Genomic DNA, 56,493 nt, shown 5'->3' with positions numbered 1-56,493 from the left:
TGTTTTTCCTGGCGACAGCAGATGCCGATGGACGCTGCGATGTTTCCCCGCGCGGCGATGAGCCGGGCTTTGTCAAAGTGCTGGACGAGCGGCACGTTATTTTTCCGGAAAGAATGGGAAACCGGCGGGTCGATTCTTTGCTGAACATTTTGGCGAATCCGCAGGTCGGCATGATTTTTCTCATTCCTGGGCTGGAAGAAGTGCTGCGCATCAACGGAAAAGCGACGATTACGAAAAACGCCGAGCTGCTCGCCGCGCAGAACTGGAAGGGCAAAACACTCGGGCTCGGTGTCGTCGTCGAGGTGGAGGAGTGTTTCATTCACTGCCCGCGCGCATTCAAGCAGGCTGGCGTGTGGAATACGGACTCGTGGGCGGACAAAGCGGACATGCCGTCGATCATGGAAATGTTCCGCGCCCATTTGCGAATCAACGGGGTTGCGTTGAAGGAAAACGGTTAGTGGCTCGCGGCGAAAAAAACCTTGAAGCTTTCTTCAAGGTTTTTTTCAACAGATAGGAATTTATAAGTTTTGGGATAGTCGAAAGGCTGTCCTGCTTTCTTTCTTTAGGGTAGGATTAGAATATGGATACGAACATACTTAGGACGTGTCTGAAAACTAAAGAAAATGTGGTATGATTTAGGAAAAACGAATGGAGCAACGAGCATGATTCAAAGACGGTACGAAATAAACGATGAACAGTGGGAACAAATTCAGGACATGTTCCCCCCCTATCGAACAGGACGTCCGTCCAAATTAAGTAATCGTACCATGTTTAATGCCATTCTTTGGATTGCCCGAAGTGGTGCGGCTTGGCGAGATTTGCCGGAAGAACGTTATGGTTCATGGAAAACGGTCTACAGTCGCTTCTGCAAGTGGAGAGATACCGGATTACTTGTCGCCATCTTCCAAGCTCTTCACGTAGAACCTGACTTTGAAAACTTGAGCATCGATTCTACATCGGTCAAAGCTCATCAACACAGTGCGGGTGCTAAAAAAACGCAGAAGGACACGAAGTAAATCAGCACATAGGCGTCAGCCGTGGCGGAAAGACAACCAAACTTCATACCGTCGTCGATGGATTAGGGAATCCCCTCGCTTTTCTTCTCACGGGGGGGCACGTCTATGATTCCGTTCCAGCGATCAATTTGCTTCAAGGGTTTGATCTTACGGGAAGCCATATTGTTGGTGACAAAGCCTACGGCTCAGAAGGCATTCGGCATTGGATTACGGCTAAGCAGGCAGCGTACACCATCCCGCCTAAAGCGAATAATAAAAATCCTTGGAAAGTGGATTGGTACCGCTATAAAGAACGGCACTTGGTGGAGTGCTTCTTCAATAAAATCAAACATTTTCGACGAATCGCTACTCGTTACGACAAGCTGGCCAAATCATTCCTAGCGTTTGTATATGTCGCGTCCATCTTTAAACTAACTCAATAATGAGTTTTCAGACACATCCTAGACGGATCTTTTTTGATGATAATAAGAATGGGGATGTTTTTGTAAAGAAGCATGGATGTCTAGTAGATTGAAATCAAATCGATATGGAACGGAGAGAATGTCATTCATTAACAAACGGCTGTCAGAGATTGCATGAATGGATACACCTCCATTAAATCGTTATCGTTAATAAAGATTCCGAATAAATGTTTAGAATCTATTGATATCAGTATTTACTGAGATGGTAAATTTTTCGAAATACCGACACGCACGCAAAAGAACAGTTCCTTGTCCCCGTGTAGCCAAACCCCCTTATTGGTTTTAATTCCAAATTACCCTATAATTAGGGCAACTAACTCATTAGACTCTCGGAGGATGTACTACTATGCAGAAATTTTTGGTAACGATCCTAGCTATGATTCTGGCGTGTCTCAGCCTTGCTGGTGTATCCGCACAAGGTGCAGGCGAACCAAACCAGCAACTGTACCCACTAAGAAAACCTACCGGGAATCAATGGGCTTTGAGTGATCGTAACGGCAAGATTCATGCGAGATTTACTTTGCCCAAATACGGTACGATACAGGAATTCAAAGATGGCCTCGGCCTTGTACGAAACACGAGCATAGAAAAGTGGGGAGTGATAGATCATACTGGCAAGCTCATTGTTCCCTATAAATACAACTATATTTCCAGTTTCTCCGAAGGGCTTGCAAGCTTTCAGATAGGGGAAAGAAGCGGGGTGATCGACCGTACAGGAAAGGAAGTCATCCCTCCAAAGTATGAGCGAATAGTAGGTTTCCGTTTTGGACGATCAGCTGCTTCTGTGAATAAAAAATGGGGACTCATCGACACGAAGGGGAATTGGATCGTGCAGCCTACCTTTGATTACGTAGGCTACATTCCCGAACGGCAGCAGTATTCCAATGATCCGATCCTCATTAAGCAAGGTCCTTACTACGGATATATGGATGCGAAAGGAACCGTTTTGGTCCCCCCTAAGTACGTCTTGGCAAAAGAATTTTCTGACGGATTAGCCGCTGTCCAAGAAAAGGATAAGCAGATTGGGTTTATTAACAGCAAAGGCGAGTACATCATCGCACCGATCTATTATTTTACCGTTCCCTTCCGGAACGGAATAGCCTATGCTTCGAGCTGGAAAGCGGACGGAAAATCGCTTGGAGGAGGATTGATCAATAAAAAAGGCGAATGGATCATCCCGCCAGGCGAATTTACTCCTTTTGCAGGATCATCGGATGTAGAGGAAGGCATTTACAGGTACTACACTAACAAAGAAGACGGTCAATCTTACGCGGGTGCTGTTACCCTGACAGGAGAGGTCATTCTCGAACCCAAATACTCAGCTATAGGCAGATTTTATAACGGTATAGCCATGGTTCGCCTGCACGACGGCAGGGAGGGCTTTATCAATCGCAAAGGAGAGTATCTTGTAAGTCCGCGTTATTTTGGTACCTATCAAAGTCCATATGGCTCTCTTATGGATCGTAACGGTCTGTACGCCATCAATTGGGGTCTCGATGGCTATTTAGATTATACCGGGAAGTTGGTCATCCCGCCCTATCGATAAAATTTGGAGGCAGCAGCCTCACAGCGGAAGGTTATCAGGCAGCGCCAATCGGAGGGTGTGGCAATCGCGAATCAAGCAAGCCGCCAGCGAGACAGGACTTCCCAGCTCTACGATTCGCCACTGGGAAAAAACCGGGCTGATTACGACCGCGCGCGATCCGAAAAACGGCTATCAGTTGTTCAACCGTTCGCACATTCACAAAATCATGCTGTTGCGAGCGTTGCGTGCGCAGGTGTACTCGCCCTCCGTCGTAGAGCTGAAAAACGCCGTCGCCGAGATGAAGGAAGAAGATGTGCAGGAGGCGCGAAAAATCGCCGTGGACACCTTGCGTTATTTGCATCAGGTCAATGGCTGGCAAATGCGCGGCGTCCACGCTCTGTACGACCTGTGCCGTGTGCTGAAGCTGGTCGGGCAAGGGGGATGATTCCAGGACACCTGGATGCTAGAATTTGTTTTCCTGCTTCCATTCCACCTTGCGAAAAAACAGCGGCAGTTCCTGTTCATGCAGCGGCTTGCTCAGCAAATAGCCTTGCACAAAATCGCACTTCCACTTTTGCAAGGTATGAAGCTGCTCGTACGTTTCGATGCCTTCCGCGACGACGGTGAATCCCAGCTTTCGCGCCAGCGAGATGATCCATTCGACGAGAACGGTCCCTTCGTAATGATTGTTGATATGTGTGACAAACGAGCGGTCGATTTTGATCGTAGAAAGGGGGAGAGTCGTGATGTATTCAAGCGAGGAGTATTCCGTCCCGAAATCGTCCAATACGATTTTGATACCGTGATGGGCAAATCTTTTCAGTGAGTCGATCCGTCTGTCTTTGAGAGAGATGCGGTCCCGTTCGGTCAGTTCCAGCTCCAGCGATTGCGGGGAGAGAGCGGTTTGCTGCAAAATGCCGCACACCCGGTCAAAGAATAAGGAATCTTGCAATTGCAAGCCCGACAAATTGACGGACATGACGGAGTTGGGCATGTATTTTTCCTGAATTTGCTTGTTCTTTTGACAAGCGGTCTGGATCACCCAGTCTCCGATGGAATAAATCAGTCCTGTCTCCTCGGCGAGCGGGATAAATTCTGTGGGGGAGATCGGTCCAAAGTGCGGATGATTCCATCTGAGCAAAGCCTCAAAGCCGCGCACATTGCCAGATCCGGTCTCGAATTGGGGTTGGTAGTGCAAGGATAGTTGTTGAAGAGGCAATGCCTCTTGCAGATCATTGGCCAATCTCAGCTTGTGCTCCAGGTCCTCGCATGTCGCATGCGGTGTAAACTCCATTTTTTACCCTCCATATGCAGTCCAAGTCTTCTGGGATTGATTATGCACCTGATGTATTAGATAAGTTTCTGTCTATGTATTAGGAGAGTGTGAAATAATCTCAAAAAAAGAGCACCATCCCATGCGTTTGTCTGCTAGTTCCTAGAGACGAATTTATACCCCACACCCCAGACGGTTCGAATGTATTTCGGTTCTTTCGGATTGTCTTCGATTTTTTTGCGCAAGTTGGCGATGTGGACGTCAATCGCCCGGTCTGTGACAAAAGAATCAAAACCGCGAAGCTCGTAGAGCAGCTCCTCTCGGCTGAACACCTTGCCTTCGTTTGTAATGAACAGGCGCATGATTTCAAATTCGGAAAAAGTCGTCTCGACGTGGAACTGGTTGACGTAGATCGCCCTGCGCTCCAGGTCGAGCAGAAACGTATTTTCCGGGCAAGCGATCGTCGTATCCGCCTGCTCGGCGTTCTCCACGGAGGCGGCCTGCTGTTGGTATTGGTGAGTTCGTCTGATTATGGCTCCGATTTTTGCTGAAATCTCTCGCAGTGAAAACGGCTTGCAAATGTAATCGTCCGCTCCTGCTTGCAAGGCTTCCACCCGATCGGATACGTCTGTCTTCATCGAGACGACGAGAATGGGAGCGAGCGAAAAGCTGCGCAGCTCGCCGCACAACCGGGTACCGCTCATATCCGGCAGAATCATGTCGAGAAGGATGACATCCGGTGCAAACGATCGGGCCAGCTCCAGACCTTTTTGTCCATGATCTGCTATTTTCACAGAATAACCTTCCTCGGTTAAATACATGGCCAGCATTTCACCCATAATCTGATCGTCTTCGATAATCAATAGTTTGTACATCAGATTCCTCACTCTTTCTGGGAGAAAGTTATTCATAAAGATGGGAAAGAGCTAGCAATGGTTCATGATTTCCTAATACTTTTCTCATATTTTAGCAAAAAAATGAGGAGAATGGACCTAATTTCACGAAAAATGCTAAAAATTTGTTAGGAGTTCGCCAGAGTTTCCAGCCACTCGGTTGCGAGAGCTAATACTTCGTCCAGTTGCCACGCAAACTCGCTCATACATTCTTCATAATCGCTCCGGTTTGCCGATGGGGAGAGCAGACTCTCAACCTTTCTTGCTACGAGCAGCAATCGCTGGGCAGAGAGATTCCCGGCTACGCCGCTCAGCGTGTGCACCATGCGTCGGGCTTCCTCGGTATCGCCTGCGCGAAGCGTCTTTTGCAGCCGCTCGGCAAAATTCGCGTACTCGCGGGTGAACGTCCGGAGAATTTGCGTGTAGATCGGGAGTTTTCCATCCAGCTGCTCCAGCGCGAGCGACACATCCAGACAAGGCACAGGAATGGCCCGCTTCAACGTTTCTTTCATCTCTCCCAGATGAATCGGCTTCGTGATGACGCCATTCATGCCTGAGCGGTAGCAGTTGTCGTGCTCGGCTTTGATGACGCTCGCCGTCATCGCGATGATCGGCAGGCTCGCGTACTGCTTGTGCTGGCGAATGCGCAGCGTCGCTTCGCAGCCGTCCATTTCCGGCATGTGGACGTCCATCAGGATCAGATCCCATTTTTTCGTGTCCAAAAGCTCCAGCACTTCCAGGCCGTTTTTGGCAATCGTGACGGCATAGCCTTCCCGGCGCAAAAATTCGACAGCCACGAGCTGGTTGATCTCGTTGTCTTCCGCCAGCATGATGGTGCCGCGATGTCCGGGAAACATGACGTTTTCGAAAGAAGCGCTCTGCGCGGGAGCCGCGACGTGGGCGGTGTGCAGTTCTTTATGCTCCTGCGCTCCCAGCAGGGCGCGCGTCACGTCCATGCGATTAATCGGCTTGATGAGAACGGCGTCAGGCTGGACAGCTTCCTCCAGCGAGGCCAGCTCGTCGCGTCCGTACTCGGTCGTCATGGCGATGGTCGCCGCATCGCATGCTTCGGCGAGCGTGTGCAGGCGCCAGAGCGACTCGACGCCGTACATGTCTTCCGCCTCCATGTCGACGAAGACAAAGCAAAACGGGTTGGATTCGTCCGCCTCTTCCAGCAGCGCAAACGCCTCTCGCCACGAGGCGGCGCAGGTCGGAGCAAAGCGCAGGCTCACCAGCATGTCCGCCAGGCTGCTCCGCATTTTGTCATGGTCCTCCACGACCAGGACGCGCTGGTTGGCGTAGCCGGGAGGAAGCAGCGAGCCGGGGCTTTCGTTCTCTTGCCAGGGCGCGTGCTCGAACGCGAGGGTAAAGGAGAAGCAGCTTCCTTTGCCAATCGTGCTCGTGACTTCGAGAGTGGCGCCCATCATTTCCACGAGGCTGCGCGAAATGACGAGGCCCAGGCCGGTGCCGCCGTATTTTCTGCTCGTCGTGCCGTCCGCCTGGGTGAACGGCTCGAACAGCTTGTCCATCTGCTCCGCAGACATGCCGATGCCCGTATCCTCCACGGCAAAGTGCAAAAGCAGGCTCTTTTCGTCTTCCTGCACCAGCGTGACGCGCATGGCGACGTAGCCCTGCTCGGTAAATTTGATCGCGTTGTGGCACAGGTTGAGCAAAACCTGCTCCAGCCGATGCTGGTCCCCGATCAGCTTGGGCAGCATTTTCGGCGGCAGCTCGACGATGATCTCGATTTGCTTCGTCCCAAGGTAAATGCTCAGCATGTGCGAGAGCCGGCGGACAAAGTCGTCGAGGTCAAAGCTGGCTTTTTCCAGCTCCAGCTTTCCGGCTTCGATCTTGGAAAAGTCGAGAATCTCGTTGATGAGCCGCAGCAACACCTGCGAGGAAGAGAGAATTTTGTCCAGGTAATCTTTTTGCACCAGCGTCATGACCGTTTTTTGCATCAGTTGCGACAGTCCGATGATCCCGTTTAGCGGAGTGCGGATTTCGTGGCTCATTCGCGCCAGAAAATCGGTTTTGGCTTTGCTCGCTTCTTCCGCCTCTTCCTTCGCGGCCAACAGCTCCGCCTGGATGCGCCGCTGCTCCCGAAGCATAATGTGCAGCAAAAGCGAAAGCATGCCGACCAGAATAAAAATCGACAGCCCGGTAATCAGGCTGGACAGCTCCTGTACGGAGTTCAACTGGCCGAGAGCTTCGCTCGAAGGCAAAACCGCTGCGACGGACCAGCCTGTAGAAGCGACGGGCGCATAGCCGATGTAGTAGCTGTTGTTGTCGATGGTGATGCGTTGCAGCCCTTTTTGGCCCGCGATCATGCTGTGGGCGATTTTTCCCATGTCCCCGGGCTGCTCCGTCAGCTTTTGCCGACTGACAAGCGCGGGGTTCGGGTGATACATGATCGTCCCGTCCCTGGAGAGCAGGATGGCATAGCCGGATTCGCCGATGGGATAGCTGCCGAGCATTTCCGGAATGTCGTCGAGCAAAATATCAATGGCGACGAAGCCCAAGAGCTTCCCGTCCTCTTTCAGCTTCATGGTGCCGCTGGTGACCATTTTTTTGGTCAAGTAATCTTCGTACGGCTCAGAAAAAACGACTTCGTCTGTGCGAACGGCGTCCTGGTACCACGGGCGTTGCTGGAGCGACCAGTCTGGCCCTGTAAGCTCGTCTGTGTTGCCGAATGTGAAGTTGCCCGCCTGGCTGGAAATCCAGACGAGTCCCAGGTTGCGGTCCAGCTTTTGGATGCCGTCCAGTGCGGCGGCCACATCCGGGTAATACGGGTTGGAAAACGCATCGTCCCGCGTTTTGACGGTTTGCAAGTAGCGAACGATCGACTGGTTGGTGCTCATCTGCTTGATGAGAAAGCTTTTCTGGGCGAAAAATGCGTTCATTCGCTCCGCCAGCGCCTGGCTTTGCAGAGTCAGCTTGCTCTCGATCTCGACTTTCATGATCCGATTGGTCTGGGAGCGCATGATGTAGCCGGACAGAGAGAAGGCGACGACGATGATTAACAGGATGAGGATGGTCAGTTTTCGGGCATGGCTGACGTGAAAAGTTTTCATGAGCGACCTCGCTATTTGTATGTAATCGCAAAAACTTTCGAGAAAAGACAGGACTCCATTCAGGTTGACGTGTAAAATATTGGATGAAGGCAAAGGGGGGCTTGCATGTACACGTCGTTGACTGTGAAATATTTGAAAATTTCTTCTTATCTCAAGCTGTGTGTAGGGGCCGGCTTTTCTCTCGGCCTGCTGGTCGGGCTTTTCCAACTGGTTGTCCTGCTTTTGATGCGCGCGGTGGACCACACGAGCACTGCGGCCGCGACGAGTATCCCGGACAGTCTGCTCGCGCTGGCAGGCACGATCTTGGCGTACACGTTTGGGGCGTTGAATTTCAGCCTTATTTCTTATTTTCCTTTTATGTTTCTGCTCAAACGTAAAAATGGAATCGCGATCGAAGGGATATTTGATTCGAGGGCGGAGCGTGTAAAATGATAGAGAAAGCTTTTCGTTCATTTATCAGGTCATGACATCCAGGAGAGAGTAGCCCATGTATTCATTGCGTCCTACGATGACGGTTGAGGAAGCAGTCGCGCATTTTTCGCCAGATCAAAATGAAGTGCAGGAAGTGTACAGCGAAGAGGGGGAGTTTCTCGGCTATTTGACGGTGGAAGCGATCGCCCACGCCATTCATCGCGGGGAACTGACGCGCCCGATTGTCGAGTACGTCGTGCCCGAGGTGAACCTGCCGGACCGCCAGAGGCAGGCCAGCTCGCAGGCGCAGCTTCGCGCTTTTTTTGAAAGCCCGGTCTGCCAGATTGTTTTCAATGCGCTGTACGACGGCGTCTATATTACGGACGGGGCAGGCGTCACGCTGTTTGTCAACCAGGCGTACCAGCGCATTACGGGCATTCGCGAGGAAGAGGTCATCGGCCAGCACATGGGCTATCTCATCAAGCAAGGCATGATTTCGGTGTCCGCTTCGCTGGAAACGATTCGCACGCGAAGGCCGGTGACGCTGATCCAGACGATCCGCAACAGCCGCAAGATCATCGTCTCTGCCACCCCTGTGCTGTCTCCCGCAGGCGAAATTTTGTACGTCATCAGCAGCGTCCGGGACATTACCGAGCTGATTCGCCTCAAGCACGAGCTGGACAGCCAGAAGCTTTTGCACAGCGATTTGCCGCACCCGGACCAGACGGGGCTGGAGGACGTCGTGCTCGGACCTGCGACGCGCTCGCTGTTCCGGCTGGCCGACAAGGTCGCCAAGACAGATGCGAAAATTTTGCTGCAAGGCGAGACGGGTGTGGGGAAGAGCATGATCGCCAAATACATCCATGCCCGCAGCAGCCGCGCGAACGAAATTTTTATGGAGCTGAACTGCGCGGCGATCCCGGGCCATCTGGTCGAGGCCGAGTTGTTCGGCTACGAGCCGGGGGCGTTTACAGGCGCGCTCAAGCAGGGGAAAATCGGCATTTTGGAGAGCGCCCATCGCGGCACGCTGTTTTTGGACGAGATCGGCGACTTGCCGCTGGAGCTGCAAGTGAAGCTGTTGAAAGTAGTGGAGGAAAGCAAATTCATGCGCGTCGGCTCCACCGAAGTCCGCCATGTGGACGTGCGGATCATTACGGCTACCCACCGCGACCTGGCTACACTCGTGCGCGAGGGGCTGTTTCGCGAGGATTTGTACTATCGGCTGAACATCGTCACCTTCGAGGTGCCGCCGCTGCGCGAACGCCGGGAAGAGATTGTCCCGCTCTTGGTGTCGTATCTGGAAAAATTCAATGAGAAATACAAGGAAGAAAAGACGATGACACTGGAATGCTACGAGTGGCTCACGAACTATAGCTGGCCGGGAAATATCAGGGAGCTGGCGAATCTGGTCGAGCGGCTGGTGGTCACGACTTTTCACGACACGATTGACGTCGGCGATTTGCCGAATTTTCTCCAGCAAGTGTTCCCGCAGGCAGAACCGACGTCTTTGCGCGAAGCGGTCGCCCGTCTGGAGCGGAGCATGATCGGCAAGGCGATCCAGACGCACAAGACGACCCGGTTGGCGGCAGAAGCGCTCGGCATCAGCCAGAGCGCACTCGTCCAAAAGATGAAAAAGCTGCAACTGCGCGTAGAGAACGAGCCGGAAGCGAGCAAATAAAAAGCATCCTGCGAATGCCTGGTGCAGTCGCAGGATGCTTGTCCTTGCCATGCAAACACATCGGAAGCCGGATGTGTTTTTTTGTTTGGCTGGCGATCAGTTTTCCAATACTTTCACCTGATCGACTTTAGCCTTGCGCAGCTTGTAAATCACGACGAGCATGATGAACCAGACCGGAGTGATGAACAAGGCCACGCGCGTATCCTCGGCAAGCGCGAGCACGACGAGAATGAACGCGAGGAAAGCGAGAATCAGGTAGTTGGCAAACGGAAAGAGCGGCATTTTGAACTTGTTTGTTTTTGCCAGATCCGGTCTTGTCTTGCGGTACTTCAGGTGGCAGATCACGGTAATGCCCCAGATGAACAGGAAGCAGACCGTCGAAACGCTCGTAATCAGAGTGAAGACGCCTTCTGGCATGATGTAGTTCAACACAACCGCAATGAGAACGACGACAGTCGAGAAGAACAAGGCATTGGCAGGCACCTGGCGCGTTGTCAGCTTGGTCATGGACGCAGGCGCATTATTTTCCTTGCCGAGCGAGTAGAGCATACGGCTTGTACTGAAGATGGCGCTGTTGCATGCCGAAGCGGCGGAGGTCAGCACGACGAAGTTGACGATACCTGCGGCAGCCGCGATACCGATAGCCGCAAACACTTGAACGAACGGGCTTTCGGTCGGGATGATGGCGTTCCATGGATAGATGCTCATGATGACGATCAGAGCGCCGACGTAGAAGAGCAGCACGCGAATCGGGATGTTGTTGATCGCTTTTGGAATCACGCGCTCGGGGTCTTCTGTCTCCCCGGCAGTCAGCCCGACAAGCTCAATGCCGACAAAGGCGAACACGACCATCTGGAAGGAGAGTAAAAAGCCGTTGATGCCGTTCGGGAACATGCCGCCGTGGCTCCACAGGTTGCTGAAGCTGGACGCGCCGGAGTTTGTCGAGAAGCCTTTGACAATCATGAAGATTCCGACGGCGATCAAAGCGAGAATCGCGATGACTTTGATGAGCGCGAACCAGAACTCCATTTCGCCGAAAAGCTTGACCGTTGCCAGGTTCATGATGAGCAGGATGACGAGCGCAATCAATCCCGGCATCCATTGCGGAACCTCAGGGAACCAGTATTGCGTGTACATTCCGACAGCCGTCAAGTCGGCCATGGCAATCGAAATCCAACAAAACCAGTACGTCCAGCCTGTGACGAACGCGGCCATGTTGCCGAGGTAGTCTTTTACGAAGTCAACGAAGGAATGATAGTTCAGGTTGCTAAGGAGAAGTTCACCGAGCGAGCGCATAATCAGAAAGCAAATAATCCCAGTAATCAAGTAAGCAAACAGGATGGATGGGCCGGCCAGGTGAATGGATTTGCCCGCACCGAGGAACAATCCCGTTCCGATGGCCCCGCCGATCGCGATGAGTTGAACGTGCCTGTTTTTCAGGCCCCTCGCCAAATTTTGCTGTTGCATGTGATCCCCCTCATTTCTCATGCGTTTGATTCGTTTGCGGCTGTTGGTAAAAAACCAACCGCCGACCTTTCAAAAAGTTTATGAAACTTTATAATTCATATCTTAACATAGCGACCCAGCATAAATACATCATTAAGTTACTTCCATCGAAAAAAACGCTTACATTTTTGAGCGAGGCAGAAAATTTGCGGTTTTGTCGGCAGTTTTCCCTCCTTTTTTCGAGGCAAATGGAACGGCTGTTTCATGGTGAACGCACAACACTCCTATTTTCTGCAACAAAAAAAGGAACGGGAAAAATAGACCGGTTCCTACTTTTCTCTGTCCTTTTACCTGAGAGATTTGTCCTGAGCGGTCAGGATTTGCTCCTTCGGTGCTAAACGGCGAGTTTAGTCTCTCCCGCAATATTCATCCGCGTCAGATATTCGCGTGCGTTCTTATGATAGTAAAATATTCCAAAAAGGTTGTCAAATGAAAATTCCTAATTAACAGATTATTTTAAACATAAAACATTTTTGATTGACGGAAGGCCAGATGACAAGCAGGAAACGACAATCATTCGTCGTTTTTTCCGCTAGCCAGGTGAGCGGATGTGTCGAAAGGGGAAGGGTATGAGTTTTGATTTGATAATGAATCAAATGCGCAAGTTTGATTTGAATTATAATCAAACAGCGAATGTAAACGGTTGCTTTTGGCCGAAACAAACTGTGCTGCGGAAAATGTGACAAAAAAGTGAGAAAAGGCTTGCCGCTGTTGGGGGGAAGGTCGTTTTTCCCGCAGGTGGCGGAGCGAAATTGGCACCCGCTTTTTTCCGCTTGGCACGGGAGTTGCTTTTCACGTAGCGGCATACAGAAAGGAGAGAGTGACATCATGAACATTTCTACTTTTGCCGCTGCAAACAAACTGGTCACAGGGCGGGATTCGCTGGCGCTGCTGCCCGAGGAGGTTGCCCGTCTGAAAGTGGCGCGTCCAATGATTGTGACGGACAAAATTCTCATTCAGGCCGGGGTAGTCGCGCAGGTGGAAGCGCTTTTGCCGATGGAGGCGGGCGTCTTCTCGGACGTGAACCCCGAGCCGGAAATCGAGATCGTCGACTTGTGTGTGCAGATGATCCGCGAAGGGGGCTACGACGGCCTGATCGCAGTCGGCGGCGGCAGCGCAATCGACATCGCCAAGGCAGCTTCCGTCATGGCGACGAACGAGGGCAGCATCGAGCAATATTTTGGCACGAATCTGGTGAAAAAGCCGGGCTTGCCGCTGATCGCGATTCCGACTACGGCGGGGACAGGCTCAGAGGTGACGAATATCTCGATTTTGTCGGATACGAAAGAGCAAGTGAAAAAAGGAATTGTAAGCCCTTACCTGCTGCCGGACGTCGCCATCGTCTCGCCGGTGATGACGCTTACGTGCCCGCCGAGCGTGACCGCTGCGAGCGGCGTGGACGCGTTGGTGCATGCGGTGGAAGCCTACATTTCCAAGTTCGCCTCCCCGGTGACGGACGCGCTGGCGATTGGCGCGATGAAACTGATTGCCGTTCACTTGCCGAAAGCGTACGCGTGCCCGGATAACATCGAGTCGCGCGAAGCGATGATTACCGCGTCGCTGATGGCCGGACTTGCTTTCGGCAACGCGGGCGTAGGAGCTGTCCATGCGCTGGCCTACCCGCTCGGCGGACGATTCCACATGGCGCACGGCGTGAGCAATTCGCTCTTGCTGCCTTACGTCATGCGGGCGAACAAGATCGCCTGCCTGGAAAAGCTCGGGGAGATCGCGCAGGCGCTCGGGGAAAACGTCGCCGGACTGAACCTGGACGAAGCGGCGGAAAAAGCGATTGAAGCGATGACGCGCCTGTGCCGTTACGTGGAAATTCCGCAGTCGCTACGCGAGTTCAACATTCCGGAATCCGCGATCGCCGAGATGGCCGAAGAGGCGATGAAGCAAACCCGCCTTTTGAAAAACAATCCCCGCGCTTTGCGGAAAAAAGATATCGAAGACATCTATCGAGCAGCTTACTAAAAGGGGGACATCGTATGAAGTGGAAACAACGCAGAGCGGGTGAAGAAACCCCGTACATTCCGGCCGGACCGTTCAAGATCCGGCTGCCGTTTGTACACTATCGCTTTGAATGGCCCGATTATTTGCAAGGACTGTTGATGTGCGCCGTCGACCTCGGCGCGATCACGCTGCTCGCCGACCATCTGGGCATGCCGTTTGAGGTGGGACTGGCCGTTGTCATTTTGAATGGCTTTTTGTATTTGCTGCACCACCTCTTGGGCGATCCGGTCATTCCCGGCTGGATTACGCCGGCGATTCCGCTGATTGTGCTGTTTGTCGAGCAGTTTCCGGAAGGGCAGGAGCGGGTGTACGCGCTGATCGCCTTTCAGTTGACGCTTGGGCTGTTATCCATTTTGCTCGGGGTCACCGGACTAGCGAAGCGGGTAGTCAACTTCGTGCCGAATGCGATCAAGTCGGGGATTATTCTCGGCGCGGGGATTGGCGCGATTACCTCGATTTTTGAAAAGGGCGGGAAGTTCGACCTGTTCCCGTACACGATTGCCATTTGTATCGGCTTTTGCTTTTATCTCGTTTTTTCCAAACATTTTGAAGGGTTGAAACAAAAAGGGAAAGGGTGGGCATTGCTCGGCAACCTCGGGATTTTGCCTGCGATCTTGCTCGCGGTGTTCGTCGCCCCGTTGTTCGGGGAAGCGAAGTGGCCGGACATTCAATGGGGCTTCAGCCAGCCGGACTTCGCCACGCTCTGGTCGCAGTACACCGTCTTCGGGCTGGGCTTGCCGTCGCTCTCCTTTTTCATTACAGCGATTCCGGCTGTGTTCGCAACGTATCTCGTCGTCTTTGGCGACGTGTTGAAGACGAAAGCGCTTTTGTCCGAGTCCGACCAAGTGCGGCTCGATGAAAAAGTCGACTACAACCCGGACCGGGCGCACATGATTTTTGGCGGACGCAACATGTTGATGAGCCTGATCGGGCCGGACATTACGATGTGCGGGCCGATGTGGGCCGCGATGCAGGTTGTGGTGGTAGAGCGGTTCAAAAAAGGCAAAAAAGCGATGGACTCGTTTTTCGGCGGTGCGGGATCGTTTCGCTGGGGTACGAATACAGGTTTATTGCTTTTGCCGATCGTCAGTCTGGTCCAGCCGATTCTCGGCGTCGCCGTCGCCCTGACGCTGCTCGTCCAAGGCTACGTCAGCGTGCGGATTGGCGTGATGCAGGCGCGCAGCCAGCGCGACCTGGGCATCGCGGGTGTCGTAGGGGCGATTCTCGTCATCAAAGGAGCGGCGATGGCTTTTGGCGCTGGAATTTTGCTGTGCGTCTTATTATATGGAAAAGATTGGTTGCGCGGTGAAAAAGAGAAATTGTTCACGGCAAATGAAAAGGAGGAAAAGGCAGCGTGAGACAACAAGAATGGAACAAAGGCATGTACGTGAACGGAGAGTGGGTGACGCTTGCGGCACGCGTCGCGGTGCAAAATCCCGCGACATTGGAAATCATCGGCAGCGTGCCGGACGCTTCCGCGAAAGAAGCGCGGCAGGCGGTCGACGCTGCGCAAGCCGCTTTTCCCAGTTGGTCGAAAACGACCGCCTATGAGCGCGCGGCCTTGCTGGAGCGCTGGCACCAGACGATCGCAGCCCGCCTGGACGAGATCGCGTACGTCATGACGCTGGAACAGGGCAAGCCGCTCGCAGAAGCACGAGGCGAGGTGCAGTACGCGAACAGCTACATCAAATGGTACGCCGAGGAAGCAAAGCGGATTTACGGCGAGACGATTCCTGCCTCCGCCGCCTCCAAGCGGATTCTCGTGCAGAAGCAGCCAGTCGGTGTCGTGGCGGCCGTCACGCCGTGGAATTTCCCTGCGGCGATGATTGCGCGAAAAATCGCGCCAGCGCTCGCGGCAGGCTGCACGACGGTGACGAAGCCAGCCGAACAGACGCCGTTGACCGCGCTGCTTTTGGCGGAGTGCGCCCACGAGGCGGGGATTCCGCCAGGCGTCATCAACATCGTGACGACTTCGCAGGCAGCGGAAGTCGTCGATGTCTGGATGGACGATGCGCGCGTGAAAAAACTGACGTTCACCGGGTCGACTCCGGTGGGCAAGCTGCTGATGCGCAAAGCGGCCGATACCGTGAAAAAGATTTCCCTGGAGCTTGGCGGCCTGGCGCCGTTTATCGTGGCAGAGGACGCGAATCTCGACGCGGCGGTCAAAGGGCTGGTCCAGTCCAAATTCCGCAACGCCGGGCAAACGTGCATTTGCGCAAACCGCATCTATGTGCATGAAGCTGTGAAAGAGCCGTTCCTGCAAAAGCTGACAGAGGCGGTGTCCGCGCTGCGCGTAGGCCAGGGAACAGAAGACGACGTCGAGATCGGGCCGTTGATTGACGAGCGAGCCGTACAAAAAGTCCAGCAGCAAATTGACGACGCCGTGGGCAAAGGGGCGACGCTCCACGGCAGCCCGGTTCTCGCGGGAGCCACTGGCTACTTCATGAAGCCGGTCGTGCTCTCGGATGTAACCGATGAGATGGTGTGCATGCAGGAGGAAACGTTCGGGCCGATCGCGCCTGTCAGCACGTTTTCCGACGATGAGGAAGTCATCCGGCGGGCGAATGCGACGCCGTACGGGTTGGCGGCATACGTCTTCACGCAGTCGCTGGCGCGGGCGTTCACGTTTTCGGAAAGCCTGGAATACGGTATTGTCGGGGTGAACGATGGGGCGCCATCTGTCGCGCAAGCGCCGTTTGGCGGCATGAAGGAAAGCGGGCTTGGCCGGGAAGGCAGCCACCACGGCATCGAGGAGTATTTGGAAGTGAAGTATATTTCGCTGCAACTGGTGTAACAAAAGCGGAATGAAGTGAATAAAAAGAAGCACAGCTCGATTGATGCGGGCTGTGCTTTTTCTATATTCTGGCGCGGTTCTGTGGCGGCTCTGGGCAGGAAAACGGCGGCGCGAAACCCGTTTTCCTGGGCGGAAAATGAAAATGAGGATTGACAGCAGGATAAATATCCTTTAAATTTTGCGTTAGGGAAACATTTTTATACACAAGCATATTATTTTGCTAAAGTGAATATTATTGGTTAACAACCACAATTTTGTGTATAAGCATATATGAGCCAGTCATAAAGAATTGTCCAGCGGAAGCAACGGTCAACAACAACCGAGAACGTACACGAACGATTGGTTAATTGGAGGGAATCTCATGAATAGTGCGGTGTCAGTCAGAGAGCTTCACGTCTCCTACTTTGGAGTCGAGGTGGTGCGGGACGTAACCTTTGCTGTCGAGCAAGGAAGCATGGTGGGCATTATCGGGCCGAATGGCGCGGGGAAATCGACCATGATTAAGGCCATGCTCGGGTTGATCGGCAAAGACAAGGGAGACGTCCGGTTTTACGGCAAGGAAGTGAATGAGGTCCGGAAGCAGGTCGCCTACGTCCCGCAGCGGAGCCAGATCGACTGGACGTTTCCGATCACGGTGATGGATACCGTCCTCATCGGAACGTACCCGAGCGTCGGCTTGTTCAAATTTCCGAAGAAGAAGGAAAAGGCGTGGGCGATGGAATGCCTGCGAAAAGTCGGCCTGGAGGACTTCGCGAAGCGGCAGATTGGCGAGTTGTCCGGCGGGCAGCAGCAGCGCGTTTTTTTGGCTCGGGCACTGGCGCAAAAGCCGGAGTTGCTCCTTCTGGACGAGCCGTTTGTCGGGATCGACGTCGCCAGCGAGGAGACGATCATCCGGATTTTGAAGGAGTTGCAGCTTCAAGACAAAACAATCGTGGTCGTCCACCACGACTTGAGCAAGGCGAATGCTTACTTCGATCAACTGCTGCTTTTGAACAAAGAGCTTATCAAGTTCGGAACAGTCGATGAAGTCCTGAATCGAGAGGTCATGGCGAAAGCATACGCGCATCAACTTCAATTTCTCGAGAAGGTAGAGGTAACGGCGTGATGGATTTTTTACAAGCAATTGGACAGTATGAATTTTTGCAAAAAGCTTTGTTTACTTCTGTAGTAGTGGGCATCATCTGCGGCGTCATCGGCAGCTTCATTATTTTGCGCGGCATGTCGCTGATGGGGGACGCGATCTCCCACGCGGTTTTGCCGGGGGTTGCTCTCTCTTATGCTTTCGGGATCAATTTTTTCCTGGGAGCAGTCGCCACTGGCGTCCTGACGGCGGTCGGAATCGGCTACGTCAGCCAGAACAGCCGGATCAAGAACGACACGGCCATCGGCATTTTGTTCACCTCGGCTTTTGCCCTGGGGATCATCATGATTACGATGCTGAAAAGCAGTACGGACCTGTACCACATCCTGTTCGGGAACGTGCTCGCCGTCCGGCCGTCCGACATGTGGGTGACCGTCGGCATCGGTCTGATCGTCATCGTGACCGTCTACGCGTTCTTCAAGGAGCTGCTGCTGACGTCGTTTGACCCGACGATTGCGGCCGCCTACGGTCTGCGCAACAATCTCATCCACTACTTGCTGATGACCTTGCTGACGATGGTGACGGTAGCGTCTCTGCAAACGGTAGGCATCGTGCTCGTAGTCGCCATGCTGATTACTCCGGCCGCTACCGCGTACTTGTTGACGGATCGCCTGTCGGTGATGATTTTCCTGGCTGCCGGCTTCGGTGTCATCTCCGCCATCGTCGGTTTGTACTTCAGCTTTACCTACAATCTGGCTTCGGGCGCGACGATTGTGATGGTGGCAACCGCGCTGTTCCTGCTAGCCTTTCTGTTCTCCCGCAAGCACGGGGTTGTCTGGAAATCAATTCGAGCCCGGCAAAAAAGAGTCGAGCTTTCAAAGTAAAGGAGAATTCGCATGAAAAAATGGAACCTGTTTCTCGTCTTTCTCATCTCAACCGTCCTGCTCGCTGCGTGCGGCGCTCCGCAAAACAACTCGGCCGAGCCCGGAAAATCCGGCGACGACAAACTGCAAGTCGTGACGACGTACTCGATTTTGTACGACATCGTGAAAAACGTAGGGGGAGATCGCGTCGAGATCCACAGCCTGGCTCCCGTCGGCTCCAACCCGCACGAATACGATCCGCTGCCAGCAGACGTGCAAAAAACAACGGATGCCGATGCCGTGTTCTACAACGGCCTGAACCTGGAAGCAGGAAACTCGTGGTTTGAAAAGCTGATGCAAACGGCAGGCAAGTCCGGCCCGGATGCACCCGTGTTCCGCCTGAGCGAAGGGGTAGCCGCCAAGCATTTGACCACCAAAGGCAAAGAAAGCGAAGAAGACCCGCACGCATGGCTGGACGTTCGCAACGGCATCAAGTACGCGGAAAACGCACGCGACGCCCTCATCAAAATCGACCCGGCGCACAAGGAAACGTACGAGAAAAACGCAACGGCGTACATCGAGAAGCTGCGCGCCCTGCATGACGAAGCCGTCAAGCAATACGGCCAAATCCCGCGCGAGCAGCGCGTCCTCGTCACGAGCGAAGGAGCGTTTAAATATTTCTGCGAGGCGTACGATTTCGACGCCGCCTACATTTGGGAAATCAACTCGGAAAACCAGGGAACGCCTGAGCAGGTCAGCCAGGTAGTCGACCTGATCCGCGAGAAAAAAATCCCGGCGCTGTTCGTCGAAACGAGCATCGACCCGCGCAGCATGGAAATGGTCTCGCGCGAAACCGGCGTGCCAATCGTCGGCAAAGTGTTCACCGACTCGCTCGGCAAGCCAGGCGAGGACGGCGATACGTACATCAAGATGATGGAGTGGAACATCAAGACGATTTACGAAGGGTTGATGAAAAAATAGACAGCAAAGCATGCACAGTTCTCCTGGTGGGGAACTGTGTTTTTGTTGGAGGAAAAAAACTGATTTCCCTATGCTAATGGAGGCTATCCTTTACCGGTACATGTATTTGTTCACGCAATACCTTTGTGGAATAGTGAATTGGTTTGGTCTAAATGCTCTCTTTACTGATAAGATTCCTATGTGTGTGAATGCTAATCAAAAAGTTGACCATTTTTGGAGCAAACGCTCATCTTCGAGTTGACCACCTACGATGCTTTTTTTCACACAAAGTAGCATTTTATTTCCTGCACCAAGGATCGTCAAGGATAAAGGGTAAACCCCTTGCTACGCAAGCCCTTGACGATCCTTGGCTCAGTAAAAACATTTGCAATTAGGTGTGAAAATGATGACGTGTGCTCAAACTGTCAGGTGGGTAACTTTATGATGAGCAAAGTGGTCAACATTTTGGTGAGCGTTCACAATTGTCGAAAAAAAGGCGAGTAAAGACTACGAAGCAAAAATAAATATTTTTGAATATAAAAAGAAAAATGATGATGAGCCTAGTTCAAGCAAAACGTACATCTTTGATGGAGAAGGTAAAAAAACGAAGAAAAACAAAGAGAAAGCAGATCGAAAAACTATCAAGATGAAAAAAGTTAAAGAAAACAATGGCCGTCAAAAACTTACTGCATATGCTGAAGATGAAGATGATTACTACCAAAAAATTCAGGGCGGAACAGGAAAAGGTTGGCGATACCGAATTCAAGGACCTCTTACGACCGAAACTGATGCTGGTAATAACTTTAGTTTTCGATGGGGAACAGAGATTGAAGATATTGAGGACATGCTAGAGGAAGAGGGGGTTGATTATACGGGAAGCCACGATATAGTGAACTTCCGTCTTCGAATTGAATCGGATGAACCAGTGGTCTTTAATACAGTGGATCCAATTAACGATTCAAAAGAAGAATTTAGTGTCCCTATGTGGTTTGGAACACAAATTGGAGTAGTGAACATCCCGGTAGAAGCCAGTTCGGTACACATTTCTGGTAATGGTACAGACAACTTGTTGTATGAGTTTAAATGGAACGAAAACTATTTCCCATCTGGTTACTTAGACGAACGCGATTTTGATAAAAACCCAGGCAGGACTCCAGGTTTTGCAGTTCGATATTTTATGGATACAGCACCATCGATTGATACAGGCACAGCGAAAATCAATTTTAGTGGTTACTTCAAGTACCGTTCTCTGTACAACTATTATTCTTTGTTGTTGCATGAGTACACACAAATTACAAAAAAATCATCTTATGATATCGAGATTGTTGACTAAGCAAGGAAATGTGGCGGCTAGGCAGAATCTATGTCTAACCGCCATTTTCAAACAAGTAGAAATAGTGGTTCCAGAACAAGAATGAGGAGGAGATTGGTTGAAAAAACTCATTTGGAGCGCATTCGTTATCCTAGCACTTGCTTTAGGGGGATTGCTTGCTTTAGATATCTTACAGCTAAAACGCGCGACAGCTTTGTTAGATCAAATACAAATAAGTATCACAAAAATAGAAAAGGGGGATGAGATTGAAATAGGAATTCAAATGGCAGGAGAAATTCCGGAATATCCGGTGACACTTACCATTTTTACCGATAATCGATATTTGGAGCTTGTACCCAAAAGCTGGAGTGATGAAGAAGTTGTCACATACATCGGACAGACAGCAGGAGGAGCAGAAACGAAATTTGCCATTTCTCAACAATTTGATGGAGAAATGAGTGTTCGTTATGTAAAAAAAGAGAAGGGGACTGCCCCTCTGATCTACGCCTATTTTGAATCAGAAGTGAAAAGATTCATTCTGGAAGATGCTATTATTCGAACGGGGAATTTTGAGTGAGAAGTCGCGTCTTCGACCAGTGGTATTATCCCCTTACGGCAGACAGTGAGAAAAGCCCTCATGGTATCATGAGAGGAACACTGTTGACCGGAAGGGATTTTTTATGCCATCTACTTGACGGGGCTATGACCAAAATCATGACCAGAGTGAGGAGCCAGTAGCAACAAGTAGAGCCAGGGAAAGGAAAAGCCACCCGAAACGACGTGTACGTTTTTTCACAAGGATTGTCTCGTAAAAAAACACAAGATTGAGGTATAATAGTTGAGTGTGAAATTGGACTACGGAGTCTTGCAAGCAATCAATCTGTGACGTTGAAAGAGAGTGGGAATTTATGGGTCGTAAGTGGAACAATATCAAAGAGAAAAAAGCTTCGAAGGATGCCAGCACCAGTCGTATATATGCCAAGTTCGGCAAAGAAATTTATGTAGCGGCCAAGCAAGGCGAGCCGGACCCAGAGTCGAACCGCGCTCTGAAGATCGTCCTGGAGCGTGCCAAAACATACAGCGTACCGAAAGCCATTATCGACCGCGCGATTGAAAAAGCGAAGGGCGGAGCCGAAGAAAACTACAGCGAACTGCGCTACGAAGGCTTCGGGCCAAACGGCTCCATGGTCATCGTGGACGCCCTGACCAACAACGTAAACCGCACCGCGTCTGAAGTGCGCGCCGCCTTCAACAAAAACGGCGGAAACATGGGTGTGACAGGCTCGGTTGCCTACATGTTCGACCCGACGGCCGTATTTGGCCTCGAAGGCAAAACAGCCGAGGAAGTGCTCGAAATTTTGATGGAAGCAGAAGTAGACGTCCGCGACATTTTGGAAGAAGACGGAGCCGTCATCGTCTACGCTGAGCCGGAGCAGTACCATGCCGTGCAGGAAGCGTTCAAAAAAGCAGGCATCACCGAGTTCACTGTCGCCGAGCTGACCATGCTCGCGCAAAACGAAGTGACGCTTTCCGAAGAGGCGCAAGCCCAGTTTGAAAAAATGATCGACGCCCTCGAAGATTTGGACGATGTGCAGCAAGTGTACCACAACGTCGATCTCGGCGAATAATCAACGAGAGAAAGACCTTTGCCGCATTGGTGGCGAAGGTCTTTTTGTATAACGAAAACCCCCAGTCGAACTGGGGGTTTTCGTTATACAATAAAACCGCCTCCTAAAAGGAGACGGCATATATCGAGCTCGCTAGTTTTGAGGTGTTACCGATCATCACGTGCGACGCATCTACCTCCAGTATGAAGTTAGAAGCTGTTAGCAGTGTTGCGGTTTTCCTTTACTCACTAGGTGATCGTGTAAATCATCCATGGCACATCGCCTCCGTAGAAGACTACAGCCTGTTTGAAAACACACCACCGAGCTCGATGAATATAGTATGATCCGATTTACAGCTTTTATACGCGCGAAATGCTCCAACCGTAAAACACTTATTTCAACAGCCGCGCGGACAGCGCGTTCAAAAACGACTGGTTGCTGTAGGCCGTGCCTCCGGCCAATCCGGGGTTGACGGCATTTTCGTACACCTGGCCGCTTTGGACCACGCGCAGATTGCTCCATTCAGGCTGCTGCTTCAACTGCTCGAACGATTTGGCGGCGTCGGGATCGCTGCTTTTGTCGACCATCACGAACAAATAATCCGGGTCTGCCTGTGCCAGCTCTGCGAGGGAAAGCGGCACGGGTTCTTTTGCTTGCTCTACAACGCTTGGGGTCGCCAGCCCGAGATCGGTATAGAGCAAATAGTTGTACCGCTCGTTTTTCGGATAGACGAGAAAAGCGCCTTCGTGAAACCATGCGGTCAGCACGATTTTGTCCTTGAGCGGAGCCAGCTTGTCGCGCGTTTTTTCCGTATTCGTCCGGACCTTGCTCACGATGGCATCGACGTTGGCGTCTTTGCCGCGCACCTCGGCAAGCAGCCGCAGGTTGTCTTCCCAATGCGCTCCATTCGAGGAGATGGGAATGACCGACGCTGCGCTTTCCAGCTTGCTGCGCTTTTCCTCGGACGTCTTGTCGGAGGTCAGGATCGTATCCGGCCCCAAAGCGGCAAGGTCGCCGACGTGGTCCGCGATGTCCGCGGGGAGCTTTTGCGTATTTTGCGTAATCGCGGCGTATTCCTGCGGGAACGCACCGCTTTTTTCTACGGTAGCGGCAAACGGGGGGATGCCGGTCAAAAGCGCATCTTCAAAGCTGCTGCGAGATTCGACGAAGGCGATTTGCTTCGTTCGCGCCGGGATTTTATATGTGTTGCCCAAATACTGGATAGAACGCGTCGGTTTTGCGGCAGGATCGCCTGCGGCTTGCCCTCCTGGCCCGTTCGCACCGCATGCTGCCAGCAACAGAAACACAGCCGTTACAGGGATGGCCAGTAGCTTTTTATACATCTTTACGTCACTCCGATCGTACCTTGGTCTGTTTTTTGCAAGAGAAGCCGTCACAGTAAATTATAGGGTACCCGAATGAGGACGGACTGCTTCATTCCTGAACTTTTTCAGACATTCTCCCGTATCCCATGCATCGGTGACGGGGTATTTGCCTGTTGTCTGTTCGCAGCAGATGCTCTACGATGGACAAATACAGACCAAAACGAGAGTCTAACTGAGCTTTTGGGGAGATGGAGCTGCGCCACTTGAAGACATTCCACGTCGTTGCGGAATGCCTCAATCATCAGTGGCTTTCGGTGGTTTGTTGGCTGAAAAACCTTTGAAAGAATCTCATGGAAGGATTCTCAACAGATCGTAGGGGCTTTTGCCTCGGAGAAGAGAACCAGCGATTAAGTATGCTGTTACGTTTTACTTCGCTAGTTAATCTTCGCATGATATTCGAAAATCCGTTACTTTTGGCGGTTGTTCGGTGCTGTTGTTTGGGTCTTCATCGCGGCTTTCGTGGAGGCGAGGAAAGAGGAGAAATCGCGGGAGCTTCTTGGGCTCCCAAAGAGCTTCGCGGATTTCTCCTCTTTCCTCGTCAGTGGCTTGCAGTGGTTTGTTCGACTGAAAAAGCTATTGAAAGAATCTCGTGGAAGGATTCTCAACGGGTCTTAGGGACTTTTGCCTCGGAGAAGAGAGCAGCGATTAAGTGTGGATTTTTTTATCGTTATCATTGAATAACCTCATTCCGGCTTTTCTGCGGCAAACTGTTTCGAGAAGTACTTGCAAAGCCCATCACGCCGATTCGTTTGATCGAGGTCTTCCGTGCGGATTGGGCAGTCTATGGAAAAGGGAAAAGCATCCAGAATGGGAGGAACATATATGAACCACGAGCCTGCAAAAAACGACAACCGAGCCATCCTGCTCATCTCGTGCCCGGAGCGGCTGGGCATCATCTCGGCCGTCTCCAACCTGCTGCTCAGCTACAAAGCGAACATCGTGCAGTTCGACCAGCACACGACAGACCCGCGCGACGGCATGTTTTTCATGCGCATTTTGTTCGACCTGGAGACGCTGCCCGAATCGTTTGGACAGCTTGAGCAGGACCTGGCGAAAATGGCCGAAGATTACCCGATGGACTGGCGGCTCAGCAAAGAAAGCCAGCGAAAGCGCATGGCGATTTTCGTCTCGAAAATGGACCATTGCCTCGTCGAGCTGCTCTGGCGCGTCAAGTCGAAGGAGATTCGCGTAGATATCCCGATGGTCATCAGCAACCACCCGGATGCGAAAGAAACGGTGGAAGCGTACGGGATTCCGTTTTACCATATTCCGCTTGCGACCCAGAGCAAGGAAGAGGCGGAGCGCAAGGCGCTGGAGCTGTTGCAGGGCAACGTCGACTTCATCGTCCTGGCCAGGTACATGCAAATTTTGTCCCCGCGCTTCATCGCGCATTACCCGAACCAGATCATCAACATCCACCATTCGTTCCTGCCCGCGTTCATCGGGGCCAACCCGTACAAGCGCGCCTTCATGCGCGGCGTGAAGCTGATCGGGGCGACCGCCCACTACGTCACCAACGACCTCGACGAAGGGCCGATCATCGAGCAGGACGTCATTCGCGTCAACCACCGCTACACGGAGGAAGACTTGAAGGTGGCCGGCCGCCACGTCGAGCGCAACGTCTTGGCCCAGGCGATCTCCTGGCATGTCGAGGACAAAGTGATCGTGTACGGGAACAAGACGATTGTGTTTGCGTAGCGGCAGCCTGCCGAAGAAAAGGGAAACGGAAGAAGTGCTGTGGGGTATTTGCCCCCAGGCTCATGAAAAAAGCGAAAGGCGTCTGAAGGCAAGTCCAGCTCTGGGAGAGATCCAGAGGGGCCTCGCATGGGCGTGATTTCGCTTTTTTACTTTTCAATTCCTGTCCAGCGTATTTCGTTACAGTCGGGATGACCATTCATTCGTGTTCACACTCTGTTTGGAATTTGTTTAGGTCAGACGAGATGACATCTTATTTGTTAGCATTTTAGATAAAAATACGTGGGAAGGTGATTTCGAAAAGAGAGGCTGGAGTGTAAAATTGAAAAGCATGGGAAAATATGAAAGTTGAGGGAATGATATGAGTATTATTGCACTAACCATTCTTCTGTTTTTTGGGTTTCAATATTTGCTGCCAATTGTTACACAGGAATTTCTTTGGAATCCAGAAAAAATGGACGATTATCGGCATTTCGATTCAGACACGCTTTCGATCCTGATTCTCTCTTACGCGTTCGCTTTTCCGATCGGGCTGATGGTGGAGGGAAAAATAGCAAAAATCCTGAAGATAATCCGTTTCCCAAAAGAAGATTCTGCTATTTTAAAAGTTTTGGACATTGCCCGGGAGAATGATGGATATGTTACAGTCGTAGATATAGCTACAAAATCTACTCTCTCCCTGGAGGAAGCGCAAAAAATTTTGGACGATCTTCAAAAAAAGGGACATGCTGACCTGAGTGTAACGAAATCGGGTGATATCCTTTATTACTTTCCTGGATTTCTAAAGCAGGACCAAATAGAGGATAGGGGGTGAGCAAATGAGGTACTTAGGCGGTGCGATGATAATTGTAATATGTGGCAGTTTTCTTCTATCGTGTTTGCTAATTACTGGTTTGCTAATGCAACAGCCATTTTTTTCTACTTTATATCTCATTATGGACAATAGGAGCATTATAGGTGTACTTTTGGCAGCTCTCTCCCTGATTTACATGGCGAGCCTGCTGATTGAAAAAGTGCTTGCGAAAAAAAGTCAGGACCGTTTTTATCATAGCCGTGTGATACAGATTGCCCTCGAACACGGTACTGGCATTGGATACTTCCCTGAAGCTATCAGAATGTGAGCGAATCTTGAAGGAATTTGAGAAAAAGCAAGTCGTTAGCAGTTCAACTCCGTTGGTGAGGCTGTGGTATATCACTTGGCACCGCTCATCTACGAGAATTGGTTGCCAAGTGATGGAGAGTATTGTGGAAAGGCTGACGAAACAGAAGCGGATGAGAAGGAGCAGAAAATATGGAAAAAGTGGCTGAAGGTCACCGGTTTCATTCTCGTGACAATCATTGCTCCCCTCTGGCTGCTTGATAAACAGACCATCCTTTCAGAGGAGTTTATGACAGGGGCACTCTTCGTCAACGTGTTTGCGGTTATCCAAATATTTCATGTTGTTTATTTGACTTACCGAAATTATGTACGGAAAACCGAGCACGATGTCTTGGGGTATGTCATGGACAATCAAGGTGTTCTCTATCCACAAGAAATCGCAGAATTTACCGACGAGAGCCTGTCGTCCATTCAGCGGATGGCCGATCGATGGCACAAGGCCAATCTCGTATCGACGTCCTACGGGAATGATGGGACCGTGATGTACTTGTTTCCGAATGTCACCGCTGAATCAATGGTGTACTTGCGGGAACCCAACTATAATCCGCTCGCGCAGCTCAAACGGGTAAAGGAGCAATTGATGCAGACATGCTGTTATGCCTTTCTTTATTCTTTTCTGGCCGGTTACGCATTCATGAATTGGAGCCATTTTATCTTTTATGGAGGGATTGGGGCGGTCTGCGCAGCCTACAGAACTTTCTACTCTATACAGGCGAGGGAGGAAGCGGAGCAGATTGAGCGAATCGGACTTCAGGTGGCTACACATCGGAATGGCCAATTGACCGTCCATGAATTGGCTTATAACGCAATGGTCAGCATGAAAGAGGCGGCAAAGCTACTAAAAAAGTGGGAGCTTGCAAACATTGCCAGACGAATTGAGATAGGTGAGGGATTCGTACCTGTTTACATTATCAGCGGCGTCGTGTCGAAGGAATGCGGTTGGCTTCAGAGCGGGTGTAGCACTATCCATTTCCGATGGGGCGTATGACTGCGCAGAAATCGGCTGGAATTAGCTGCAGCGTGTATGTAGTGCTCGTCATCGCAGAAATCCTCGGCCATCAGGACAAACTTTCCCATATGCAAAAAATCCACCTCGCATCGTCAGGTGGATTTTTTGGCGTTTTGTTCATCCGTGCCGTTTACCCTTGCTTTTTCGTCAACTGCCAAACGTCCATGAGGTTCACTTTGCGCTTCGTCTGGTCGTGGTACAGCTTGTCCCCGTCGATCCGGTCCACGAACAGCACGCCGTTCAAATGGTCGATCTCATGCTGGATACAGCGCGCCAAAAAACCTTCGCCCTCCAGCGTGAACGTCTCGCCCGCCCGGTTTGCGCTCTGGATTTTCACGTACTGGGCGCGCTTCACGATGCCCGAGTAGCCGGGAAAAGACAGGCACGCTTCCGGCCCGATCTGCTCGCCGTCCAGCTCCAAAATTTCCGGGTTAATCAGCTCGATCAGCCCGTCTCCGCAATCCATGACGATCACGCGCCTTAAAAAGCCGACTTGCGGCGCGGCCAGCCCAGCCCGGCCTTCCTTGGCGTAAAGAGTCTCCGTCATATCGTCCAGAAGCTTTCCCAGCCTGTCATTGAACTCGGTGACGGGCTTTGCGGTTTTGCGTAAAATCGGATCTCCGAAAGGGAGGATTGTTTTTACTGCCATCTGCCTTCTACCTCCAAAAAATGAATTACGCCCCTTCGTTTTGCGAGGGCGGGGTGTGCACCCACAGATCGTTCGGCGTGCATTCCAGCGCCGTGCACAAAGCATCCAGCGTGTCGGCTTTCATTTGCTTCGGCTGGCCGTTGAGCAGCGCGCTGATCGACGGAGCCGAGAGTTCATAGCCTGCCTTTTCTTTCAGCAACCGGGCGAGCGCCGCCCCGGACCAGATGCCTCTGTCCGCCATTACTTTTCGCAACATCCAGACAAGCATGCCTTCCCGTTCCCCCTCTCGACTTGCCAAAAAACGAATGTGTTAGGTATTGCCTAATGTTTTTAGTTATTACCTAATATAGCGGATTGGGAGAAAAAAGCAAGCGCGTCTCCTGGACGTGCGCCGTCGATGTTTTGTCCGAGCAGGATTATTTTATTGAATTTGGAGTTTTAAAAATTGATTGAAAATAAAAAACACCCTCCCTTATAATGTGTATATAAAAGAAACGGTGGTTCTATTATAGAACCAGGAGGTTGGGCCATGACATTAAAAACGTTGGAAAAATCGTTGGAGCTGTTGGAACTGTTTACAAAAGAACGAACTTCCTGGGGAGTGCGCGAGCTAGCCAAGGAATTGGGGATCAACCATACGACCGTCTACCGCATTTTGGCTACGTTCGAGCAAAAGGGGTATTTGATTCAGGACCACGAGACGAAAAAGTACGAGCTGGGCATGAAGCTGTGGGAGTTCGGACAGCTTGTGGAAGACAAGCTGGGCATCTCGGAGTACATTTACCCGATCATGAGAAACGTTTCCGAGCAGACGGGCGAAACGATCTTTTTGACCTGGCTCGATCAGTTGGAGTGCGTGCACGTGGAGATGGCGGAAAGCTCGCAGAGCATCAAGTTTTCCGTGTCGGTCGGCAGTCGGACGCCGTTGCATGCGGGGGCGTCCAATACGGTTATTATGGCGTACTTGCCGCGCGACGTTCAGGAGCATGTGATCGCCAGAGGCTTGACGGCGCTCACGGCACACACCGTCGTGGAAAAAGAGAGCCTGTACAAGAAGCTGGACGAGATCAAAAAGCGCGGCTGGTGCTTCAGCGCGGGCGAGTTCGCCGACGAGGTGTTCGGGCTGTCCGTTCCGCTGTTCAACAAGCGGCGGGAAATCGTCGGCTCGATGACCATTGCCGGACCTGTCAGCCGCACTCCGGAGGGCGAGCGGTTGCTGACGATGCTGTCTGCGCTGCAGGAGGGGCAGCGTGAAGTCCAGCATTACCTGGACAAATACAACCTCAGCTACGTGTAGACGGGGAAAACGGGTGAAAACGGACAAAAGCGAGTAGAAACTAGCGGAAACTCCTAAAACGGCGAAACCGCGAAACCCGCGAAAATCGCAAAATCCGCCAAATCCGCCAAATCCGCCAAACCCGCACCACGCTATCTCGCATGGAATCTAGCAAAATCGCACAACGCTTTTAAAGGAGGTGAGGGAGGCAGCGCATTTGCATAGCAGCTATAGAAGAAACACAATTCAGGCAGCAACGAACAGGAAAAGGTGTTCGTTGCTGCCTGTTTGTCGTTATGATGGAAAGAGATGTATCGGGAAGCGAGGGGAAGAGCGTGAGAAAGCGAATCATACGCATAAGCGGTTTGCTGCTGGCCGTTTTGGCCTTTACGTTTTGGCTGACGCTGGGGCTGGCAACGCCGATCCAAACAGTCGAAGACGCGCTGGAAGCTGTGCGCGCAGGCAGAGCGGGCGAGCTGGCGCTTGACCAGGCGGATGCGGGCAAAATCGCTGGCTTTTTTCAGTTTGCGCAAACGAAGCAGTTGGGCGAGCCGGAAGTAACGCTCAGCGAGCATTTCGTCTCGGCGGACGAGCGCCAAGTCGTCGCGCGGTTTCTGGCGATCGAGTACAACCCGAATCGTACCGTGCGGCAAATCTACGGCGGGACGCTGGTGTTTGCGCTGCACAAAAGCGCATTTGCGGCTTGGCGCATCACGCAGGTTGAAGTCAGCCAGCAAATGGGGCCGCACGATTAGCGTGAAAACATCGCGAGCCACGCTTTGCTTCTGCACCGAACTGCTTTTTTGCCGCAACTCCCCCCGTGACATTTTTTATGCCAACAGGTATCGTGGAACATAGAAGTTTCACGTATAGCAAAAGAGGCGAGGGATGAGGTGAACAAATGCGGTTTTATCAAAAATACATAAAGAAGTACGGCGTGCTCGCGAGCATCTCCATGATCTTTTTGATGGTGGAGGCGTTGTGCGATTTGTTGCAGCCGACGATCATGTCGCGGATTATCGACATCGGAGTGGCGCAGCGCGACATGGATTACGTGCTGAAAACCGGGGGACTGATGCTCTTGATTACGGCGCTGGGCGCTGTCGCCGCCTCCATGCGCAACGTGCTAGCCACTTATGTGTCGCAAAACTTCGGAGCGCAGTTGCGGTCCGATTTGTTTTCCAAGGTGCAGTCCTTGTCGTTTGACAGTCTCAACAAGTTCGACCGGGCGTCGCTCGTCACCCGCCTGACCAATGACGTCAACCAGGTGCAGGTGTTCGTCAACGGGATGATGCGCATTTTCGTCAAAGCGCCGCTGGTGTGCATCGGGGGACTGTTCATGGCGACGCAGTTGAATGCGGAGTTGGCTGTCGTGCTCGCTGTCGTCGTGCCGATTGTCGGCTTGTTGATCTTTTTGAATCTGAAAATCGGCTTTCCGTTTTTCCTCAAGGTGCAACAAGCATTGGACCGCGTCAACGGAGCGATGCGCGAATATTTGTCAGGGGTGCGAGTCGTCAAGGCGTTCAACCGCTTTGACTTCGAGGTCGGCAAATTCACGCGGGCAAACGAAGAGTTGCAAGAGAAGTCGCTGTCTGCCACGCGCGTCATGTCCGTGTTCAGCCCGGCGATCATGCTGACGGTCAACCTCGGGATTGTGGCCGTGCTCTGGATGGGCGGGCTTGGCGTGGAGCAAGGCAATATCCAGGTCGGCCACATTATTGCGTTCACCAACTACATGACGCAAATTTTGTTTTCGCTGATGATGATTTCCCTGGTTTTCAACATGTTCGTGCGGGCCAAGGCTTCGGCTGGCCGGATCGGAGAAGTTTTCGCCGAGGAAAACCGGATGAGCTGGAAAGAGGACGCGGCGCATGGACAGGAGCCGGGGGAAGAAAAAGGCCGGATTGACTTTGAACAGGTCAGCTTTTCGTACGATGGCGAAGGTGGACAGCCTGTGTTGAAGCAGATTTCGTTTTCGTGCCTGCCAGGAGAGACAGTGGGAATCATCGGTTCGACCGGGGCGGGGAAAAGCAGCCTCGTCAGCCTGATTCCGCGCTTTTACGATGTGACGGCAGGGACGATTCGCGTAAACGGGCAAGATGTCCGCGAGGTGGACCCGGCCAAGCTGCGTGAAAAAATGGCGATCGTCCCGCAAAAGACGACGCTGTTTACGGGAACGGTGCTGGAAAACATCCGCTGGGGCAAGGAGGATGCCACGGAGGAGGAAGTGGAAGCAGCGGCCCGGATGGCGCAGGCCCACGAGTTCATTGCGGCGACGCCGGAAGGCTACCAGACGCGCGTCGGCCAAGGCGGAGTCAACTTTTCCGGCGGGCAGAAACAGCGCATCTCCATCGCCAGGGCGTTGGTGAAAAAGCCGGAGATTCTCATTCTCGACGACAGCACGAGCGCGGTTGACGTGGCGACGGAGAGCAAGATCAAGGAAGCGCTGCAAACGTACGCAAAAGGGCTGACCTGCATCCTGATCGCGCAGCGGATCACCTCTGTCATGGATGCCGACAAGATTGTCGTGCTCGACAACGGAGAGGTCGCCGGAATCGGCACGCATGAAACGCTGCTGGCTACGTGCCGGGTCTACCAGGAAATCTTTACGTCGCAAATCGGCAAGGAGGCGAGCTAGGATGAGCCAGGAGCAAAAGGAACAGCCGTTTTTTCCTCCCCGTCCGGGCCGCGGCTTCGGCCATGGGGGCGCGCGCGTGCCGGTGAGCAAGCCGAAAAACTTTTCGGCGACCATAAAAAGACTGTGGCAAGCGTTCGGGCGGGAAAAACGATGGCTGCCGCTCGTGTTCGCCATCGTGCTCGTCGATGGTTTGCTGATGCTCTCGGCTCCGTACCTGATCGGGAAGGCCATCGACGCGATGACAGGCGGGGCAGAGGCGTTCAGCTTTTTGTCGATCATCATTCTCGCTTTGCTCGGCTCGTACATCGTGGACGGAGCCTTGACGTTTTTGCAGGGCTGGATGATCGCCGGCATCACGCAGCGAATCGTGACCAACATGCGGCAAGCTTTGTTCGAAAAGCTGCAAAAGCTACCGATTGCCTTTTTCGACTCGCGCACGCACGGCGAACTGATGAGCCGCCTGACCAACGATATCGACAACGTCAGCAACTCCATCTCGCAGTCGACGACACAGCTCATGTCCGGGGTGATCGTGCTCGCCGGGTCGCTGGTGATGATGCTCGTGCTTTCGCCGATTCTCACGCTCGCCTGCCTGATTACGGTGCCGCTCGTCTTTTTGCTCACCCGCACGATTGCGAAGCGAACCAGTGTGCTGTTCAAAAATCAGCAGATCGAGCTGGGCAAGCTGAACGGCCACATTGAAGAGGCGATTTCCGGGATTCAGGTCGTCAAGGCGTTCAACCACGAGGAAAAGGCGATTGCCGACTTTGCCGCGATCAACGACAGACTGTGCAAGGTCGGGATGAAGGCGCAAATCTGGTCGGGCTTTTTGATGCCGATCATGAACGTGATTAACAACCTTGGCTTTGCGATGGTGGCGATTGTCGGGGGGATACTGGCGGTGAAAGGGATGATTACCGTCGGGGTGATCGCCAGCTTCCTCAGCTATTCGCGGCAGTTTGTCCGCCCGCTGAACGATCTCGCCAACATTTTCAACGTGCTGCAGTCCGGCGTAGCGGGCGCGGAGCGGGTGTTCGAGGTGCTGGACGAACGGGAGGAGCCGCTCGATTCCCCGGACGCCGCTGTGCTCAGAGAGCCAAAAGGGCACGTCGTATTCGACCGGGTGAGCTTCGGGTATCGCCCCGACCAGCCGATTTTGAAAAACGTCAGCTTCGAGGCACAGGCGGGAAGCACGACTGCTCTGGTCGGTCCGACGGGTGCGGGCAAGACGACCGTCGTCAATTTGCTGACGCGCTTTTACGATGTGACGGAAGGGACGATCTACCTCGACGGCAAAGACATCCGCGAATACTCGCGGGACAGCCTGCGCAGAAGCTTCGGTTTCGTTTTGCAGGACACGTACCTGTTTTCCGGGACGATCAAGGAAAACATCATGTACGGCAAGCCTGACGCGACAGACGCCGAGGTCGAGGCGGCCGCGAAAATGGCGCATGCCGATGTGTTCATCAATCGGCTGCCCAAGCGCTACGATACGCAACTGACCGAAAACGGCGGCAATTTGAGCCAGGGGCAGCGCCAGCTTTTGGCGATTGCCCGCGTCATCCTCGCCCGGCCGTCGCTTCTGATTCTCGACGAGGCGACGAGCAGCATAGACACGCGGACAGAGCTGATTATTCAGGATACGCTCGCGACGATCATGGAAGGGCGCACGAGCTTTGTGATCGCGCACAGGCTCGGCACGATCCGCGACGCCGACGCGATCATGGTCGTGGACAGCGGCGAGATCGTGGAAAAAGGCAGCCACGACGACCTGATCGCGCAAAAAGGGGTATACTACCAGTTGTTTTACAATCAGTTCAAAAACTTGCACGCTGCTTCGTCCTGATCGAAACAGCCCGTCTGGCACGCTGAATTTTACGTGTGCAGACGGGCTGTTTTGCTGGGATAAAGCTTCTGTAACGATGCAGCAGCGCTCAATGTGCAAGCCAAGCGTCAAGCGTTTTTGGCGAGGGGGCTGTTGTGCTCTCAGCTTGGTTGCCCCTTTGCGCGGACGTCCTTCCTTTCAAGGCTCGGAGCAGGTCCGGACCACATGTTTGTGACCACGTATGAGACGAAGCAGGAGGACCAGGACAAGTTTTTTGAAAACGCGGTCTACAAAAACTTGTCGGCCGTCAAAAACAACCATGTGTACAGGATGACGTTTGAGCAGATGTACTACTACGACCCGCTGGCGATTGAGGGGCAGCTTGATCTGGTCGTGGAGAAGCTGCTGGGGCATCAGGCGAAATAAACAGAACGACAAAAAGACCCGGGACAATCGCCCAAGGGTCTTTTTGCTGTCACTTGCCGAAGTAATCCAAAATAAACTCCTTAAAGCGAACCGCAGCCGGAGACAAATACCCGCCTTTGACCAGCGCCATGCCGATTACGCGCTGGCACTTGGGCGCGCGGATGCGGATTTGCGCGATTTTGCTTTGGTCGATGCCGCGCAAATCGGGGAGCAGGGACACGCCCAGTCCGGCTGCGACCAGCCCCGCGACGGTGGCCGCCTCCTCGCCCTCAAAAGTCACGCGGGGGGTGACGCCGAGTTGCTCAAAAAGCTGGTCGGTCGTGCGCCGCAGCGCGTAGCCCTTTTTCAAAAAAATAAACGATTCCTCGGCAATTTCCGAAAGCAGGATGCTCTCCCGTCCGGCCAGTGGATGCCCGATCGGCACGATGGCAAACAGCTCCTCGCTCCAGAGCGGCGTCCACTGGATCGGCAGCTTGGTTTCCGTCGGCTCGGCGAGAAGGCACAGGTCCAGCTCGCCTGCGTCGAGATGCTCGAGGAGCGAGTAGCTGTGGTTTTGGATCATCGTGAAGCCGATGGAGGGCGACTTGGCACGAAACGCGCCGATGAGGTCGGGAATCAGGCTGGTGCCGAGCGTGTGCAAAAAGCCGAGGGCAACCTCGCCGCGGTCGGGGTGGACGAGATCGCGCAGCTCCTGTTTTCCGTCCTCAAATTCTTTGAGGATGCGGTTGACGCGCTTCAAAAAAAGCTGGCCGTAACGGTTCAGCATGATCGTCCGCCCTTGCCGTTCAAAGAGCGGGACGCCCAGCTCTTCCTCCAGCCGCGCGATTGAGCGGCTGAGCGCGGGCTGGGAGAGCGACATCGCTTCCGCCGCACGGGTGACGTGCTGCATCCGGGCGAGCGTCTGAAAATATTCGAGTTGTTGCCATTCCATTCGGGTGACCTCCCTGCGCGACAAAGCGCGTGTGTCCGATTCATTACTATCGTGCATGAAAATTATGATTACAATAAATTATACATTATGAATTGCCAATGATAGTATAACAGTGAAACGGGTAGAAACGCGGGGAGGTTTCACCACCATGGGATACATCAAGCAAGGCACAACCGCTTTTCGCAAGACCAATCTGGCTTTTTTTGCGGCGGGCTTCAACACGTTTGCGATTTTGTACAGCACGCAGCCATTGATGCCTGAATTTACAAAAGAGTTTCACGTTTCGCCGACGATGGCGAGCTTGTCGCTCTCGTTGACGACGATCTCGCTGTCCGTCAGCATGCTCGTGTTCGGGACGATCTCAGAGGTGTGGGGACGCAAGCCGGTAATGATTAGCTCGATGCTGGCCGCCTCCCTCCTGTCGATCCTGACGGCATGCAGCCCTTCATACGAATCTCTTCTTCTTTTTCGCATCATCCAGGGAATCTCGCTAGGCGGCCTTCCGTCTATTGCCATGGCTTATTTGGGCGAAGAAATGGAGCCGAAAAGTCTGGGAGTCGCCATGGGGCTGTACATCAGCGGCAACTCGCTGGGGGCGGTGTGCGGGCGGATTCTCTCCGGCATACTGACCGACCTGTTCAACTGGCACATGGCGATGGGCGCGATCAGCCTGATGAGCCTCGTCGCCACGCTGATTTTCTGGTTCAGCCTGCCTGCTTCGCAAAACTTTCACGCGCGCGCTCCCGAGGTGCGCAAGCTGGCGGCTTCCATGCTCAGCCACTTGCGGGACCCGGCTCTTTTCTGCCTGTTCGGCATCGGGTTTTTGAGTCTCGGCAGCAATGTGGCGCTCTACAATTACATCGGGTACGTCTTGACCGCAGCGCCTTATTCGCTCAGTCAAACGCTCGTCGGCTGGATTTTCATCGTGTTTCTCGTCGGGATGTTCGCCTCCGTCTGGATGGCGAAGCTCGCAGACAAGTTCGGCAGGCTGAAAATGCTGCTCGTCTCCTTGCTGCTGACGCTGCTCGGCGCGTGCCTGACGCTCGACAGTCATTTGGCGGTCATCATCGCGGGCTTGCCCGTCCTGACCTTCGGCTTTTTCGGAAGCCATTCGATTGCGAGCGGCTGGGTCGGGCGGCGGGCGACTCATGACAAGGCGCAAGCATCATCGCTCTACCTGTTCTTTTATTACGCCGGTTCCAGCATCGGCGGGACGATGGGCGGCATGTTCTGGTCGTCGCTCGGCTGGGGCGGTGTCGTCGCGATGATCGCCGGATTCATGGCCGTCGCCTTCGTCTTCGCCCTGCGCCTGTCCAAAGTCCTCGCCAATTCGTCTGCGCCGTCCGCCGAGAAAAAGTGGACGGTGGCGAAGCTGAAATGAAGCGGGGGAGCGCAGCGTGGTTGCCCCTTAACAGTGGCTACAGAGGCAGCGGGGGCGCCTTTCTTTTCTGAGATGGAACGGAAACGGGGCTGTGGAGTGCAAAACCAGCCAGGTTCGCAGCATGTTCCGGCGCGATCCCCTCACGGCAGACAGGAAAAAAGAGTCCAAAACAGCTTGGACTCCACCCTGTAGACCGGGGGGGATTTTTCACGTCACGGCAATACGCACAGAGGCTGGCTACTTCTGGGTGTGTCTTTTTTCCTGGATGACGCAGCCGAGGTAGAGCAGCAAAAGCAGCAAGGAAACGTACACGGAGCCATCGAAGTAGCTTTTAAACAGCTCGCGCGACCAGCGATCCTCGCCGATAATCCAGTAAGCGAGCGAATTGGAGATGGCGATTCCGTCATTTGCTGCAGGGATGAGACTCTCGGTGTAGTTTTGGGCAAGGCAGACCGTCGAGAGCACGGATGCGAACAGGAGCACAAGCGTTACGGCCGAGTAGTAGTTTCTCGCACCGATTCGCTTCAGGAAAAAAAGAACGAGTGCAACAACCAGACCTGCCATCATGAGAAACAGCATGGATCGAATCCTCCTTTGGCAAGATGAGCAAAGTGCTTTTGTGAATCTCTTTGGGATTGGCTTCTCTTTTAGGCTTGCTGTGGATCTATACGCATTTTACCAGTTACGGAGTTTATTTTGCATTTTATAAAACGGCAGCCGACGAAGCTTAACCGAAGAAGCGGAACATGAGAGGTCCCCCGCTTTTTTAACCGTTTCCAGGTTTTCTCAAATCCAAAATGGTATGATAGAACCGGGAAGGAGAGTGATCGCCCATGCTTCGAAAAGTGCTGGTCGCGCTCGCGTCTGCGCTCATTTTTTGCCTGGTGCTCGCCTGGTCGAACTACACGCCAGCAGGTGAGCGGGAAGAGGGTGTCTACCATTGGTCGTACGGCTCGCTTGTCGCGATTTATCTCATTTATGCCCTCCCCGTCTATTTGCTTGGCGGGATTCCGTTTGCCTATCTGATCGAGTTCGCCGAACGCAAAACGGGTTGGAAGCATCCGCTGGCTGTGTATCTATTTCGCTTTTTTGCCTATGCGTTGGCGGGCTGCTTCGTGATGGGGCTGTTCGTCGTAGTCGTATCGAACGGGCGCTCTTTGAGCAATGCTTTTGCGTCTGGCGGGTTGCTGCTGTTAGGCGGAGGCGCGGCTCTGTTGTACGGCCATGTCCTTCTGTTCAGTTTTTGGCTCGTCAAGAGACGAAAGGAGTGGGGATGATTGCGGGACACTTCTGCTGCTCGCAACATTTTTGATCTGTTTTTTAGCTAGGAGAGGATCGACATGACCATTGGTGGTTTTCAAAGCGGCTTTTCGGCCAGAAAAGTGCCGCGCGCCGAAGTGAAGTGGGAGCAGTTCCTCATCTGCAGCCACGGCTGCGAGGAAGTCATTCAACTGATTTCCCACGTATCCGGCGAGGTAGAGTTTGAACTGTGCAAAATCGAGGCCGAGCGCATGGGCAACGTGTTGCTTGCGGCAGTAAAGACAGAAAGTTGTTGAAACTTGTGGGCTGCTGACCCGTATGTATAAACGAACAGATAAAAAAAGGGGAGGCGGAACATGAACGACAACAACGTAGTGAAGATGAATCCGTTCCAAGCTGGAGGAAAGCTGCTCGCAACCATTCTCGTACTAGCCGTTTTGGTCTTGCTCGGGACCCAATCGTTTACGATCATATCAGCGGGGCATAGCGGTGTCGTGCTGCAATTGGGCGCGGTACAGCCAAAAGTTTTGCAGGAAGGCATGCACTTTAAAATTCCTTTTATCCAGACCGTCATTCCGATGGAGGTACGGGTTCAAAAATCGGAGACGAGCCAAACGTCCGCTTCGCGTGACCTGCAAACCGTCTCGACGACCATCGCGGTCAACCACCATCTGGACAGCGAAAACGTCAACAAGCTGTACCAGCAGGTGGGGCTGGAGTACAACAGCCGCATCGTCGACCCGGCAATCGCCGAAGCGCTGAAGGCCGTCACCGCGCAGTACACGGCAGAAGAATTGATCTCCAAGCGCTCCGAGGTGAGCAACAAGGTCAAGGAAGCGCTGCGACAAAAGCTGTCTGCCTACAACATCATTCTCGATGAGATCAACATTCGCGAGTTTACGTTCAGCGACGAATTTAACCGCGCGATCGAGTCGAAGCAAGTAGCGGAGCAGCAGGCGCTCAAGTCGAAGCTCGACCTGGAGCGGATCAAGATCGAAAAGGAGCAGGAGATTACGCGCGCGCAGGCACAGGCCGAAGCGTTGCGCCTGCAAAAGCAGGAAGTCACGCCGGAGCTGATTCAGCTCAGACAGATCGAAGCGCAACTGGAAGCGATCCGCAAATGGGACGGCAAGTTGCCGAACGTCACAGGCGGCGCGACTCCGTTTATCAACGTAGGGAACCAGTAACGACAAAAGCGAAGACCATCCGGGCCGCGAATGAGCCGGATGGTCTTCGTTTTTGATTTAGCGCGTGCTTTCAAACAGCTCCAGCCATTCGCCGTCCGGCCCGCGGAAAAACATGTAGCGGGAGCCGTTGGGCAGCGTCGTGATCGCTTCGTCGATGAAGGAGACGTCAAGCTGCTGCAGCCGCTCGATCTCGGCTTCGAGGTTATTCACCGCAAACGCCAGATGGTGCACCTTGCCTTCCTCCGGCAGCGCGTCGTTGTAGCCGTGAATCAGCTCCAGCTCCGTCTCTGTGCTGCCCGGAAACCCGAGAAAAGCGAGCGTAATAATCTGATTGGAATGCACGAGCGTCCCTTTCAGCTCCATGCCGATCACTTTCGTGTAAAAGGCGATGGACGCCTCCAAATCTTTGACCATCAGCCCGACGTGCTCGATTTTTTTGATTGCCATGAGCGGTTTCGTCCTTTCCCTGACAAGCTCGTTTTCTTTTTATTGTAAAAGATTTGCTGCGAAAAGTCTGCCCACCTGCTGCTGTTGCTTGCGGTGCTGCCTCCCTCCCATTCCTCGCGCTGATGGGGGGCATCGAATCATTCTATTGGAACGAATTGGCTGAACCTGATACGGTGAAGAGAAAGAACAGGAGGTGGCTGTATGGAGCAGCAAATCGCCCGCATGCAAAAGCATCTGGCAGAAGTTCCGGACATGTTTCGGGACAGGGGAGAGGAAGAGACGGCAAGGCGTCCGGCTCCGGGCAAATGGTCCGCCAAAGAAATTCTCGGCCATTTGTGCGACTCGGCGATCAACAACCTCGCCCGCTTCGTCCGCGCGCAGACCGAGCAGCCGTATGCGCTGATCCCGTACCAGCAGGACGAATGGGTAAAAGCGCAAGCGTACCAGGCGCGGCCTGCCTTCGAGATCGTGCAGCTATGGAGCAGCCTGAACCGCTCGGTGGTCGCGGTCATGGCCGCGATGCCGCCCGCCGCTTGCGAGCATGCCTGTATATTGGCCGACGGCACGACGGTCAGTCTGCGCTGGCTGATGGAGGATTACGTCGCGCATATGGAGCACCATCTCGGCCAGTTGTCCAGGCAGCTTGGCCAGGGCTAGACGATTGACTTCGATTCCGTTTGGGGATGCCCTGCGAGCACAGAAGTGACGATGTACACCGAGTCAAATTCGCCTTCGGACACGGCGATGATCGGCGACGGCTTGGCGAAAAGCAGTGCGTTGATTTCCGCCACAGTCAGCCCTTGCCCGTGCAAATGCAAGATTTCCCCTTGTAGCTGGAGCAAATCGTCCAGCTTGCGCGCAAGCAAATCTTTCCCTTTGGCGATGTAGCCCGCATGAGCGCAGTACATAGCGCGAAAATCGCGGGTCAGGACGTGGCGAATCGAATCGATCAACAGCGGAATGGACTCGTCGCGCAAAATTACTTTTGTCTTCGTTCCGAGAAAAAGGTCGCCGGAAAACAGGCGGCCTGTTTGCTTGTCGAACAGGGCGACGTGGTCGTGCGCATGTCCGGGAGTGTAGATGACCTCCCAGTCGATGGTGCGGGAGTGAAACGTTTCAGCGAGCGGCCGGGCGGCAAAAGGCTCGCGCATTCCCCAGACAAGCTGGCGGTACAGCGGATAGTCGGCGGGTCTGGAGCATAGCTCCACCCCTTTTTCGTGGACGTAGATGGGGACGTTTTTGCTGTTGGCAAGCCAGGCTGCGTTTCCGCTGTGATCTTCATGGCTGTGCGTCAGGACGACAGCGTCGAAGGAAGCGGCTGAAAAGCGGTCGGTCAGGCCGGCTGCGAGTGTTTGCGGCCCGGTATCGACCATCATGCCGTCTACGACATACACCTGGATTCCCCACTCGCGGCCCGCTCTTTGTACAATCCCCTCCAGGCACAGGACATCTTCGTGCTGATGGACTTCTACCACGGTGACACCTCCATTTTCTAATTCGGACTTTTCTATCTGCCAAATGAACATACGCTCATTATACTATTGAATGATTATTCAGTCATTTCTCAATTTCTTTTCCTCGCCCACTGATCGTGTATGATGGTTACAGATGGATACGGACAAGAGGTGAAAAGATGAAGGCAATGCCTATTGATGCGGTGCTGCCGGAGTTGACCGGAGCGCTTGCGGCAAGCAACAACGCCGTGCTGGTCGCCGCTCCCGGGGCAGGGAAAACGACCAGGGTGCCGCTCGTTTTTCTCGAGCAGGACTGGCTCGCCAAAAAGCGCATTCTCATGCTGGAGCCGCGGCGGCTGGCAGCGCGAGCGGCGGCGGGCTACATGGCGCGGCAGCTTGGCGAGCAAGTGGGAGAGACGGTAGGGTATCGGGTCAAGCACGATACGCGAGTCGGCCCGCGTACGCGAATCGAAGTGATAACCGAAGGAATATTGACGCGGATGCTACAAGACGATCCCGAGCTTGCAGACGTCGGCCTGATCATTTTCGACGAGTTTCACGAGCGGAGCCTGCATGCGGATTTGGGACTGGCGCTCAGCTTGCAGGCGCAAAGCCTGTTTCGCGAAGACTTGCGGATTTTGGTCATGTCGGCCACGCTTGCGGCAGAGCCTGTTTCCCGCCTGCTGGGGGATGCTCCCGTCATCGTGAGCGTAGGCAGAGCTTTTCCGGTCGAGACGCGCTTTTTGCCAAAGCCGTGGACTGGCGCGGTCGAGGAGGCAGTCACCCGCACCGTTTTGTCGGCATTGGCGGAGGAGGCAGGGGATGTGCTCGCGTTTTTGCCGGGAGCCAAAGAAATTCGCACGACGCAAGCTTTGCTGGCTAAAAGCGAGCTTGCTGCAAACGTGCGCGTCTACCCGCTGTACGGGGCGCTTGCGCAGCACGAGCAAGATGCGGCGATTCAGCCGGGCCAAGCAGGCGAGCGAAAAGTGGTGCTCGCCACTTCGATTGCGGAGACGAGCCTGACTGTCGAGGGCGTGCGAATCGTGATCGACAGCGGTTGGAAAAGGCTGCCGCGCTTTTCTTCGCGCACCGGGATGACGAGGCTGGAGACGGTCCGGGTATCGCGGGCGGCAGCCGACCAGCGCAGGGGGAGAGCGGGCAGGCTGGACGCGGGTGTCTGCTATCGGCTGTGGACGGAGCAGGAGGACCGGATGCTCGTAGCGCACGAGCCACCGGAAATGACGGAGGCAGACCTCGCCCCGCTCGCTTTGGAGCTGGCAGCTTGGGGCGTGGGTGACGTGCAGGAGCTGCAATGGCTCGATGTTCCGCCAAAAGCTTCGCTGGCCCAGGCCAGGGAGCTGCTCCAGCAGTTAGGGGCGTTGGACGGGCACGGCCAGATTACCGCGCACGGCCGGGTGCTGGCCGGGATGGGCCTGCACCCAAGGCTTGGACACATGATTCAAAAAGCGGGCGAGCTCGGACTCGGAGCGATTGCGTGCGAGCTGGCTGTGCTGCTCGAGGAGCGGGATATCGCCCGGGGCCGAGCGGCTTTTGCCGATGCGGATATCAGCTCGCGGGTGGAGCTGTTGCGGCTCGTCGCGGGAAAACAAGGCGGGGCACGCGCTTTTGCGGAAGGGCAGGCTGATGAAGCGCTGTGTCGGCGGCTGTGGAGCGAAGCTGCGCAGCTCAAGCGGCAGTGGGGAAGCGCCAGCACGGCTGAAAACGTGGCCGACGTCAGCCAGACGGGCAGGCTGCTCGCCTTTGCCTACCCGGACAGGATCGCCCAGCGCAGGGGAGATGGACGCTACTTGCTGCGAAATGGCCGCGGCGCGACGTTTGCCGTTGAGCAGCCTCTGGCTTTTGCGCCGTACGTGGTAGCTCCGCTTCTCGACGACCAGGGGGCGGACAGCCGGATCATGCTCGCGGCAGCGGTGGAGGAAAGCGACCTGTACCGCGACTGGTCCGGGCAGATCACAGAGGAGACGTCTGTCTGGTGGGACCGTTCCGCTCAGGCCGTGCGCGCGCGTACGCGGAAAAAGCTCGGGGCATTCGTCTTGCAGGAGGTGGCGGCAGAAGCGGAAGCCGATGAGGTGTTGCAAGCTCTGCTTGCGGGCATCCGGACGGAAGGGCTGGAGCTGTTGCCGTGGAGCCGTCACGCCCGCCAGCTCAGGGAGCGGCTGCAGTTCATGAGCGGGATTGTGCCGGGCTGGCCGCGGGCAGATGACGAAGCCTTGCTCGACACGCTGGAGGAATGGCTCGCGCCGCATGTGTACGGCATGCGCAAAAAAGACGAGTTGCAGCAACTGTCCATGTCTATGGTGCTGGAAGGGATGCTGAGTTGGGAGGAACGGCAGCAGTTGGATGAGTACGCGCCTACGCATATCACCGTTCCGAGCGGCTCGAAAATCGCCGTCGACTACAGCGACCCTGCCGCGCCTTGCCTGTTTGTCAGGTTGCAGGAGCTGTTCGGCTGGCAGTATACGCCGCGCATCGGCCGGGGCAAGGTGCCGCTGACGCTGCATCTGCTTTCCCCGGCGCAGCGTCCGGTGCAGGTGACGCGAGACTTGGCCAGCTTTTGGCAGCAGGCGTACTTCGAAGTGAAAAAAGACTTGAAAGGCCGCTACCCGAAGCATTACTGGCCGGACGATCCGCTCGCCGCGATCCCGACGAACCGGGTGCGCCCGCAGAAATAGTACATTGGGGCTTGCGGGCTTGCCGCTTTTGTAGAGATCGAACCAGAAAAAGCCGACGGGCGCAACCAGGCTCAGGGCGATATTTCCCAACTTCCTAGTTCCATGTGCGCAAGTCGGCTTGAAACTGAAACTTTCACGCGGTTTGCGGCCGTCAGGAACATACCGCGATTCACGTACTACCCTCTCTATTTCCTTGGGACTGCCTGTTCATCGGGCAGTCCATTTTGTTTGCCGGACGGGCTGTTTCCCCAGCGGCCGCGATAGATCAACTGCTGCAAGTCTTCCCGCTTTGCCCATTGGTGCAGCTCCAAAAGCGGCCGATCCGGGTAATGATCGGTATAGCCGATGGACAACAACGCGACAGGGTCGATGTGCGGCGGGATGTTCAAGATGCGGCGGACGTCCGCCTTTTTGTAAAAGCTGACCCAGCCCATCGCCAAATCTTCCGCATATGCCGCGAGCCACATGTTTTGAATGGCACAGCTTACCGACATGATATCTGTCTCGGGAATCGAATTGCGCCCAAGCACGTGATCGCCGCCCCGCGTCGGATCGCAGGTGACGCAGATGGTGAGCGGCGCTTCCTTGATGCCCTGGATTTTCAGCGCCAGAAAAGCCGATTCGCGCCCTGTTCCCTCGTAGTGGATGGCGAGCGCGCGCCGTTCTTTGTCCGCACAGTCTGCCAACTCCTGCTTGGTCGGCTCGTCCTCTACGAGAATAAAATTCCACGGCTGCATGAATCCGACGGAAGGGGCGTGATGGGCAGCGGCCAAAATCATGGCAATTTTTTCCGGTGGGATTGGATCAGGGCGAAACGTGCGTATATCGCGACGATTGCTGATAGCCTTGTACAGACCGTTTTTTTCTTCCGGTGTCAAACGCTTCATGAGTAAAACCTCCCTGTTTGCTACGGCTTCCTTCATTTTACTGATGCGCAAGCTCATGTTCCAGACATTTGCCTGACATATTCATGTCCTACGCTAAAGGGGGAAGACCTGTCCGTTTTCGAGGGGAGAGAAACTGGAATGACAAACATCCTGATCGTGGAAGACGAGCTGCCCATCTCTCGGGTGCTGAAGGCGTACCTGGAAAAACATCAGTTCTGCGTCGAACAGGCGTTTAACGGGGACGAGGCCCAGCGCAAGTTCGATTCGTTCAATCCTGCCCTGGTGCTGCTCGACGTCATGCTGCCGGGCCGGAGCGGGTGGAGCATTTTAGAATACATACGGTCGAAAAGCTCTTGCCCCGTCATCATGCTGACGGCGCTCGGGCATATCGACAACAAGCTTACAGGGCTGAATCAGGGAGCGGATGACTACATCACCAAGCCGTTTATTGCCGACGAAGTCGTGGCCCGTGTCAAGGCGGTGCTGCGCCGCTCCAAGCAAATTATCGAGGGAGATCAGGTCAAGCAGTTCGGCAGCCTGAAAATCGACTTCAAGGCGTACACGGTTACGCTGCACGGCGTAGAGCTGGCGTTTACGCCAAAAGACTTGTCGCTGTTTTTGTTTCTCGCCCAGTACAAAAATCAGACGTTTACGCGGGAGCAACTGATCGAGCAAGTGTGGGGCATGGACTACGAGGGCAGCGACCGCGCCGTAGACCTGGCGATCAAGCGCATCCGCCGATCGCTGGAAAACTGGCCAGCGTCCGAAGGGGAAATCCGCACGTACCGTGGCTTGGGTTACAAGCTTTGCGTCTATGAGTGAAAAAAAGCGCATTTCCCTGTTTCGCTATTGGACGACGCGGTATTTAATCACGCTCTGCATCGGCCTGTTGGTCATCGGCATCGCGTCCAGCTACTGGATCAACTACAGCGAAAAGCAAAAACGGCTGGACTTCATGCGGCTGATGGCAGCCGAGGTGTCGGATCGGGTGGTTGACGCCAACGGGCGGGTCATCACGGCGCCTTTCCTGTTCCGCCTGCTCGACAGTCGCCAGGAGTCGCTGCGCGTCAATTACAAGCCGTTCATGGTCATTTTGGATGCCGATCATCGCGCGGTGTTTGGCGGGCCGGGGCCGTTCAGCTCCGAGTTGAGGCGGATGGCCCGTGATCTGGTGGCAACGGATGAGAGCATGTCGCAGGTAGAACTGGACCGGGGAGAAAAGCTGCTGTTTGTGAAAAAAAGCATCCAGGTCAACCAGCAAACGGTGGGCTGGGTCATGCTGTTTACGCCCATGCAGGATTTGACCCGCAGCACGACGGAGTTTCAGCTTTTGTTCACGATGCTGATAAGCCTTGGCCTGCTGGGCTGGCTGGTCATCTACTTGCTGACGAAAAAGCTGTCGACGCCGATCAAGGAAGTGGCAGACGCGGCCAAGCAGATCGTCATGGGCAATTACGACATTCATCTGGAAAAAGACAGGCGCGAGGATGAGATTTACGAGCTGATCCACTCGTTCAAGGAAATGGCGGATCGCCTGCGGCAACTGGAGCTGATGCGCACCGAGCTGTTGGCCGGAGTGACGCATGAGCTGAAAACGCCCGTCACGTCGATCAGCGGGCTGGTACAGGCGGTCAAGGACGACATCGTCGGCGGCGAGGAGGCCAAAGAGTTTTTGGAGATTTGCTCGAAGGAGACAGTCCGCCTGCAAAAAATGGTCGAGGACTTGCTCGACTTCAACTCTTTTGCCGTCGGCGACATCCGCATTCGCCGCGAACAGCAAAACATATACGAGCTGGTGCAGGAAATTACCCATCAGTGGCAGATCGTGCAGGAGGTAGAGCAGATTGAGCTGTCCATCGTCAAGCCGGAGGAGCCGATCATCGCGAGCACCGATCCGCTGCGCGTGCAGCAAATTTTGTACAACCTGTTAAACAACGCCGCGCAGGCGATGGACTCGGCCGGAAAGATCGTCGTGTCCCTGTCTCGCACGGGCGATGAAATTCGCATTGATGTCAAAGATACAGGCTCGGGCATCCCGGAAGCGGAGCAGCCGCTTATTTTCGAGCGCTTTTACCGGGGCGAGGAAAAGAAGCATCTCGTCCGCGGGCTCGGCCTTGGCCTGTCGTTCAGCAAAATGATCGCGCAGGCGCTGGGGGGCAAGCTGCTGCTGTCCGAAAGCAGCAGGGCAGGGAGTACGTTTACGTTGCTTTTGCGCGCCTAGCCACGAATTGTACGCAATCGACCAGACCAATTGGCTGGTCGATTTTTCGTACAGTTGCCCTCTATCGAACATGACCGAACATGAAGTGAAAAAGCTGCGGAACCAGCCGTGACGACATTTCACACCACTCCCTTCCATCTGACTTTTCCCTGACGCATTCGTTCCGTATATTGATCGCAACAGGGAAGACAAGCAGCTTCCCAGTCATTACGCAAATGGCAGGAGGATTTGGTGTGACGCAATCGGAGAAAAAGCGGACGTTGTTTTCGGGGGCGCGAAATAGCAAGAAAAAATGGATCATCGTCGGACTGGCTGTCGCGGTGATCGCAGGAGGGGGCGTGTTCGGCTACCGGACGCTTTTGACCCCGGAACGGGCACAGGCGGCGTATCAGGTCGTCACGGTGAAAAGGGGCGATGTTTCGGAAACCGTGCTGGCGTCCGGGACTGTGCAGGCTTCCAAGCGGTCCTCGCTCTCGTTTTCAGACGCAGAGGACGCCAAAGATGCCATCTCGACGATCCAGGTCAAAATCGGCGACCATGTAAAGGCTGGCCAGGTACTGGCTACGATGGATGATTCCGTCGCCAAAATCCAGGTGACCAACGCCCAGGCGAACCTTTTATCGGCACAAGCGAAGCTGGAGGATGCGCAAAAGCGCAAGAGCGCGGCGGAAATCAGCTCCCTGCAGGCGGCTGTCACCCAGGCGAAAAACGAGCTGGAGCTGGCGAAGCAAAATATCGACGGGCAAAAGGCGACGAACGACGTAGCCAAGGCGAAGGCGAATCTCGACAACGCCCAGAAGACGTTTGATTCGCAAAAGAAACTGTTTGAGGCGGGCGCGATCTCGCAGACCGAGTACGACAATGCGCAAGACGCTTTGGAGCAGGCGAAGCGGGATTACAATTCGGCTGTGCTGACGGCGGGGCAGACAAGCTCGCAGTCTGGCGTAAAGGTCGAGCAGGCACTCGCTTCCTATCAGACGGCACAGGAGGCGTTGAAAGAAGCGCAGGAAGGGCCGGATTCGGCGACGATTCTCGCGGCGAAGGCTGCGGTCGAGCAAGCGAAGGCCGAACTGCAAAAAGCGCAAAAGGCATTGAACGCCGTGACGCTGCGGGCGCCGATGGACGGCGTGATCGTCCAGTTGAACGGCAATGTCGGCGAAATTCCAGGCAATGATTTTATTATTATGGATAATTCCAACTCCGGCGAGCTAGAGGTGCTGGCCCAGATCAGCCAGAGCGACATCGGAAAAGTAAAAGAAGGCTTGCCCGTGTCGTTTACGACCAGCTCGTATCCGGATGAAACTTTTACGGGAAAAGTCAAGCTGATTTACCCGGAGGCGAAGACAGACTCCGGTGTCACGAGCTATGATGTGCTGCTCTCCGTCACCAACAAGGACAGCAAGCTGAAAATCGGGATGACGATGAACGTCACGATCGAGTTGGGAACGCACAAGGATGTGCTGTACGTACCGGCCTATGCTTTGCAGACGCAAAACGGCAAGGACGGCGTCTACCTGATGTCCGGAAGCGGAAACAGCGCCGGAGCCGAGAGCGGTGCGACCGAACAATCTGCAGCCGGGAAGTCCGAGGCCAAGCCGGAGGCGGGAGCAGAGCGGCAAGCGGGGCAGACGGGCGAGCGCACAAGCGCAAGAGAAGGCAGAATGGCTTCCATGCCGTACCAGTTCGTGCCGATCAAGATCGGATTTTTTGCGGCGGATCGCGTAGAAGTGCTGGAAGGTTTGAAGGAAGGGGACAGAGTCGTCGTTCCGATCAGCACAAGCACAAGCTCGTCGACGTCCAATCAGAACGGTGCCCGAATGGGAGGCGGAATGCCCGGCCTTGGCGGCTTCCCAGGTGGCGGAGGCGTCGTCCAGATGAGGGGACGATGAGAAGATGAGACCAGTCATACAAATTGAAGGGCTGAAAAAGCAGTATCAGATCGGCGACCAGGAAATTTTGGCCTTGCGCGGCGTCAGCCTGACGATTGAAGAGGGCGACTTCGTGGCGATCATGGGGCCGTCCGGCTCGGGCAAATCGTCGATGATGAACGTGATCGGCTGCCTCGACAAGCCGACGGCGGGAGAGTTTTACTTGGACGGCCACCCTGTTTCCGAGGCGCACGATGACGAGCTGGCGGAGATTCGCAACCAGAAAATCGGCTTTGTTTTTCAAAACTTCAATCTGCTCCCGCGCACGACAGCGGTGGAAAACGTGGAGCTGCCGCTGTTGTACGGCGGCACGCCCGCCAAAGAGCGCAGGGAGAGAGCGATCAGGGCGCTGACCAGCGTGGGGCTGGCCGAGCGGTTGAACAACAAGCCGAACGAGCTGTCGGGCGGCCAGCAGCAGCGGGTATCAATTGCCCGGGCGCTGGTCAACGATCCGGTCATTTTGCTGGCGGACGAGCCGACTGGCGCCCTGGATACCAGGACGAGCGAAGAGATCATGGGCATTTTCCAGCGGCTTAACGACGAAGGCAAAACCGTCATCCTCGTCACGCATGAGCCGGATATTGCCGAGTATGCCAAGCGGATTGTCCGTTTTCGCGACGGCCAGATCATCGCCAATGAAGTGGTAAAAGAGCGCAGAAGAGCGTGGGCAGAGGAAGTGAGAACATGAGCTTGATCGAGTGTGTACGCATTTCGTTTCGCAGCATCCGGGCAAACGGCTTGCGCTCCGTGCTCACGATGCTGGGGATTATCATCGGGGTCGCGGCCGTCATTGCGATGGTCGCCATCGGGGAAGGCACGTCTTCCTCTGTCGCCTCGCAGATCAACGGCCTGGGCAGCAACCTGCTGATCGTCTCGCCAGGACAAGCGACGCAAGGCCGGGTCAGCCTGGGAGCCGGGTCGCTGAATACGTTGACGCTGGCCGACGCAGAAGCGATCGCAGAAAAGGAATCGGTCGCGGGCGTCGCCCCGAGCGTCAACGGCCGTGCCCAGATCGTCTGGGGCAGCAACAACTATTCCAGCATGCTGGAGGGGACAACCGCCGATTTTTTGCGCGTGCGCAATGCAGAGGTGGCACAAGGCCGGTTTTTCACGAACTTCGAGGTGACGCGGCAGTTTAACGTCGCCGTCGTAGGGACGGAGGTCGTCAGCAACTTGTTCAAGGACACGACGACGAACCCGGTGGGGCAGACGGTGCAGATCAATCGCGTGCCGTTTACGATCATCGGCGTGCTGAAAAGCCAGGGCAGCTCCGGTATGACGAACAACGACGACAGGATTCTCATTCCGATTACGACCGCGATGAGCCGACTGACAGGCGGCAAAAACGTCAGCACGATCTACGTCTCGGCTGCGTCCTCCGACACGATGGACGCGGCGCAGCAGGACATTCGCCAGACGCTGCGTGCCCAGCACAACCTGCGGCCGCAAGCGGCAGACGATTTTCGCATTACGTCCCAATCGGATATTCTCAGCACGGCGCAGGAAGTGTCCAGCTCGATGACGGCACTCTTGTCCGGCATTGCGGCGATCTCGCTGATCGTCGGGGGGATCGGGGTGATGAACATCATGCTCGTGTCCGTGACAGAGCGCACGCGCGAAATCGGGATTCGCAAGGCGATCGGGGCCAAGCGCCGGGATATTTTGCGCCAGTTTTTGATCGAGGCGGTTACGCTCAGCCTGATTGGCGGCATTTTGGGAATTGCCATCGGGGTAGGGGCCGCGCTCCTCATCAGCAAGCTCGGCTCGCTTGCGACCTCGATCAGCCTGACGCCGATTTTGTACGCGTTTTTGACCTCGTCTTTGGTTGGCGTGATCTTTGGCGTCTACCCGGCGCGCAAGGCAGCCCAACTGAAGCCGATCGACGCGCTTCGCTACGAATGAGTGTGTAATTTTTCCAATCGGGGCATACTAGCTGCGGTGAGGTGTTGGTGCTGATGGAAAAAAACGTCCAGTTTTCCGTACCGTGGCGAGAAGCGACACGCATCCTGAAAAGGTTGAAAGCGGGCAAATTGCGGTTTGTGGTCAGGCAGTACGCAGGGAAGACAGGGGTTGCCTTCGTCTTTCCCAGAGTGAGCGTCAGCCAGTACGTCTATTTGTACATCGTATTTGGGCCGAGAGCTGCTGACGTAATCGGCAAGGATACCAAGTAGGAATGAATCCCTGCTCGTGAAAACGGGGCAGGGATTTGCTTTTTTTCTGCTTTTCCGACCGTTTTTCCCATTATTTCGCTATAAAACAAAACCTGACACTTTTCGATAAGAGAGTTTCATAGTACAATTCCAATATGAACGAACTTGGGGAAGTTCGGGATGGCGGTACCCAAACTGTGCAGGAGGGCCGCCTCTTTTTTTCAAGCGGGTAAATCTGCGGGAATTTGGCAGCAGGAGAAGAAGCAGACTCGCAACGAAACACACAGCTTTTTGAATGGATAGAATAGGTACAATTACCTGAATATACAGCTAGATCTTGTAGGTTTGTAGATGTAGAATACTTCCGTACTACCTCTTCCCAGGAAACGATCCTGGGATTTTTTTGTTTGCCGCAAGACAGAGCAAAAACCACTCGGCGAACAGAGCGGGCCGGCCGTTTACGCAGACGGGATTTTCGGGGAAAAGCTGCCTTTCAGCAAGGCGTCAATCAACTGCTCCTGCGACAGCGAGATCGAGATGCCAGTATCGGGCAGATCGGCGTGAAAGCGGTTTTCCTTGTACAAATACCACATGGAGCCAGTCGGCTGCAGCAAGTAGAGCATAATGTTTTCCTCTCTCTGCCGCCCGATTCTGGCAATGTCGCGCAAGGAAGTAAAAAGCTCTCCCCACACGGGCAAATATGGTTTTGTTTTGGCTTGGATGATAGCGTGGACAAGCTGCTGCTTGGCGAGGGAAAGAAGTCGGTTGCGTTGTTTTCCACAGAGGGCATGTCTCTTGCTCCTTTTTCAAAGACGGGCGAAACGCGATCGATTCGGCCAGCCTGAAGTGTGGATGTTGACGAATTTTGTCGAAACCAAGATTAAGTGTAAAATAGTCTCCAGCTCGTTGCAATAGGAGAGATGGCGGATGCTTGTTGACATTTGACGGTTTCAGCCGATTTAGATAGCATAGGGACAGCACATTTTACGAGAAATGAGAGACAGAGCGGGGAGTGGAAGCCATGGCACAAAAACAGCGGCTGCTGATTGATTATAGCGGCGGGCTCGATCAAGCATTGGCGCTCTGGTATGCGCTGCAATCGGCAAACGTTCAGGTGAGCGGCATCGTCGTTACCGACGCAGAGCCGCAGCGCGGCATCAGGCTGGCGCAAAAGCTGATCGAGCTGGTGCAGCCAAATGCAACAATTCCGGTAGTGGCAGGTGCGAGCCGGCCGCTTTTTCACAGAGAAACAGACGCGCAGGCAGGGGCTGCTGCGACCAGTGACGGCGTGTCATTTTTGTCCGAGCTGAGGCACGATTCGGCCAATCCGTACACGCTGGTGACGCTGGGGCGTTTGACGACAGTGGCGATGGCAATGGCGAGGAACCACGAATGGACATCAGCGCTTGAACGGCTGGTCGTGCGGGGCGGCGCGATTCGCGTGCCGGGAGACGTGACGTCGGTCGCGGAAGCCAATCTGCACGCGGACCCGGAAGCGGCGGCGTTCGTCCTGGCAGCACGGCTGCCGCTTCTGTTCGTTCCGTTGGACGCGACGGAATCGCTGTCGGCGGCGGAGGCGTACATAGACGAGTTGGCAAAGCGTGCGAAGGCGGCTGGGCTTGTGACAGCAGCAGAGGCAGAGGCTTTCTTTTCCGCGGAAAAAACAGCTTCTGCCGTTCACGCGCTGGCAGCGATTATGGCAGCCGAGTCCCCTGAGCGCATTTTTGTCGAGCAAATGAAGCTTGCGGTCGAGTGCCAGAGCGAATTGTCGCGCGGCGCCCTGCTCGCCGATCTGAGGGCGAAACCAAGCGTGGGCACAGACGCGGCCGTGTGCGTAGGCATCAAAGCCGGGGCTGTGCTCGCAGGACTGCAGCAACTGCCGGAGAAAGGGGATGGACGATCGTGAAAAAAGTCATTTTGGACGTGGATACGGGCATTGACGACGCGTTGGCGATCTCCTACGCTATTCACTCCCCGGCCCTGGAGGTATGCGGGATCACGACGACGTTTGGCAATATTACCGTCGAGGAAGCGACGAGAAATACGCTGCAAATGCTGGAGCTGCTGGGCGCAGCCGACATCCCTGTTTACCAGGGAGCGGCCCGTCCGATCGTCCGCGAGCTGACGGGCAAGGCACGGCTGTTCCACGGCGAAAACGGTCTGGGCAATGTCGTCCTGCCGCCGCCCGTGACAGCCGCACAGCCAGAGAGCGCCACGCAGTTTCTCATCTCCACAATCAAGGCGAACCCTGGCCAAATTACGCTCATCACGGTCGGAAGCATGACCAATCTCGCCCGGGCGATCATGGCGGCGCCGGAAATCGTCACGCTCATCGAGCAGGTTGTCGCGATGGGCGGAGCGGTCACCGTGCCGGGCAATCGCACGCCAGTGGCGGAAGCCAACATCTGCGCCGATCCGGAAGCGGCCGCTTTCGTCATGCAGTCAGGTATCCCGCTGACACTGGTGGGGCTTGACGTGACGATGCAGACGCTGCTTACGCGCGAGCACCTGCGGGAATGGAGAGCGCGTGACACGCCTGTAAGCCGGGTGTTTGCCGATATGTGCGAGCTGTACATGGACGCTTACGCGACGGTAGGCAATGTGCGCGGCTGCGGCCTGCACGATCCGCTGGCGGTCGGCGTCGTGATTGACCCGACGTTTGTGAAGGCCGTCCCGATGCACGTCGAAGTCGACACTTCCGGGGGCGCAAGCGACGCGCGCACGATTGGCGACAGGCGGGCTCGTCCTGCCCAGGCTGCGAATGTACAAGTTTGCCTGAAGGTCGACCACGAGCGTTTTGTGCAGCATTTTTTGCGGCATGTCATGGGAAATTAAGGAGGAATCGTTATGTTGAAAGAGTTCAAAGAGTTTGCGTTAAAAGGAAATGTGCTCGATCTGGCCGTCGGGGTTGTCATCGGGGGAGCCTTCGGCAAAATCGTGACTTCTTTGGTCAACGACATTATTACGCCGTTAATCGGTCTGCTTTTGGGCAAAGTTGATTTTACGAATCTGTTCATCGCGCTGAACGGCGTTCATTACAATACGCTTGCGGAAGCAAAAAACGGCGGGGCTGCAACCCTGAACTACGGACTTTTCCTGAATTCTGTCATTGATTTTCTGATTATCGCGTTTTCTATCTTCATCGTCATCAAGCAGTTGAACCGCTTCAAGCGCAAGCAGGAAGTGGTCAAAGCGCCGGAAACGACGAAGGAATGCCCGCATTGCATCACGACCATTCCGATCAAGGCGACCCGCTGCCCGCATTGCACCTCCATGCTCGATACAAACGGAGCGGCGTTGGCGCACGAATAACCACAGACTTGAGCGTACAGAAGACGCAAAACGAAAAAGCAAGCCGACCAACTGGTGCGGCTTGCTTTTGTTTTTTTAACCAGGTTTGTACCGTGCGCGAAAAGGCGACTTGAACATGATTTCGCCCAGGAACAGCAGGCCGATGCACGCCGAGGCGACCAGGAGGGAGCAGTCGAAAGCTGTTTTGATGTTCCCCCAGCAGTTGCGCAGGCAGCGGGAGAGGATGTTCCATGAGGGGCCTGGCCCGCGCTTTTAAAGCGCTTTCTTTTTTAAACGAAAGGATTCACGTAAAAAGCGGGAGAGGACGCCGGGCAAAAAACCGGAGCATCTGTCGACTCTGCCGCTATTCCATGAAGCGGAAGCGATGCAAGGAAATAAACAGGCTGAGCAGCTTGTTCACTTGTTCACGACAGGCTCACCTTCGTTGCGGTTGCCCAGTTCCTCCAGCGCGGCGTCAATCGCGTCGGCGCTTTTGGTCAGCTCGCTTGCGGTCATGTTTGCCATCACGCCGTAGATTTCCAGCGGCAGTACGCTTTTGTTAGTCTGGTTGTCGGTCACGATGCACGCTCCCGAATACTTGTCCACTACTTTGGCGCAGTAGCACATCTCCGCACTGTCCTGTCCGACGACGACAAAGTAGGGGAGCGGAGCGGGCCAGGAGGTTGCCACGGCGCCGTGCTCGACGTACACGCCTTTAAACAAGCCGTTGACGACGTGGCGCTTGCCATCGGCATAGCGGCGAATGACGGACAGGTCCTTGGCAATCAGTTCGCCGTCTTTGAAGACGTACAGCGGGTTGATCTGCGACAAGCTGTCTGTCGAAACGATATCGGCAAAACGGCCTGGTGTCAAAGAGCCGATCTGATCGTCCATATGATACGCCTTGGCGGTATTGTAGGAAGCCATTTTATCGCCTTGATCGGACTGATGCCCATCTGGGCGCAAAGCGAAATGATCCAATCCATGTGGCCCAGCTTCCGCAAGCGTTCAATCGAAATATTGTCCGTGCAGAGCATGAAGTTTTCCGTCGGGAACTTGCGGTCGACGATGGAGCGCAACAGCGTCTGGATGACTTCGCTGCTGCCGACGCCGAACTTGATCTGCGTCGGGAAACCGTAGCGAATGCTTTTTTCGATGTCGTCGCCGTTCCAGACGTCGTGGTTGTTGGATACCCCGATCGCAGGCAAGTAGTTCAGCACCATGTCCGGCAGAGCGGTCAGGCCCCAGTGTCCGTTCATGAAGCCGCCTTTTGCCCGCACCCAGGCCGCTTTCTGGAAATCGTCCTCATCGCCTTTGCTGTAGGTGAAGTGCTCAAATTCGCCTAACCCGATGACCGGCTCCATCTCCAGCACTTCCTTGGTCACCCAAGCCGCCGTCTTTTTGCGGGGAGCAAAAGCGTACAGGCGGTAAGGCAGCTTGTCATAGTCGCGGAACAAGTTTTGCGCGGCGCGTACCCCGTCTTCGCCAGCCTCGCTGAGCAGGTCGAGACATTCGGCAAAAATCGTCGTAGTCCCGCACGGCACCATCGCTTCCGCAAGCGCTGTCGGGTGGGCGAGCTGGGATTCGAAGTGCAGGTGGGCATCGATCAAGCCGGGGATTGCATACAGCCCTTGCCCGTCAAACACTTCTTTGACCCGGATGACCGACTCGTCCGGATTGAGCGCGACGATTCGCTTGTCGTAAACGAGCAGGGAGCCGTGGTAGACGGTTTCTCCATGCACATCCAGAATATTCAGGTTTTTTAATAGCAGGTCGGCTTCCTTCTTGCCGTGCAAAATAGCGAAAATCGCACGGACTTGTTCAAGGTGGTTCGTTTCTGTTTGCTTCATGGCTTCAGTTCTTCCTTTCCTTGGGAAAAATTTATATAAGGAGAGCGAGTAAGCTCTGCACTTATCGAATGGAGAGGGTTAGTTAATCGTTTAACTAAATGCGTTTGCGAAACGTATGTAGCATGGAGCAAAACATTCAGTTAAACGTTTAACTCAACCAGCAAAAAAACATGTGGGAAAGCTTGTCGGCAGAGGAAAACGGTTGTAGTTAAACGTTTAACTAAAAGGGGAAACGAAAGCTCAAAAGACGCGAAGTCTTTTTTGCGCAGATGAAGAGTGTACAAGAA

At 54.2% G+C, this 56,493-nt stretch carries 55 protein-coding genes and 1 riboswitch (1 of these 56 only partly in view); of the genes, 40 read left to right on the top strand and 15 right to left on the bottom strand.

Features of this window, described 5'->3' with window-relative positions; translation table 11 throughout:
• The 4 genes from BA6348_RS21445 to BA6348_RS21430 form a co-directional block, all read left to right on the top strand.
• Positions 1–458, top strand: the 3' portion of a protein-coding gene (locus BA6348_RS21445; RefSeq protein WP_005829636.1) for an MSMEG_1061 family FMN-dependent PPOX-type flavoprotein. Its footprint begins 145 nt before the window's first position; the window shows 458 of its 603 coding nt (coding positions 146–603); its start codon lies off the left edge, out of view; its stop codon occupies positions 456–458.
• 204 nt (positions 459–662) lie between these two features.
• A protein-coding gene (locus tag BA6348_RS21440) for an IS5 family transposase (RefSeq protein ID WP_170206163.1) occupies positions 663–1,438 on the top strand; the annotation gives its coding sequence in 2 pieces (ribosomal slippage) (positions 663–990 and positions 990–1,438; 777 coding nt in all).
• Positions 1,439–1,823: 385 nt separating this feature from the next.
• Complete coding sequence (locus BA6348_RS21435; RefSeq protein ID WP_005829634.1) at positions 1,824–3,023, top strand: WG repeat-containing protein; 1,200 nt, start codon at positions 1,824–1,826, stop codon at positions 3,021–3,023.
• A gap of 55 nt (positions 3,024–3,078) precedes the next feature.
• A complete protein-coding gene (locus BA6348_RS21430; RefSeq protein WP_007778752.1) occupies positions 3,079–3,447 on the top strand; it encodes a MerR family transcriptional regulator in 369 nt (122 codons plus the stop codon).
• 18 nt (positions 3,448–3,465) lie between these two features.
• Here BA6348_RS21430 and BA6348_RS21425 read toward each other — a convergent pair whose 3' ends face one another.
• The 3 genes from BA6348_RS21425 to BA6348_RS21415 form a co-directional block, all read right to left on the bottom strand.
• Entirely contained in the window at positions 3,466–4,296 is an 831-nt protein-coding gene (locus BA6348_RS21425) for a putative bifunctional diguanylate cyclase/phosphodiesterase (protein WP_007778755.1), read from the bottom strand.
• 134 nt (positions 4,297–4,430) lie between these two features.
• Positions 4,431–5,150: a response regulator transcription factor gene (locus BA6348_RS21420; RefSeq protein ID WP_005829628.1), complete on the bottom strand. Its 720-nt coding sequence runs from the start codon at positions 5,148–5,150 to the stop codon at positions 4,431–4,433.
• 146 nt (positions 5,151–5,296) lie between these two features.
• Complete coding sequence (locus tag BA6348_RS21415; RefSeq protein ID WP_122953185.1) at positions 5,297–8,239, bottom strand: response regulator; 2,943 nt, start codon at positions 8,237–8,239, stop codon at positions 5,297–5,299.
• A 105-nt stretch (positions 8,240–8,344) separates the two neighbouring features.
• On the opposite strand from BA6348_RS21415, the gene BA6348_RS21410 reads away from it, so the two are divergent.
• Both BA6348_RS21410 and BA6348_RS21405 read left to right on the top strand, forming a co-directional pair.
• Positions 8,345–8,671, top strand: coding sequence for a hypothetical protein (locus BA6348_RS21410; RefSeq protein WP_005829624.1), 327 nt, complete (start codon positions 8,345–8,347; stop codon positions 8,669–8,671).
• 55 nt (positions 8,672–8,726) lie between these two features.
• Entirely contained in the window at positions 8,727–10,328 is a 1,602-nt protein-coding gene (locus tag BA6348_RS21405; protein WP_005829622.1) for a sigma-54 interaction domain-containing protein, read from the top strand.
• A gap of 96 nt (positions 10,329–10,424) precedes the next feature.
• Here BA6348_RS21405 and BA6348_RS21400 read toward each other — a convergent pair whose 3' ends face one another.
• Positions 10,425–11,795 carry an amino acid permease gene (locus BA6348_RS21400; protein ID WP_005829620.1) on the bottom strand — a complete coding sequence of 457 codons (1,371 nt, stop codon included), beginning with the start codon at positions 11,793–11,795 and terminating at the stop codon, positions 10,425–10,427.
• 308 nt (positions 11,796–12,103) lie between these two features.
• Positions 12,104–12,204: riboswitch (glycine riboswitch) on the bottom strand.
• Positions 12,205–12,662: 458 nt separating this feature from the next.
• On the opposite strand from BA6348_RS21400, the gene BA6348_RS21390 reads away from it, so the two are divergent.
• The 9 genes from BA6348_RS21390 (at position 12,663) to BA6348_RS21350 (ending at position 22,485) form a co-directional block, all read left to right on the top strand.
• Positions 12,663–13,808, top strand: coding sequence for an iron-containing alcohol dehydrogenase (locus tag BA6348_RS21390; RefSeq protein ID WP_005829618.1), 1,146 nt, complete (start codon positions 12,663–12,665; stop codon positions 13,806–13,808).
• 14 nt (positions 13,809–13,822) lie between these two features.
• Positions 13,823–15,205 (top strand): hypothetical protein, encoded by a 1,383-nt coding sequence (locus tag BA6348_RS21385; protein WP_007778771.1) that lies wholly within the window; start codon positions 13,823–13,825, stop codon positions 15,203–15,205.
• Positions 15,202–16,641, top strand: a complete 1,440-nt coding sequence (locus BA6348_RS21380; RefSeq protein WP_005829614.1) for an NAD-dependent succinate-semialdehyde dehydrogenase — start codon at positions 15,202–15,204, stop codon at positions 16,639–16,641. The genes BA6348_RS21385 and BA6348_RS21380 overlap by 4 nt, the downstream gene beginning before the upstream one ends.
• Positions 16,642–17,002: 361 nt before the next feature.
• Positions 17,003–17,746, top strand: coding sequence for a metal ABC transporter ATP-binding protein (locus BA6348_RS21375; RefSeq protein WP_005829612.1), 744 nt, complete (start codon positions 17,003–17,005; stop codon positions 17,744–17,746).
• On the top strand, positions 17,746–18,606 hold the full coding sequence (locus BA6348_RS21370) for a metal ABC transporter permease (protein ID WP_005829610.1): 861 nt from the start codon (positions 17,746–17,748) through the stop codon (positions 18,604–18,606). The genes BA6348_RS21375 and BA6348_RS21370 overlap by 1 nt, the downstream gene beginning before the upstream one ends.
• Before the next feature lie 12 nt (positions 18,607–18,618).
• Positions 18,619–19,566: a metal ABC transporter substrate-binding protein gene (locus BA6348_RS21365; RefSeq protein WP_122953184.1), complete on the top strand. Its 948-nt coding sequence runs from the start codon at positions 18,619–18,621 to the stop codon at positions 19,564–19,566.
• 625 nt (positions 19,567–20,191) lie between these two features.
• Positions 20,192–20,878, top strand: a complete 687-nt coding sequence (locus tag BA6348_RS21360) for a hypothetical protein (protein ID WP_005836896.1) — start codon at positions 20,192–20,194, stop codon at positions 20,876–20,878.
• 97 nt (positions 20,879–20,975) lie between these two features.
• A complete protein-coding gene (locus BA6348_RS21355; RefSeq protein ID WP_005836894.1) occupies positions 20,976–21,434 on the top strand; it encodes a hypothetical protein in 459 nt (152 codons plus the stop codon).
• A gap of 331 nt (positions 21,435–21,765) precedes the next feature.
• Positions 21,766–22,485 (top strand): YebC/PmpR family DNA-binding transcriptional regulator, encoded by a 720-nt coding sequence (locus BA6348_RS21350; protein ID WP_122953183.1) that lies wholly within the window; start codon positions 21,766–21,768, stop codon positions 22,483–22,485.
• 371 nt (positions 22,486–22,856) lie between these two features.
• On the opposite strand, the gene BA6348_RS21345 is transcribed toward BA6348_RS21350, so the two are convergent.
• A complete protein-coding gene (locus BA6348_RS21345) occupies positions 22,857–23,807 on the bottom strand; it encodes an ABC transporter substrate-binding protein (RefSeq protein ID WP_025843967.1) in 951 nt (316 codons plus the stop codon).
• A gap of 864 nt (positions 23,808–24,671) precedes the next feature.
• Here BA6348_RS21345 and purU point away from each other — a divergent pair.
• From purU to BA6348_RS21325, 4 genes are all read left to right on the top strand, one after another.
• Positions 24,672–25,547: a formyltetrahydrofolate deformylase gene (gene purU, locus BA6348_RS21340; protein WP_005835503.1), complete on the top strand. Its 876-nt coding sequence runs from the start codon at positions 24,672–24,674 to the stop codon at positions 25,545–25,547.
• A gap of 358 nt (positions 25,548–25,905) precedes the next feature.
• A complete protein-coding gene (locus BA6348_RS21335) occupies positions 25,906–26,358 on the top strand; it encodes a hypothetical protein (protein ID WP_005834521.1) in 453 nt (150 codons plus the stop codon).
• 4 nt (positions 26,359–26,362) lie between these two features.
• Entirely contained in the window at positions 26,363–26,665 is a 303-nt protein-coding gene (locus BA6348_RS21330) for a hypothetical protein (protein WP_122953182.1), read from the top strand.
• A gap of 75 nt (positions 26,666–26,740) precedes the next feature.
• Positions 26,741–27,691 (top strand): MarR family transcriptional regulator, encoded by a 951-nt coding sequence (locus tag BA6348_RS21325; RefSeq protein WP_122953181.1) that lies wholly within the window; start codon positions 26,741–26,743, stop codon positions 27,689–27,691.
• A 151-nt stretch (positions 27,692–27,842) separates the two neighbouring features.
• Here the strand turns inward: BA6348_RS21325 and def are convergent, their stop codons facing one another.
• The gene (gene def / locus BA6348_RS21320) at positions 27,843–28,361 is read right to left on the bottom strand and encodes a peptide deformylase (protein WP_005834515.1); all 519 of its coding nucleotides are present in this window, start codon (positions 28,359–28,361) and stop codon (positions 27,843–27,845) included.
• 25 nt (positions 28,362–28,386) lie between these two features.
• Entirely contained in the window at positions 28,387–28,629 is a 243-nt protein-coding gene (locus tag BA6348_RS21315) for a helix-turn-helix domain-containing protein (RefSeq protein WP_005834513.1), read from the bottom strand.
• A gap of 261 nt (positions 28,630–28,890) precedes the next feature.
• Here BA6348_RS21315 and BA6348_RS21310 point away from each other — a divergent pair, with 261 nt between their 5' ends.
• From BA6348_RS21310 to BA6348_RS21290, 5 genes are all read left to right on the top strand, one after another.
• Positions 28,891–29,658 (top strand): IclR family transcriptional regulator, encoded by a 768-nt coding sequence (locus BA6348_RS21310; protein WP_122953180.1) that lies wholly within the window; start codon positions 28,891–28,893, stop codon positions 29,656–29,658.
• 314 nt (positions 29,659–29,972) lie between these two features.
• Positions 29,973–30,392, top strand: a complete 420-nt coding sequence (locus BA6348_RS21305) for a hypothetical protein (protein WP_122953186.1) — start codon at positions 29,973–29,975, stop codon at positions 30,390–30,392.
• A gap of 146 nt (positions 30,393–30,538) precedes the next feature.
• Positions 30,539–32,275: an ABC transporter ATP-binding protein gene (locus tag BA6348_RS21300; RefSeq protein ID WP_122953179.1), complete on the top strand. Its 1,737-nt coding sequence runs from the start codon at positions 30,539–30,541 to the stop codon at positions 32,273–32,275.
• Position 32,276: 1 nt separating this feature from the next.
• Positions 32,277–34,121, top strand: a complete 1,845-nt coding sequence (locus BA6348_RS21295) for an ABC transporter ATP-binding protein (RefSeq protein WP_122953178.1) — start codon at positions 32,277–32,279, stop codon at positions 34,119–34,121.
• 204 nt (positions 34,122–34,325) lie between these two features.
• Positions 34,326–34,526, top strand: coding sequence for a hypothetical protein (locus BA6348_RS21290; RefSeq protein ID WP_005834503.1), 201 nt, complete (start codon positions 34,326–34,328; stop codon positions 34,524–34,526).
• 49 nt (positions 34,527–34,575) lie between these two features.
• On the opposite strand, the gene BA6348_RS21285 is transcribed toward BA6348_RS21290, so the two are convergent.
• Positions 34,576–35,457, bottom strand: a complete 882-nt coding sequence (locus BA6348_RS21285) for a LysR family transcriptional regulator (RefSeq protein WP_005834501.1) — start codon at positions 35,455–35,457, stop codon at positions 34,576–34,578.
• Positions 35,458–35,605: 148 nt separating this feature from the next.
• Between BA6348_RS21285 and BA6348_RS21280 the strand changes: the two genes are divergently transcribed.
• The gene (locus tag BA6348_RS21280) at positions 35,606–36,838 is read left to right on the top strand and encodes an MFS transporter (protein ID WP_122953177.1); all 1,233 of its coding nucleotides are present in this window, start codon (positions 35,606–35,608) and stop codon (positions 36,836–36,838) included.
• Positions 36,839–37,075: 237 nt separating this feature from the next.
• Here the strand turns inward: BA6348_RS21280 and BA6348_RS21275 are convergent, their stop codons facing one another.
• A complete protein-coding gene (locus tag BA6348_RS21275) occupies positions 37,076–37,417 on the bottom strand; it encodes a hypothetical protein (protein WP_122953176.1) in 342 nt (113 codons plus the stop codon).
• A 254-nt stretch (positions 37,418–37,671) separates the two neighbouring features.
• On the opposite strand from BA6348_RS21275, the gene BA6348_RS21270 reads away from it, so the two are divergent.
• From BA6348_RS21270 to BA6348_RS21260, 3 genes are all read left to right on the top strand, one after another.
• The gene (locus BA6348_RS21270; RefSeq protein ID WP_005834496.1) at positions 37,672–38,115 is read left to right on the top strand and encodes a hypothetical protein; all 444 of its coding nucleotides are present in this window, start codon (positions 37,672–37,674) and stop codon (positions 38,113–38,115) included.
• A gap of 63 nt (positions 38,116–38,178) precedes the next feature.
• The gene (locus tag BA6348_RS21265; protein WP_005834494.1) at positions 38,179–38,394 is read left to right on the top strand and encodes a hypothetical protein; all 216 of its coding nucleotides are present in this window, start codon (positions 38,179–38,181) and stop codon (positions 38,392–38,394) included.
• A 60-nt stretch (positions 38,395–38,454) separates the two neighbouring features.
• The gene (locus BA6348_RS21260; RefSeq protein WP_005834491.1) at positions 38,455–39,285 is read left to right on the top strand and encodes a prohibitin family protein; all 831 of its coding nucleotides are present in this window, start codon (positions 38,455–38,457) and stop codon (positions 39,283–39,285) included.
• Positions 39,286–39,342: 57 nt separating this feature from the next.
• Here BA6348_RS21260 and BA6348_RS21255 read toward each other — a convergent pair whose 3' ends face one another.
• Positions 39,343–39,732 (bottom strand): VOC family protein, encoded by a 390-nt coding sequence (locus BA6348_RS21255; protein ID WP_005834490.1) that lies wholly within the window; start codon positions 39,730–39,732, stop codon positions 39,343–39,345.
• Positions 39,733–39,933: 201 nt separating this feature from the next.
• Here BA6348_RS21255 and BA6348_RS21250 point away from each other — a divergent pair, with 201 nt between their 5' ends.
• Positions 39,934–40,389: a DinB family protein gene (locus BA6348_RS21250; RefSeq protein WP_122953175.1), complete on the top strand. Its 456-nt coding sequence runs from the start codon at positions 39,934–39,936 to the stop codon at positions 40,387–40,389.
• On the opposite strand, the gene BA6348_RS21245 is transcribed toward BA6348_RS21250, so the two are convergent.
• Positions 40,386–41,207: an MBL fold metallo-hydrolase gene (locus BA6348_RS21245; protein WP_005834486.1), complete on the bottom strand. Its 822-nt coding sequence runs from the start codon at positions 41,205–41,207 to the stop codon at positions 40,386–40,388. The two genes, BA6348_RS21250 and BA6348_RS21245, sit on opposite strands and share 4 nt — an antisense overlap.
• A gap of 158 nt (positions 41,208–41,365) precedes the next feature.
• Here BA6348_RS21245 and hrpB point away from each other — a divergent pair, with 158 nt between their 5' ends.
• The gene (hrpB, locus tag BA6348_RS21240) at positions 41,366–43,879 is read left to right on the top strand and encodes an ATP-dependent helicase HrpB (protein ID WP_122953174.1); all 2,514 of its coding nucleotides are present in this window, start codon (positions 41,366–41,368) and stop codon (positions 43,877–43,879) included.
• A gap of 185 nt (positions 43,880–44,064) precedes the next feature.
• On the opposite strand, the gene bluB is transcribed toward hrpB, so the two are convergent.
• Entirely contained in the window at positions 44,065–44,766 is a 702-nt protein-coding gene (bluB, locus tag BA6348_RS21235) for a 5,6-dimethylbenzimidazole synthase (RefSeq protein ID WP_005834482.1), read from the bottom strand.
• 138 nt (positions 44,767–44,904) lie between these two features.
• On the opposite strand from bluB, the gene BA6348_RS21230 reads away from it, so the two are divergent.
• The 6 genes from BA6348_RS21230 to BA6348_RS21205 all read left to right on the top strand — a co-directional run bounded on the left by BA6348_RS21230 (position 44,905) and on the right by BA6348_RS21205 (position 51,086).
• On the top strand, positions 44,905–45,588 hold the full coding sequence (locus BA6348_RS21230) for a response regulator transcription factor (RefSeq protein ID WP_005834480.1): 684 nt from the start codon (positions 44,905–44,907) through the stop codon (positions 45,586–45,588).
• On the top strand, positions 45,581–46,987 hold the full coding sequence (locus tag BA6348_RS21225; RefSeq protein ID WP_005834478.1) for a HAMP domain-containing sensor histidine kinase: 1,407 nt from the start codon (positions 45,581–45,583) through the stop codon (positions 46,985–46,987). Before BA6348_RS21230 ends, BA6348_RS21225 begins: the two co-directional genes overlap by 8 nt.
• A 233-nt stretch (positions 46,988–47,220) precedes the next feature.
• Entirely contained in the window at positions 47,221–48,876 is a 1,656-nt protein-coding gene (locus BA6348_RS21220; RefSeq protein WP_005834477.1) for an efflux RND transporter periplasmic adaptor subunit, read from the top strand.
• A 4-nt stretch (positions 48,877–48,880) separates the two neighbouring features.
• Positions 48,881–49,603, top strand: coding sequence for an ABC transporter ATP-binding protein (locus BA6348_RS21215; protein WP_007786204.1), 723 nt, complete (start codon positions 48,881–48,883; stop codon positions 49,601–49,603).
• Positions 49,600–50,817 (top strand): ABC transporter permease, encoded by a 1,218-nt coding sequence (locus BA6348_RS21210; RefSeq protein WP_025843989.1) that lies wholly within the window; start codon positions 49,600–49,602, stop codon positions 50,815–50,817. The genes BA6348_RS21215 and BA6348_RS21210 overlap by 4 nt, the downstream gene beginning before the upstream one ends.
• Positions 50,818–50,870: 53 nt before the next feature.
• A complete protein-coding gene (locus tag BA6348_RS21205; RefSeq protein ID WP_005834472.1) occupies positions 50,871–51,086 on the top strand; it encodes a hypothetical protein in 216 nt (71 codons plus the stop codon).
• 437 nt (positions 51,087–51,523) lie between these two features.
• Here the strand turns inward: BA6348_RS21205 and BA6348_RS27480 are convergent, their stop codons facing one another.
• A complete protein-coding gene (locus BA6348_RS27480; protein ID WP_242507397.1) occupies positions 51,524–51,733 on the bottom strand; it encodes a hypothetical protein in 210 nt (69 codons plus the stop codon).
• Between the two features lie 353 nt (positions 51,734–52,086).
• On the opposite strand from BA6348_RS27480, the gene BA6348_RS21195 reads away from it, so the two are divergent.
• From BA6348_RS21195 to BA6348_RS26870, 4 genes are all read left to right on the top strand, one after another.
• Positions 52,087–52,971 (top strand): nucleoside hydrolase, encoded by an 885-nt coding sequence (locus BA6348_RS21195; protein ID WP_005834468.1) that lies wholly within the window; start codon positions 52,087–52,089, stop codon positions 52,969–52,971.
• Positions 52,968–53,900: a nucleoside hydrolase gene (locus tag BA6348_RS21190; protein WP_122953173.1), complete on the top strand. Its 933-nt coding sequence runs from the start codon at positions 52,968–52,970 to the stop codon at positions 53,898–53,900. Before BA6348_RS21195 ends, BA6348_RS21190 begins: the two co-directional genes overlap by 4 nt.
• Positions 53,901–53,912: 12 nt before the next feature.
• Positions 53,913–54,377 (top strand): large conductance mechanosensitive channel protein MscL, encoded by a 465-nt coding sequence (gene mscL / locus BA6348_RS21185; RefSeq protein WP_005834464.1) that lies wholly within the window; start codon positions 53,913–53,915, stop codon positions 54,375–54,377.
• 115 nt (positions 54,378–54,492) lie between these two features.
• The gene (locus tag BA6348_RS26870) at positions 54,493–54,633 is read left to right on the top strand and encodes a hypothetical protein (RefSeq protein WP_165329005.1); all 141 of its coding nucleotides are present in this window, start codon (positions 54,493–54,495) and stop codon (positions 54,631–54,633) included.
• Positions 54,634–54,773: 140 nt separating this feature from the next.
• Here BA6348_RS26870 and BA6348_RS27035 read toward each other — a convergent pair whose 3' ends face one another.
• Together BA6348_RS27035 and BA6348_RS21180 are read right to left on the bottom strand one after the other, a co-directional pair.
• Positions 54,774–55,250 (bottom strand): adenine deaminase C-terminal domain-containing protein, encoded by a 477-nt coding sequence (locus BA6348_RS27035; protein WP_051353925.1) that lies wholly within the window; start codon positions 55,248–55,250, stop codon positions 54,774–54,776.
• On the bottom strand, positions 55,226–56,206 hold the full coding sequence (locus tag BA6348_RS21180) for an adenine deaminase (protein WP_007786216.1): 981 nt from the start codon (positions 56,204–56,206) through the stop codon (positions 55,226–55,228). The genes BA6348_RS27035 and BA6348_RS21180 overlap by 25 nt, the downstream gene beginning before the upstream one ends.
• Positions 56,207–56,493 lie beyond the last annotated feature (287 nt).

The organism is Brevibacillus agri (assembly GCF_004117055.1).
Lineage (GTDB): Bacteria > Bacillota > Bacilli > Brevibacillales > Brevibacillaceae > Brevibacillus > Brevibacillus agri.
The sequence above is the reverse complement of the archived record's forward strand: the minus strand, read 5'-3'. Positions and strand labels throughout refer to the sequence as shown.

What these genes read in the sequence shown, in the direction of transcription:
- BA6348_RS21290 (WP_005834503.1), top strand. Translation starts at nt 34,326, where the DNA reads ATGTTTGTGACCACGTATGAGACGAAGCAGGAGGACCAGGACAAGTTT.
- mscL (WP_005834464.1), top strand. Translation starts at nt 53,913, where the DNA reads ATGTTGAAAGAGTTCAAAGAGTTTGCGTTAAAAGGAAATGTGCTCGAT.
- BA6348_RS21180 (WP_007786216.1), bottom strand. Translation starts at nt 56,206, where the DNA reads ATGAAGCAAACAGAAACGAACCACCTTGAACAAGTCCGTGCGATTTTC.
- BA6348_RS21375 (WP_005829612.1), top strand. Translation starts at nt 17,003, where the DNA reads ATGAATAGTGCGGTGTCAGTCAGAGAGCTTCACGTCTCCTACTTTGGA.
- BA6348_RS21335 (WP_005834521.1), top strand. Translation starts at nt 25,906, where the DNA reads ATGAGTATTATTGCACTAACCATTCTTCTGTTTTTTGGGTTTCAATAT.
- BA6348_RS21250 (WP_122953175.1), top strand. Translation starts at nt 39,934, where the DNA reads ATGGAGCAGCAAATCGCCCGCATGCAAAAGCATCTGGCAGAAGTTCCG.
- BA6348_RS21365 (WP_122953184.1), top strand. Translation starts at nt 18,619, where the DNA reads ATGAAAAAATGGAACCTGTTTCTCGTCTTTCTCATCTCAACCGTCCTG.
- BA6348_RS21360 (WP_005836896.1), top strand. Translation starts at nt 20,192, where the DNA reads ATGAAAAAAGTTAAAGAAAACAATGGCCGTCAAAAACTTACTGCATAT.
- BA6348_RS21330 (WP_122953182.1), top strand. Translation starts at nt 26,363, where the DNA reads ATGAGGTACTTAGGCGGTGCGATGATAATTGTAATATGTGGCAGTTTT.
- BA6348_RS21390 (WP_005829618.1), top strand. Translation starts at nt 12,663, where the DNA reads ATGAACATTTCTACTTTTGCCGCTGCAAACAAACTGGTCACAGGGCGG.
- BA6348_RS21230 (WP_005834480.1), top strand. Translation starts at nt 44,905, where the DNA reads ATGACAAACATCCTGATCGTGGAAGACGAGCTGCCCATCTCTCGGGTG.
- BA6348_RS21295 (WP_122953178.1), top strand. Translation starts at nt 32,277, where the DNA reads ATGAGCCAGGAGCAAAAGGAACAGCCGTTTTTTCCTCCCCGTCCGGGC.
- BA6348_RS21215 (WP_007786204.1), top strand. Translation starts at nt 48,881, where the DNA reads ATGAGACCAGTCATACAAATTGAAGGGCTGAAAAAGCAGTATCAGATC.
- BA6348_RS21315 (WP_005834513.1), bottom strand. Translation starts at nt 28,629, where the DNA reads ATGCTTGTCTGGATGTTGCGAAAAGTAATGGCGGACAGAGGCATCTGG.
- def (WP_005834515.1), bottom strand. Translation starts at nt 28,361, where the DNA reads ATGGCAGTAAAAACAATCCTCCCTTTCGGAGATCCGATTTTACGCAAA.
- BA6348_RS21435 (WP_005829634.1), top strand. Translation starts at nt 1,824, where the DNA reads ATGCAGAAATTTTTGGTAACGATCCTAGCTATGATTCTGGCGTGTCTC.
- BA6348_RS21270 (WP_005834496.1), top strand. Translation starts at nt 37,672, where the DNA reads ATGCTTCGAAAAGTGCTGGTCGCGCTCGCGTCTGCGCTCATTTTTTGC.
- BA6348_RS21345 (WP_025843967.1), bottom strand. Translation starts at nt 23,807, where the DNA reads ATGTATAAAAAGCTACTGGCCATCCCTGTAACGGCTGTGTTTCTGTTG.
- BA6348_RS21370 (WP_005829610.1), top strand. Translation starts at nt 17,746, where the DNA reads ATGGATTTTTTACAAGCAATTGGACAGTATGAATTTTTGCAAAAAGCT.
- BA6348_RS21400 (WP_005829620.1), bottom strand. Translation starts at nt 11,795, where the DNA reads ATGCAACAGCAAAATTTGGCGAGGGGCCTGAAAAACAGGCACGTTCAA.
- BA6348_RS21425 (WP_007778755.1), bottom strand. Translation starts at nt 4,296, where the DNA reads ATGGAGTTTACACCGCATGCGACATGCGAGGACCTGGAGCACAAGCTG.
- BA6348_RS21195 (WP_005834468.1), top strand. Translation starts at nt 52,087, where the DNA reads ATGGCACAAAAACAGCGGCTGCTGATTGATTATAGCGGCGGGCTCGAT.
- BA6348_RS21205 (WP_005834472.1), top strand. Translation starts at nt 50,871, where the DNA reads ATGGAAAAAAACGTCCAGTTTTCCGTACCGTGGCGAGAAGCGACACGC.
- BA6348_RS26870 (WP_165329005.1), top strand. Translation starts at nt 54,493, where the DNA reads ATGATTTCGCCCAGGAACAGCAGGCCGATGCACGCCGAGGCGACCAGG.
- BA6348_RS21310 (WP_122953180.1), top strand. Translation starts at nt 28,891, where the DNA reads ATGACATTAAAAACGTTGGAAAAATCGTTGGAGCTGTTGGAACTGTTT.
- hrpB (WP_122953174.1), top strand. Translation starts at nt 41,366, where the DNA reads ATGAAGGCAATGCCTATTGATGCGGTGCTGCCGGAGTTGACCGGAGCG.
- BA6348_RS21420 (WP_005829628.1), bottom strand. Translation starts at nt 5,150, where the DNA reads ATGTACAAACTATTGATTATCGAAGACGATCAGATTATGGGTGAAATG.
- BA6348_RS21415 (WP_122953185.1), bottom strand. Translation starts at nt 8,239, where the DNA reads ATGAAAACTTTTCACGTCAGCCATGCCCGAAAACTGACCATCCTCATC.
- BA6348_RS21300 (WP_122953179.1), top strand. Translation starts at nt 30,539, where the DNA reads ATGCGGTTTTATCAAAAATACATAAAGAAGTACGGCGTGCTCGCGAGC.
- BA6348_RS21260 (WP_005834491.1), top strand. Translation starts at nt 38,455, where the DNA reads ATGAACGACAACAACGTAGTGAAGATGAATCCGTTCCAAGCTGGAGGA.
- BA6348_RS21350 (WP_122953183.1), top strand. Translation starts at nt 21,766, where the DNA reads ATGGGTCGTAAGTGGAACAATATCAAAGAGAAAAAAGCTTCGAAGGAT.
- BA6348_RS21285 (WP_005834501.1), bottom strand. Translation starts at nt 35,457, where the DNA reads ATGGAATGGCAACAACTCGAATATTTTCAGACGCTCGCCCGGATGCAG.
- BA6348_RS21265 (WP_005834494.1), top strand. Translation starts at nt 38,179, where the DNA reads ATGACCATTGGTGGTTTTCAAAGCGGCTTTTCGGCCAGAAAAGTGCCG.
- purU (WP_005835503.1), top strand. Translation starts at nt 24,672, where the DNA reads ATGAACCACGAGCCTGCAAAAAACGACAACCGAGCCATCCTGCTCATC.
- BA6348_RS21255 (WP_005834490.1), bottom strand. Translation starts at nt 39,732, where the DNA reads ATGGCAATCAAAAAAATCGAGCACGTCGGGCTGATGGTCAAAGATTTG.
- BA6348_RS21410 (WP_005829624.1), top strand. Translation starts at nt 8,345, where the DNA reads ATGTACACGTCGTTGACTGTGAAATATTTGAAAATTTCTTCTTATCTC.
- BA6348_RS21280 (WP_122953177.1), top strand. Translation starts at nt 35,606, where the DNA reads ATGGGATACATCAAGCAAGGCACAACCGCTTTTCGCAAGACCAATCTG.
- BA6348_RS21385 (WP_007778771.1), top strand. Translation starts at nt 13,823, where the DNA reads ATGAAGTGGAAACAACGCAGAGCGGGTGAAGAAACCCCGTACATTCCG.
- BA6348_RS21405 (WP_005829622.1), top strand. Translation starts at nt 8,727, where the DNA reads ATGTATTCATTGCGTCCTACGATGACGGTTGAGGAAGCAGTCGCGCAT.
- BA6348_RS21275 (WP_122953176.1), bottom strand. Translation starts at nt 37,417, where the DNA reads ATGCTGTTTCTCATGATGGCAGGTCTGGTTGTTGCACTCGTTCTTTTT.
- BA6348_RS21210 (WP_025843989.1), top strand. Translation starts at nt 49,600, where the DNA reads ATGAGCTTGATCGAGTGTGTACGCATTTCGTTTCGCAGCATCCGGGCA.
- BA6348_RS27035 (WP_051353925.1), bottom strand. Translation starts at nt 55,250, where the DNA reads ATGGACGATCAGATCGGCTCTTTGACACCAGGCCGTTTTGCCGATATC.
- BA6348_RS21225 (WP_005834478.1), top strand. Translation starts at nt 45,581, where the DNA reads ATGAGTGAAAAAAAGCGCATTTCCCTGTTTCGCTATTGGACGACGCGG.
- bluB (WP_005834482.1), bottom strand. Translation starts at nt 44,766, where the DNA reads ATGAAGCGTTTGACACCGGAAGAAAAAAACGGTCTGTACAAGGCTATC.